Source organism: Streptomyces sp. NPDC007983, from assembly GCF_042958345.1.
Lineage (GTDB): Bacteria > Actinomycetota > Actinomycetes > Streptomycetales > Streptomycetaceae > Streptomyces.
Window position 1 is genome coordinate 1 of the sequence record NZ_JBIBJI010000019.1, and the last position, 57,472, is coordinate 57,472.

The following is a 57,472-nucleotide window of genomic DNA, read 5'->3' on the forward strand; positions in this document are numbered from 1 at the left end:
CACGAGAGCGGAACCACCGGAGGAATAATCCGATGGTTCACAGCGTCCTCGCTGTGTTTTTCTTCAAAGGAACCTCGCCCACGATCCGAAGACCGCATGGACGGGGTATCAACATATCTGGCGTTGACTTTTAGCACGCTGTTGAGTTCTCAAGGAACGGACGCTTCCTTTGAAACCGTATCACCGGCTTCTCCGGGCTTTTCCCTCCAGCCTTTCAGCCTTTCGGCTTTCCGGCCTTTCGTGTTTCCAACCTTACCAGATCCGTTTTCCGTTCCGTTTCCGGTCCGAATTCCGTTTCCGGTGGCCTGTTGGCGGCCTTTGCCTTTCGGCTGTCTTCGACTTTAGCAGAGTCGCATCGGCCGACCTAATCGGCTTTGCGATTACCTACGGGGTCAAAGTGCTCCGTTGGAATTGCCTTCACGAACGGAGCGGTTCAGATGCCAACGGCTGCTGAGCAACGTACCACGCCGCTCATCGCAACCGTTAAAATCTACCTCCCCACATGGCCCATGTCAACAGGTTTCGGGGAGATGAACACCGTACCAGCTCAGCGGGGCGCTCCGCACATCACCCGAAGGACGACGGCGGGGTCTCCAGCTCCTCCAGCTCGATGCCCGGGGCCGCGAGCACCACGTCGCCCGCGATGTGGACCGTGTGCTGCTCACCCGTGTCCAGCTCGCTGACCTGGTATTCGTCCACGGTGAGCGGGCCGCTGTCGGTGGTGTGCGCCGTGCTGCCGAGCAGTGCCCAGGACTGGTCGAGGGTGCGCGGTGCGAGGACCGGGTCGGTGAACGCGACGAGGCGGACGCGTACCGGTCCCGTGCCGGGTTCGAGCCGGAGCATGCGGGAGAGGGCGATCAGGAAGGCCGGTGAGGTGCCAGTGAACGCGTGGGCCTGGGTGTTGCCCTCGGTCGCGTGCTCACCGGAGGGGTCCGTACGGACCCAGGTCACGCCTTCCATGGCGCCGCCGCGGACCCGCCAGCTCGCGGCGTGGAGCTCCAGGCGGAGGGGGCGGCCGAGTTCATCGAGGGTGAGGTCCACGGAACCGGTGTGCTCGCCGGAGGGTGAGGTGCGCTGTGCGACGTATCGCCAGCCACTGGGGCCCGGCGCGCAGTGGAAGTGCTCTTCGCCGAGGGGCGCGTGGTCGTGGGTGTCATGGAGGGAGTAGCGGCCGCGAGGCATGGTGAGGTCCTTGACGAACTGGGGCCCGCCCGGCCGGAACGGCGCGGACGGGCCCTGGGGCCCCGCCTGGGCGGCGGGGCCGGTGGGCCGGTGCTCGGCACCGGCCGGGGCGATCAGTAGCGGTAGTGGTCGGGCTTGTACGGGCCCTCGACCGGGACGCCGATGTAGTCGGCCTGCTCCGGGCGGAGCGTGGTCAGCTTGGCGCCGAGCGCTTCCAGGTGGAGCCGGGCGACCTTCTCGTCCAGGTGCTTGGGCAGTACGTACACGTCGGTCGGGTAGGACTCGGGCTTGGTGAACAGCTCGATCTGGGCGATGGTCTGGTCCGCGAAGGAGTTGGACATCACGAACGACGGGTGACCGGTCGCGTTGCCGAGGTTCAGCAGACGGCCCTCGGAGAGCACGATGAGCTTCTTGCCCCCGGGGAACGTCCAGGTGTGGACCTGCGGCTTGACCTCGTCCTTGACGATGCCGGGGATCGCCGCGAGACCGGCCATGTCGATCTCGTTGTCGAAGTGGCCGATGTTCCCGACGATCGCCTGGTGCTTCATCTTGGCCATGTCGGCGGCCATGATGATGTCCTTGTTGCCGGTCGTGGTGATGAAGATGTCCGCGGTCTCCACCACGTCGTCCAGGGTGGCGACCTGGTAGCCGTCCATCGCCGCCTGCAGCGCGCAGATCGGGTCGATCTCGGTGACGATGACCCGGGCGCCCTGGCCGCGCAGCGACTCCGCGCAGCCCTTGCCGACGTCGCCGTAGCCGCAGATGACCGCGACCTTGCCGCCGATCAGAACGTCGGTGGCGCGGTTGATGCCGTCGACCAGGGAGTGGCGGCAGCCGTACTTGTTGTCGAACTTCGACTTCGTCACCGCGTCGTTGACGTTGATCGCCGGGAAGAGCAGGGTGCCGTCCCGGTGCATCTCGTACAGACGGTGAACGCCGGTGGTGGTCTCCTCCGTGACACCGCGGATCTCGGAGGCGAGCTGCGTCCACTTCTGCGGGCTCTCCGCGAGGGTGCGGTTCAGCAGCTCGAGGATGACGCGGTGCTCGTCGTTCTCGGCGGTGGAGACGTCAGGGGCGGCGCCGGCCTTCTCGTACTCGACGCCCTTGTGGACGAGGAGGGTGGCGTCGCCACCGTCGTCCAGGATCATGTTGGGGCCGCCGGTGGCGGTACCCGGCCAGGTCAGCGCCTGCTCGGTGCACCACCAGTACTCCTCCAGGGTCTCGCCCTTCCAGGCGAAGACCGGGACGCCCTGCGGGTTCTCCGGGGTGCCGTTCGGGCCGACGGCGATCGCGGCGGCCGCGTGGTCCTGGGTGGAGAAGATGTTGCAGGACGCCCAGCGGACCTGCGCGCCGAGCGCGGTCAGGGTCTCGATCAGGACCGCGGTCTGCACCGTCATGTGCAGCGAGCCGGTGACACGGGCACCGGCCAGCGGCTGGGATGCGGCGTACTCCTTACGAAGCGCCATCAGGCCGGGCATCTCGTGCTCGGCGAGGGTGATCTCCTTACGACCGAAATCGGCCAGGGAGAGGTCGGCGACCTTGAAGTCCTGACCGGAGTCGGCTGTCGTCATGGGTGCTGCTCCTCATGGATCGGTTGGCGAGCGAGAGTTGTTCGGCTGGCCTGCGGGCAGCGGGCACGGTGCGTCCGGCGTGTGTCCGGATCCGGACACACGTGAAGCGGACACACGTGTCCCCTTTGCTCGCAGTGCGCAGTCCGTCGGAGGCCCTCTCTCCCTCGGCCGACCCGCTGGACGGGCCGCCCGACCGCCATCAGCAGCGACGTCTGGCTCGGTCACGAATCTACACCGCGGGGTGGGGTGAGCCCCAGCCCGCGGGGGTGTTCTTCGGCCCCGGGTCAGGGTCGGGGCCTGGGCGCGGGGCGGACCGCTTTGATCCCGTCCACGGGTATTGCAGGATGCCGCTGGCACGGGGACGCTTGCACATTCCCGCGCTGCTCGGCGTGTTGACGGCGCTGTCGACGCTGCCGAGGAAGCTGATCCTGACAAGGAGAACCACGTGACCAGTCCAGCCGATCCCCCCAACGGTGCGGGGGCCAGCGACAGTGCGGAGACCGGCGGGCCGGGGCTCAAACTGCTCGCGGTGACCGCCTGCCCGACGGGCATCGCCCACACCTACATGGCCGCCGAAAAGCTGGCGCAGGCCGCGGAATCGCTCGGCCATCGCATGAAGGTGGAAACGCAGGGCTCGATCGGGGCCGAGAACGTGCTGTCTGACAACGATGTCAGCGAGGCGGACGGCATCATCATCGCCGCCGACAAGGATGTCGACCGCAGCCGGTTCGTGGGCAAGAAGGTGCTCGTCGTCGGGGTGGCCGAGGGGATCCACCAGCCGGAGCGGCTGATCGAGCAGGTGCGGAACGCGCCGGTGTACGGAGGCGGTGGCCGGGGTGACGGCCCTGCGGCGGGCGCTGGTGCCGGTGGCGGTGACGGCGGTGGTCGTACGGGGCGCGGCGTCACCTATAAGGCGCTCATGAACGGCGTCTCGTACATGATCCCGTTCGTGGTGGTCGGCGGTCTGCTGATCGCCGTCTCGCTCGCGCTGGGCGGCGATACGACGTCCAAGGGGATCGTCATCCCCGACGACTCCTTCTGGAAGACCGTCAACGACATCGGCACCATCGGCTTCCAGCTGATGATCCCCGCCCTGTCCGGTTACATCGCGTACGCCATCGCCGACCGGCCCGGGTTGGTGCCCGGCATGGTCGGCGGCTGGATCGCGGCCCATGGCGAGCTGTACGACAGCGAGGCGGGCGCCGGGTTCATCGGGGCGATCGTCACCGGCTTCCTGGCCGGGTATCTGGTGCAGGCGATCAAGAAGGTCCGGATACCGAAGTTCGTCCAGCCGATCATGCCGATCATCGTGATCCCGATCGTGGCGACCTCCATGCTCGGCCTCTTCTTCATCTACGTGCTCGGCCGGCCCATCGCGTGGGTCTTCGAGAACCTCACCGACTGGCTCGGCGGGCTGACCGGGACCAGTGCGGCGCTGCTCGGCATCATCCTCGGGCTGATGATCGCGTTCGACATGGGCGGACCGGTCAACAAGACGGCGTTCCTCTTCGGTGCCGGGCTGGTGTCCAAGAACCCCGAGGTCATGGGCGCGTGCGCGGCGGCCATTCCGGTGCCGCCGCTGGGGCAGGGGCTGGCCACGCTGATCCGTCGCCGGATGTTCGACGACCAGGAGCGGGAGACGGGGCTCGCCGCCCTCTTCATGGGCTTCTTCGGCATCACGGAGGGTGCGATTCCGTTCGCCGCGGCGCGGCCCGCGATGGTGATCCCCGCGAACATGCTCGGCGGTGCGGTGGCCGGGGCCATAGCCGGGCTGGCGTCGGTCGAGGACAGCGTGCCGCACGGCGGGCCCATCGTGGCGGTGCTCGGTGCGGTGGGTGGCGTGCCGATGTTCTTCGTGGCGGTGGTGGTCGGTACGGCCGTCACGGCGGTGGCTACGGTCGGGCTGATGTCGATGGGGAGGGTGCGGGCTTCGGCGTCGGCTTCGGCTTCGGCTTCCGTTGATGTGGGGGTGGCTGGTGGTGTGGCCGAGCCGGTGCTGGTGGGGAGTGGTGCGGGTGGTGCGAGTGGTGCGGGCGGCGTCTCGGGGGCTTCGTCGGGGGCCGTGCCTGCCGCTCGTACCGCCGGCGTGGAGCCTGCGGAGTCCGTCGAGGGTTCGGTGCTGTCCGGGTATCTGACCGAGCAGACCGTCAAGGAGCAGCTGACCGCCGACCGCAAGGACGATGCCATCCGCGAGATGGCCGAGCTGCTGGGCGCGAGCGGCAAGGTCGCGGACGCCGCGGAACTGGTGCGGGCCGCGTTCGCCCGCGAGGAGCAGGGCACGACCGGTCTCGGCGAGGAGATCGCCATCCCGCACGCCAAGACGGACGCGGTGACCGCGCCGGTCGTCGGCTTCGCCCGGTCCGCCGAGGGCATCGAATGGGGCGCGCCGGACGGTACGAAGGCCCGGCTGGTCTTCATGATCGCGGTGCCGGAGGCTGCGGCGGGGGATGAGCACCTGCGGATTCTGGCGCTGCTGTCGCGGAAGCTGATGGTTGCGGAGTTTCGGGAGCGGTTGGTGGGGGCGGGGGATGTGGAAGCGATCTTGCGGGTGTTGGGCGAGATCGCGTAGGTGGTGGGCGGGGTGGGTTCTTCCTCACCCCGCCCCTTCCCGAATCCGGGGCTGCGCCCCGGCCCCCGCCGGGGCTGCGCCCCTGGACCCCGCTGCGGTGCTGCGTCTGAGGCCCGGGGGTGCGTCGCCCGGCAGCTACGCCCCAGCCCCGCCCGGATGCAGCGGGCCGACTCCCCGCGTGCCGTACCGGGCTGCACCCATGGGACCCCGCCCCCGGGCTTGCGCTCCGGGGCCGGTTGCTGACCGGGGCCTGCGCCCCAGGGGTACGCCAACTGGGCCCGCCCCCGGGAAGCCGGCCCCGGGCCCGCGCAGGTGCGCGCCGTGCCGGGCTGTTCCCCTGAGGCCCCCCGGGACGGTGTTACGGCCCCTGGGCCAGATGCTGGCCGGGGCCTGCGGCCCGGGGCTCGCCGTTGGGACCCCGGGTAGCTGCGCCGGCGGCCCCGTGCCGGCGCAGCAGGCCCGCTCCCCGTTCGCCGTACCCGGCTGGGCCCCGGGGCCACCCCGCCGGGGTTACGGCCCCCTGGGGCCGGCCGCGGCGCTCCGCCTTCGGTCCCGACCGGGGGTTGCGCCGCTGGCCCGCCTCCGGGCGGCTGCGCCCCGGCCCGCGCCGGTGCGCGTCGTATCGGTCTGTGCCCCTGAGGCCCCGTACCCCCGGCCCCAGGGGTTGCGCCGCTGGCCCGCCCCCGGGTAGCTGCGCCGGCGGCCCCGCGTCGGCGCAGTGGGCCCCGGCTGGATCCCCGGGGCCGGGGGTGGCGTAGACGTCGTGGCCGGGCGGGTGGGTGGGCTGGGCGCGCGATCGCCCCGGGCGCGGGAGCTCGGGGCGATCGGGGGGGCTCAGGCTGCGGAGGTTCGGAGGATGTCCGGCTCCAGGTAGATCACTCGGGCGATCGGGACCGCCGCGCGGATGCGGGCTTCCGCTTCGTCGATCGCGCGGGCGACGTCGGCCGCGCTGTCGTCGTGCTGGACCGCGATCTTGGCGGCGACCAGGAGTTCCTCGGGGCCCAGGTGGAGGGTGCGCATGTGGATCAGGCCGGTGACGGTCTCGCCGTCGACGACCGCTTCGCGGATCTTGGCGACCTGGTCGACGTCGGCCGCCTCGCCCAGCAGGAGGGACTTCGTCTCGGCCGCGAGGACGAGGGCGATCAGGACCAGCAGGACACCGATGCACATGGTGCCGATGCCGTCCCAGATGCCGTCGCCGGTCAGGAGGGAGAGGCCGACGCCGCCGAGGGCGAGGACGAGGCCGACCAGGGCGCCGAGGTCCTCCAGGAGGACGACGGGCAGCTCGGGGGCCTTCGCGCGGCGGACGAACTGGGCCCAGGTCAGCTTGCCGCGGGTTTCGTTGGACTCCTTGACGGCCGTACGGAACGAGAAGCCCTCCGCGATGATCGCGAAGAGGAGCACGCCCACCGGCCAGTACCAGGCCTCCAGGTCATGCGGGTGCTTGATCTTTTCGTAGCCCTCGTACAGCGCGAAGACGCCACCGATGGTGAACAGCACGATGGAGACGAGGAAGCCGTAGATGTAGCGCTCGCGGCCGTAGCCGAAGGGGTGCTCGGGGGTCGCGGCGCGCTTGGCCTGTTTGCCGCCGAGGAGCAGCAGTCCCTGGTTGCCCGAGTCGGCGAGCGAGTGCACGCCTTCGGCGAGCATCGACGACGAGCCGCTGAAGGCGAACGCCACGAACTTGGCTGCGGCGATGGCCAAGTTGGCGCCCAGTGCGGCAACAATCGCCTTGGTTCCGCCTGATGCACTCATATGTGCCGAATGTCCCTTCCAGCTCATGGCAGTTTTGCTTGAGCTTTACTGCCGTTACGGCGGGCCATTGTTCCAGCCCTCCGCGGGAGCCTGACGTCAGGCGGTCAGTGTGGCCCTGAACACAGTGCCGTCGCCGGTCACGGAGACCTCCTCGCCCGCCCTGACGAAGGCCGATTCGCCCCGGGACAGACGGAGTTCACCGTCACCGCGGAGCGAAACCTCGCCCGCGACGCACAGCAGGATCTGCGGGCCCGAGGAGGGCAGCCGGCGCGGTGCGGCGCCCTCCGCCAGGACGTACCGGGAGAGCCGGAACTCGTCGATGGGGGTGGAGTACAGCTCCTCGCCGGACGGGTCCGCCTCGGGGCGCAGGACCGCCGGGGCGTCGCTCTCGAAGCGGACGACGCGGAGCAGTTCGGGGACGTCGACGTGCTTGGGGGTCAGACCGCAGCGCAGCACGTTGTCGGAGTTGGCCATGATCTCGACGCCAAGGCCGTCGAGGTAGGCGTGCGGGATGCCCGCGCCCAGGTACAGCGCCTCACCGGGCTGCAGCGTCACGAAGTTGAGCAGCATCGCGGCGATCACGCCGGGGTCGCCCGGGTAGTGCCGGGCTATCGCGGCGTACGCCGCGTACGCCGGGGCGTGCGGGCCGTCCAGCGCGCCCAGCCGTTCGGCGGCGGCCGCGGCCCGGTGCACGGTGTCGGCGATCGCCTCGCGGTCGGCGGTCAGGACGGCCGTCAGCACCTCGCGCAGGGCGTGCGACTCGGGGTGTGCGTGCAGGATGTCGACGTACGGCTTGAGCGAGTCGACCTCGAGGGCGGCCAGCAGCGCGGCGGCCTCGTCGGGGTCGCGGAAGCCGCACAGCCCGTCGAACGGCGTGAGGGCGCAGATCAGCTCGGGCTTGTGGTTGGCGTCCTTGTAGTTGCGGTGCGGGGCGTCCACCGGGACACCGCGGGCCTCCTCGTCTGCGAAGCCCTCCTTCGCCTGCGCGAGGTCCGGATGCACCTGGAGGGAGAGCGGCGAGGCCGCGGCGAGCACCTTGAGCAGGAACGGGAGCCGCGGCCCGAAGGCCCGTACGGCGCCCGCGCCCAGCTCGCGCTCCGGATCGGCCGCGATCACGTCGGACAGCGCGGCGGAGCCCTCGCCCCGGTCGAGGCGGGACGGCGCCCCGGGGTGTGCGCCCATCCACATCTCGGCCTGCGGCTCGCCGGTCGGTTCGACGCCCAGCAACTCGGGGATGGCGGTGAGGGAGCCCCAGGCGTAGGGGCGCACGGTGTTGACGAGGCGGTCCATGCGGTGCGGTTCCTGACTGTCCGGGCGTGGGGATGCGCGTGGGGATGCCGATTTCCGGCGCGGGCCGTTCATGGCCTCGCGTACGGACTCAAGTTCTATCCGCCGAAGCAAGCGCGAGGTAAACGGCGGCGAAATCCGTGATGGCGAGAAGTTCGGCCGCGCGCTCCAGCGGGCTTCCCTCGTCCGGTTCCAGCTCGCTGAACGCCGTCTCGTGCGCGAGCGCGAGTTCGCGGGCCGACGGGACCGCCGAGACGGGGCCCACCGGCTCGTCGTGCAGCAGCACGATCCGGGCGCGCAGCGCCTCCGGTTCCTCCACCCGGTCGCGGAAGAAGTCGTCCGGGTCGGCCCCGCCCGCGAAGGACCCCGCCAGGAGCGTGCCGTGCGCGGCCAGCGCGCCGGGCAGATCGGCGGCGAGCGCCGGGCGCCCGGCGAGCGTCGCGAGCAGCCCCGCGAAGCGCCGTCCGGTCGCGGCGGCCACCGGGCCCTCGGTCCACAGCAGCGGCAGCGACCCGGCCAGCTCGGCCGCGAGCGTCTTGGCGGGGTTGGTGTACGTGGCGATGGCCGGCCCGCAGCGCTCGGCGACCCGGTCCAGCCGGTCGGCCACCTGCTGCAGCGCGGCGGGCGGTGCGGCGACCAGGCCGATCCGGTCGACGAGCATGAGCAGCGGGGTGAGCAGCGCCCACAGCGTGCCGGGCAGGGCGGGGCCGGTGACCTCGTCCGGTGCGGTGCCGGGCGGCTCTATGTGCGGCGGGGTGGTGTGGCGCGCCTGCGCCCCGGAGGGGGCGGGCTCGTCCAGAGCGCCCTCGGGGTGGGCCTCGGGGCGCGCGGTGCCGGGGTCCGGGGCCGGGGCGGCCTCGTCGGGCCGGGTGGTCGCGTACGGCGAGGGGCCGCTGCCGGGCGGGTCGTACGCGGACGTGGCCAGCGGCACCATCAGGCCGCGCGCCTGCGCCACCGCGCCCGCCAGGGGCGAGTGCCCCGGGGCCACCGCGACCAGCGCGCAGCCCCGGCGGTACGCCTGCTCCACGAGGCGTGGCAGCCCCGGCTCCGTACCGTCCGGCGTCGCGATGACCAGCAGGTCCAGCGGGCCCACCCAGCCGGGCAGCGTCCAGCGCAGGGCGCCGGGGGCGGGGGCGACGCCGGTGGGGCCGATCAGGCTCACCGGGATGTTGCCGCCGCTGAGCGCGCCGAGGAGATCGGCGGTGCAGCTTCCCGCGGCGCCCGGGCCCGCGACCAGGACGGCGCGTGGGCGCCCGTCCGGCTTGAGGTCCGCGACGCCCGCCTCGGCGGCGTGGCGGGCTGCCGTACGGACCCTGGCGCCGGATTCGGCGGCCTCGCGCAACAGCCCGCGGGTATCGGCCCGGGCAAGGGCCTCGGGGGCGTCGAGGAGGGATTCGTCGAGCATGGAGCTACGGCCTCCGATCGCCGTGGGCGGGATGCGGCGTACGTCGTCGGACCTTGGGCCTTGGGCCCTTGTCAGGCCGGGCGGCGCGCCTCGTCGACGAGCAGGACCGGGATGCCGTCCCGGACGGGGTACGCGAGACCGCATCCCTTGCCGTCCGTGCACACCAGCTCGGGGGTCTCCTCGGCCTCTTCCTCGCGGAGCGGGGCGTGGCACGCCGGGCAGGCGAGGATCTCCAGAAGACCGGCTTCGAGCGGCATGGGCTGTCCCTTCGGATGTGGTCCAGCCGGACGTGGGTCCGGCGTGGTCAGCGTACCGCCGGGGCCGCCCCGTGCGCGGCCGGTGGCCGCCTCGGCCCCCGTCCCCGGGGCGCGCCCCGGGGGCCCGCTGGGCGGGCGCGGGGTGTGGCCGCCGCTGGGGCTGGGCGGGGACCGTTTTCCCCACCCCGCCCCTTCCCGAAACCGAGGGCTCCGCCCCCGGCCCCCGCTCCTCAAACGCCGGAGGGGCTGGGAGTGGGGCATCTCCGCCCCGACCCGCTCCACAAACCCCGGAGGGGCCGGAGGTGTGCCATCTCCGCCCCCGACCCACTCCACAAACACCGGAGGGGCCGGAGGTGTGCCATCTCCGCCCCCGACCCACTCCACAAACCCCGGAGACGCCGGGAGTGGGCCACCTCCGCCCCCGACCCACTCCACAAACCCCGGAGGGGCCGGAGGTCGGGCATCTCCGTTTCCCCGACCCGCTCCACAAACCCCGGAGGGGCTGGGAGGTGCGCCCGTAGGGGATGGATGTGGACCCCCGGTTGCGGGCGAACCTTCCGCCGGGGACTCCTCCCAGCTGGGGCGGGCGGGCCCACGCCGCCCGCCGGGCCGTCCGGTAGCGGACGCCTGGGGCTCCCTCGGCGCACCGGTGCGGCGGGGGGCGGTCGCGGGACGCTTCGTGCCGGGGGCTAGGCGCGGACCTGGGCCAGGACCTCGTCGCGGACGCGGTCGGCGGTCTGGCGGTCGCGGGCTTCCACGTTCAGGCGCAGCAGGGGCTCGGTGTTGGAGGGGCGGAGGTTGAACCACCAGTCGGCGCTGGTGATCGTCAGGCCGTCCAGCTCGTCCAGTTCGATGCCCTCGTCCTTGCGGCCCTCGTACGCGGCCTTGACGGCCTCCATGCGGCCGGTCTGGTCGGCGACGGTGCTGTTGATCTCGCCGGAGGCGGCGTAGCGGTCGTACTGCTCGACCAGGTGCGACAGGGGCTGCTGCTGGCCGCCGAGGGCGGCCAGGACGTGGAGGGCGGCGAGCATGCCGGTGTCGGCGTTCCAGAAGTCGCGGAAGTAGTAGTGCGCGGAGTGCTCGCCGCCGAAGATGGCGCCGGTGCGGGCCATCTCGGCCTTGATGAAGGAGTGGCCGACGCGGGTGCGGATGGGGGTGCCGCCGTTCTCCTTGACGACCTCGGGGACGGACCAGGAGGTGATGCAGTTGTGGATGATCGTGCCGCCCGGGTGCTTGGCCAGTTCGCGGGCGGCGACCAGGGCGGTGATCGCGGAGGGGGCCACCGGCTCGCCGCGCTCGTCGACGACGAAGCAGCGGTCGGCGTCGCCGTCGAAGGCGAGGCCGAGGTCGGCGCCGGTCTCACGGACGCGGGCCTGGAGGTCGACGATGTTCTTGGGGTCGAGCGGGTTGGCCTCGTGGTTGGGGAAGGTGCCGTCCAGCTCGAAGTAGAGGGCGTCCAGCTCCAGGGGGAGCCCGTCGAAGACGGTGGGGACGGTGTGGCCGCCCATGCCGTTGCCCGCGTCCACGACGACCTTCAGCGGCCGGATGGCGGTGAGGTCCACGAGGGAGCGCAGATGGGCGGCGTAGTCGGTGAGGACGTCGCGCTGGGTGATGGTGCCGTGGTCGGCGGCGGGCTCGGGGGCGCCGGTCTCGGCCCACTCCTCCACCAGGGCGCGGATGTCGGCGAGGCCGGTGTCCTGGCCGACGGGCGCGGCCCCCGCCCGGCACATCTTGATGCCGTTGTACTGGGCGGGGTTGTGGCTGGCCGTGAACATCGCGCCGGGCAGGCCGAGATGGCCGCTGGCGAAGTAGAGCTGGTCGGTCGAGCAGAGGCCGATCTCGGTGACGTCCACCCCGAGGGAGGCGGCCCCGCGGGCGAAGGCGCGCGACAGGCCCGGTGACGAGGGGCGCATGTCATGGCCGACGACGAGGGCGGCCGCGCCGGTCACCCGGGCGAAGGCGGCGCCGAACAGCTCGGAGAGCGGTTCGTCCCACTGGTCCGGGACCACACCACGGACGTCGTACGCCTTCACGATCTGCGACAAGTCGGGCACAGCCAACCCCTTCTCGAGGTCCTTCTTGGAGAGTCTCCACGGATCTCAAAACTTACCTCTCGGGGTTGGGTGGCGGCTGTGAGGGCCTTCGCGCGGCGCGGTCACGTGGCGGATTACGGCAGCATCCAGCCGAGCAGGAAGGACGACTGCGCGACGACGATCAGGCACATCAACAGCAGCAGTCCCAGACTCCACGGCAGCACCTTGCGCAGCAGGTCCCCCTCGCGCCCCTTGAGGCCCACCGCGGCGCACGCGATGGTGAGGTTCTGCGGGGAGATCATCTTGCCGAGGACGCCGCCCGAGCTGTTGGCGGCGGCGAGCAGGTCGGGCGAGAGCCCGGACTCGCGGGCGGCGGTGACCTGGAGGGCGCCGAAGAGGGCGTTGGCGGAGGTGTCCGAGCCGGAGACGGCGACGCCGAACCAGCCGAGCACCGGGGAGAGGAAGGCGAGTCCGGCGCCGGCCGCGGCGACGAAGTGGCCGATGGTGGCGGCCTGTCCGGAGAGGTTCATGACGTAGGCGAGGGCGAGCACCGAGGTGACCGTGAGGATCGCGTGGCGCAGTTCGCGTACGGTGGCCGCCCACTCCCCCAGGGCGTCGCGCGCGGCGACCCGCAGGACGGCGGCGGTGACGATCCCCGCGAGCAGGACGAGGGTGCCGCCGGTGGCGGCCAGGGGCAGCGCGAAGAGATTGCCCCCGACCGGCTTCCCGTCGGGGGCGGCGACGTCCAGGAACGGCCAGTCGATGGTGCGGGTCGCCTTGGCCAACAGGTCCTTGACCGGGCCGACCTGGGCGATGGAGAAGATCGCGACGATGAGCGCGTACGGGGCGTAGGCGCGCAGCACCTCGGGGCGCGGGTCCGCGTGGTCCAGGTCGTCGCTGCGCACGCCGGTGAGGACGGCGGCGCGCACCGGCTCCTCGGCGGGCCGCCGGGCGGACGGTACGGCGACGAGCGCGGCGGCGCCGATGAGCGCGGCGGCGATGTCGGCGAGCTGGACGGAGAGGTAGTTGGAGACGGCGAACTGGGCGACGGCGAAGGCGGTTCCGCAGGCGAGCGCCGGGGCCCAGGTCTCGCGCAGCCCGCGCCGCCCGTCGACCAGCGTGACCAGCAGGAGGGGGACGGCGAGGGCGAGCAGCGGGGTCTGCCGTCCGACGACGGAGGCGACGGAGTCCAGCGGCAGCCCGGTGACTTGAGCGAGCGTCACCACCGGGGTGGCCATGGCGCCGAAGGCGACGGGCGCGGTGTTGGCGACGAGCGCGACGACGGCGGCGCGCACCGGGTCGAAGCCGAGCGCGACGAGCATGACCGAGCAGATGGCCACCGGGGCGCCGAATCCGGCCAGCGCCTCCAGCAGCGCCCCGAAGCAGAAGGCGATGACCAGGGCCTGGACGCGGGGGTCGTCGGAGAGCCGCCCGAACGAGCGGCGCAGGACGTCGAAATGGTCGGTGCGGACCGTCATCCGGTACACCCACAGGGCGTTGACGACGATCCACATGATGGGGAAGAGGCCGAACAGCGCGCCCTGCGCGGCGCTGGAGAGGGTCTGGCCGATGGGCATCCCGTACGGGAGCCAGGCGACGAGGACGGCGACGGCGAGGCCCAAGGGCCCCGCGTAGTGGGCGCGCATCCGCACCCCGCCGAGCAGGGCGAGGACGATGAGGAGGGGGAGGGTGGCGACGAGGGCGGAGAGGGTCAGTGAATCGGCGACGGGCTCCAGCTGCTGCACGAACACACGGGCCTCCCGGCGTTGGGGACGGCATTCCCGGCCGTATCCGACGGAAGTCCACATCCGTGATGCGGAAACGGAGGACTCGGGGTCCACGCATGGTCATGTCCGTGGCGAGTTCGCGTCAATGCTTTGGAACGAAGTGATCGACTGGCGCCGGGAATTGTCCGCTCGGCGGCGGGATTCTCACGCTCCAGCGGGAACGGTCAGGATTCCGGTGAGCGCAGGACGCGCAGATGGCCGCGGCGCGCGACCTCCCGGGGGTCGGCCTCCCGGCCGCTCTGCCCGCCACCGCCCGCGGAACCGGGCGCCCCGGGGCCGCCTCCGGCCCCGGCCGCGCGCTCCTGCGGGCGGGCCGCCTCGCGCACCGCGTTGGCCAGGGCTTCCAGATCGTCGCTGCTCGGCCGGGCCGGACCGGTGTCGACGGCCAGCCGCACGACCTCCCAGCCGCGCGGGGCGGTCAGCCGCTCCGAATGCTCCGAGCACAGGTCATAGCAGTGGGGCTCGGCGTAGGTGGCCAGCGGTCCGAGAACCGCGGTCGAGTCCGCGTAGACGTACGTCAGCGTCGCGACGGCGGGGCGGCCGCAGGCGGTGCGCGAACAGCGACGTACAGGGCTCACGACGTTGGACGGTACCGCACTCTTGAGCGGGCCGCGACGACTCTCCACCAGCTCACTCCGCCGTGTCGTCCCGGTTCGTCCCGTGCACCCGAAACGTGCACTTCCCTGCTGACCAGCGCGGACATCGGGACGGCCGACAGTCGCCAAGGACGATTCCGGTCAGCAGCCGAACCGAGAGGGGGCACGCTGAGGCATGGAAGCGACCTAAGAGACGTCCGTTTATGAACGCAAGCATGGCCGAAATGTTCATTAAGCGACATTGGACGTGGCTGTCCAGTAAGCACGTGCCGGGGGCGGGGCGACGGCTACCCTCGTGAGTGATGACCAGGCCCGTACCCTCCGACCAGCCCGAGCCGCGCCCCCGCCGCCGCGACCGGCACGGCCGGGGCATGCGCGGTCCGATCGCGCCGCCCCAGGTGCCGCTGTCGGTCAGCCGCGCCGAGTCCTTCGTCGATCTCGTGCAGGATTCGGCGGAGCGGCTGGAGAGACGGTGGCCACAGCTGTCGGGAGTCGACTTCACGGTGCTGGAGGTTCCGGTCACCGGGGCCGGCGGCGGCTCCGACGGACCGGCCGGGCACGGGCTCGACGGACATCCGTCGCAGGGCTCCGGCCTCACCGACGGATGGGACGGCGAGTCCGTACCGCTGGGGCGCTTCATCGCGGCGCGCGGCGACGCGCCCGACCGGATCGTGATCTACCGGCGCCCGGTGGAGATCCGTACGAAGAACCGGGACGAGCGCGCCCTGCTGGTGCACGAGGTCGTGGTCGAGCAGGTGGCGGAGCTGCTGGGGCTGGAGCCGGAGTCGGTGGATCCGCGGTACGGGCAGGAGTAGGGGCGGGGGACGCGCCCCACCCCCTCACGCGCTCCCTAGCGGTTCAGGACGGACAGGTCCTGCGTCGCCTGCGGTACCTCCACCGTGCCCCGGTCGTCCGGGAGGGGCTGGATCGTGAAGGCCGGGACGCCGCCCTGCGGGAGGGACAGCATGCGGGAGGCGTGCACCGGGCCGCCCGAGAGGCGTTCCACGGTGACGGCGTACTGGCCCTTGGCGCCGGAGGGCTTCGGCGGGGTGACGGACTTCGTGGTGCCGCCCTTGACCGTGTAGGTCTCACTGGCCGGGGTGCCGCCGCCGGTGCCCGCCGAGGCGGTGACGCGGACCTTCGCGGTGGCGCCCGGGGCGACCAGGGAGAGGGTGGAGCCCTTGGCGCGGTTGTCGGCGGCGGTGGCGGAGCGTTCGATGGCGCCGGTGGCGGGGATGAACGCCGTCTCCTGGTCGCTCCCCTTGCCGCGGGTGACCTGCAGCCCGGCGACCACCGGGGTGGCCGGGCCCGCGCCGCCCTCGGGGGTGAGCAGCAGCGAGCCCGGTTCGCCCTTGGTGACGTCGCCGAGGTCGATCGCCGAGGTCATTCCGCTCTTGATGTGCAGCGACTCGTGTCCGGCCGGGGTGATCGAGCTGGTGGGCCCGGCGAGCCGCACCTTGAGGTCCGCGTCGTCGGCGCCGGGAGCGAAGACCACCAGGCGCGCCGAGGTGGCGTCGGCCGGTATGCCGGGGATCGCAACGCTCGTGGCGGGCGCGGCGGAGGCCGGGATCCAGTCGCCGCCGCGCTTCTCGTCGGCGGCTTGGACGGCGGCGCCGACCCGTCCGCTGCGGGCCGTCACATGGAGGGACACATCGGTGGCCCGCTGGTCGGTGAGGGTGGAGAGCAGCACCGGCACGGTGGACCGCCCCGGGACCGTGATCGACTCGTCGTCGCTCACGGGCTTGAGGCGCCCGTTCGGGCCGAACATCGTGAGGTCCACCTCGGCCGCCCGCTCGTCCGGGTTGGTCAGATGGACGAAGTCCTGCCGGTCCTTGCCGGTGGACGCGCCGGGGAACCAGAAGTCGGTGTCCGGGGCGGTGCACGCGGTGCCCATGAGGCCGCGCCCGCTGCCCGCGTCGATCTCGGTGGTCTGCTGGACGGTCCAGCCGGGCGCGATCGGGCCGTCGGCGGTGCCGATGAGCGCGGGGGCGCCCGAGCGGTCGGTGTCGGTGGTGACCGGCGCGCCGGGGCGCTTCAGCGGCAGGACGGGCGCGTTCTTGCCCTTCCCGCCCGTGGCGCCGCCCTCCTCGTCCGGCACCCCGTCAGAGGCGCTGTCGGCGGGCAGGAGTTCGCCCGTCCCGCTGCCGCCGCCCGCGCCGCCGCTCCGCTTGGGGGTGTACGCGGTGTACGTCGTGCTGCTCACGTCGGAGGAGCTGGGCGCCGGGCACAGCAGCGTGGAGCGCTGGACGGGCAGCCGGCCGGCGGCCTTGGCCGCCGTACTCGCGTCGTCGGACGAGCCGCCGGTGAGGGAGGCCACGCCGGTGACGGCGGCCAGCGCCGTGGCCGCGCCGATCAGGGACAGGGTGGTGCGGTTCATCGCTGCTGATCGCTCCCGTCGCGGCGGCCCTCGGGGGCGTCGTCGCCGTACGTCGTGTCGCCCTGGGCGGGGTACGTGCCGTCGGGGTAGGTGCCGTCCGGGTACGTGCCGCCGGGGTAGGGCTGCTGCTGGTCGTAGGCGTACGGATCGGCGTACTGACCGGCCTGGCCGGCGGCGTACGGATCGGCGTAGCCGCCACCCGCGTACGGGTCCGCCGGGTATGGGGCGTCCTGGTACTGCCCCTGCGGGTACGGATAGCCGCCCTGGTACTGGTCGCCCTGGTACTGGTCGCCCTGGTACTGCCCGTATCCGGCGCCGGCGTACGGCTGCTGCGCGTCCCACTGCCCGTACGGCTGCTGCTGCGACTGCGGCTGCTGGTCCGGCTGGTCCGGCTGGTCCGGCTGGTCCGGTACGAACGGCTCCGGGATGAACACCGGCGGCTCGGCGGGCGGTGCGGGCTGCGGGGTTACGTCCGCCTCCGCGCCACCGCCGTCCGCCGGAGCGTCCCGCGGCGCCTCCGCGGCCTGCGCCGCCTCGGCGGCGGCCCGCAGCCGCCGCGCCCGGCGGCCGTCGCCCGCCAGATCCTCGGCGGTGATGGCGGTGGCGGCGGCCGTGCCCTCCGCCTCCGGCATGTCGTCGTCCACGTCGCGGCGGCGGCCCGGCAGCGCGAGCACCAGCAGGACGACCGCGAGCAGTCCCTGCGCCCAGATCCACGCGGTGTGGGTGATCGGGGTGTCGTAGGTGAGGTCGAGCCGCCCGCCGTTCGCGGGGAGTTCGAAGCCCTGGGCCCAGCCGTCGATGGTCTTCGCCGTCAGCGGCTTGCCGTCGAGCGTGGCCGTCCAGTCGTCGGTGGCCCGGTCGGCGAGCCGCAGCACGCGCCCGTCCGCGCCGTCCGGGATGGTGGTGTGCGCCTCGACGGGACCGGCCGCCACCGGCACCGGCGCGGCCGCCGTGCCCGCTGCGGCGCCGCTCTTGGAGCCGGGCGGGACGATGGAGACCCGGGAGACCCGCTGGTCCAGCCGCCACAGGGTGCCGTCGTCCTCCCTGCTGAGCTGGGTGAGGCCGGGCGTCGCGTTCAGCACGCGCGTCATGTCGCGCGGGGCGCCCTGCTGTACGTACACATAACGCACCGCGTAGGCGCCCAGCCGTGTGGTCTGGTCGGCGCCGGAGCCCGCGACCAGATGGGCCACGACGTCGTCGAGGCGGGTGTCGGCGCCGCCCGCGGCGGCGAGTTCGCCGTCGCCGAGCCGGGCGCCGGAGCCGCGCACCAGGGCGTAGTCGGTGCGGGCGTCGCCGCCGGTGAGCACCAGGGTGCGGGCCTGGTCCCGGGTGTCGCTCTCGGCCGCCACGAACGCCGGGACCTGGGAGGGGTCGCGCCGTGACAGCGGGCCGTCCGCGCCGCTGACCATCCAGGTGACGGCGGCGTACAGCGGGGCGGCGGCCGAGGCGACGGCGATGATCAGGGCGACGGGCTGGCGCCAGCCGAAGCTCTGCGCCGCCACCCGCTCCCGTGCGCCCTCGGCGCCGACCACGGCTGCGGTCAGCAGCGCCAGCCCGTAGACGAGGGTCGCGGGCCCGGCCCAGGCGGAGCCGTTGCCGATCGCCGCGAAGAGGAAGCCGGTGAGGGCCACGACCCATGCCGTACGCACCGTCAGCTGCCGTTCGGCGCGCATCAGTGCGGCGAGCGCGGCCAGCACGAAGCCGATCAGCAGTAGCGTGCCGCCGCCCTTGGGGCCGCCGGGGCTGAGCGCGAGCAGGTCCAGGGCGGACGCGGAGCCGCCGCCGCTGTCGAGTCCGGCCTCCTTCAGGAAGCGGACCGGGTCGGTGAGCAGATCCACCGACCAGGGGGCCAGCACGAGGAGCGGGGTGAGGACGACGGCCAGGAAGCGCAGCCCGTACGCCACGAGCGGCTCGCCCTGCCGCCACCGCAGGACGAGCACACCGGCGGACAGCAGCAGCGCGATCGGCCAGACGACCGGGGTGAAGGCCATCGTGAACGTCAGCAGCAGGGCGTACGCCCACGCCGCGCGCCAGCTCGGCAGCCTGCCCTTCGTACCGCCCGCGCGGAAGCCGCCCGCGGCCGCCGCCGCCCGCGCCATCAGCGGCAGCAGGACGGCCAGGACGGCGGTGCCCAGCCGCCCGCCCGCGAGCGCACCGGTCGCGGCCGGGAGGAAGGCGTACGCGACGCTCCCCCACGCGCGCAGCAGCCGGGACTCGACGAGCGGCCGGGAGGCGAAGTACGCCGTGAACCCGGCCAGCGGCACCGAGCAGACCAGCAGCAGGGTCAGGGTGAATCCGGTGCTGCCCAGGAAGACCGTGGCCAGTGCGGCGAGGGCGGCGAGATACGGCGGCGCGCTCTGGGTGCCGCCGGTGCCGACCGGATGCCAGCCGTCGACGTAGCTCGCCCAGAGGTCGGAGACGTGTCCGGGGACGGGCAGCAGGTCGCCGCCCGCGAGCGCGCCGGTGCCCAGCAGCTCACGGCAGGCGACCAGCGAGACCACCAGCAGCACGACGAACAGCATCGGGCCCGGTTTGCGCGCGATCCGCTTGACCCGTGCGAACTGCTCGATCTCCAGGAAGTCGGCGTCGTCGCCGGACGGCCCGGACTCGACGGCACCGTGCCGCCCGCCCGAGGACAGCTCGGGCTCCGACCGTCCGCCGATGTTGCTGGCGATCTGCTCGACCGTCGCCCGCACGGTCGCGCCGGAGGGCGGGAAGAGCGGCCGCAGCTCGCTCGCCTCGGTCGCCGGGCGGCCGCGCCGCTTGCGCGCGGCGCTGATCTTCCCGGGCCGCAGCAGCGTGCCCGACAGGCCCGTGACCTCGTCCAGCGCCTGGCCGGGCACCTTGCCCACCAGATAGGCGAGGGTGCGCAGCAGGGTGCCGAGGACGACCCGCAGCATCACATAGGGCAGCAGCGCGCCCCGGGTGTTGACCAGCAGCGTGTAGACGGCACCGGCCTTGTCGACGCGGTGCGGGCTGGCCACCGAGCGGCCCACGCAGTCGATGGGGCGCCGCTCGCGCGCGGACGCCTCGGCGTGCCGCAGGGAGGCGTCCGGCGCGATCAGCACCTGGTGCCCGGCGGCGTGGGCGCGCCAGCACAGGTCGACGTCGTCGCGCATGAGCGGCAACCGGGGGTCGAAACCGCCCAGCTGCTCCCATACGTCGCGGCGCACCAGCATGCCCGCGGTGGAGACCGACAGCACCGGCCGCACCTGGTCGTGCTGGCCCTGGTCCTGTTCGCGCCGCTCCAGACCGGTCCAGCGGCGGCCGCTGCGGGCGATGCTGACGCCCACTTCGAGCAGCTGCTTACCGTCGTACCAGCCGCGCAGCTTGGGGCCGATGATCGCGGCCTCGCGGTTGGCCAGCAGCTCGGCGTCGGCGACCCGCAGCAGCTCGTGGAGCGCGTCCGGGGCGGGCGCGCAGTCGTCGTGCAGCAGCCACAGCCACTGGATGGGCTCGCCGTGCGGCAGCTCCGGCATGTCGTACGCGTCGTCGCGCCAGGCGCGGTTGACGGGATCCCAGCCGCTGGGGCGCTTGAGGTACGGCAGCTCCTCGGGGCCCAGCACCGGGGCGCCGCGGACGGCCTCGGCGACGGCCGTACCGAAGCCGCTGCGGCGTGCCAGGTGCAGGACCCGGTCCTCGCCGAGGGCTTCGGTCAGCAGCCGGGCCGATTCGTCGGCGCTGCCGGTGTCGGCGGCGACGACGCTCTGCACGGGCCGCTCCTGGCCGAGCAGGCCGGTGAGCGCGTCGGGCAGCCAGCGGGCGCCGTCGTGGGCGACCAGCACGGCGGTGACGACGTGGCGCGGGAACTCAGGTGCCGGTTGCGCGGCGGCAAATCCGGCGGAGGCGGCCGGGTATGGGGCCGCCGAGTGGCTGTGCACGGACATCGAGGTACGGGCCCCGGTTCGCTGGACTGCGGTGGACGAGCCCGCCCCAGGGGGACGTTGGCGCGCCTCGGACGGGCCCCCACACTAACGGCTGCGTACCCGGCCGTCCCCCCACCCGTCGCCCGACCACCGCCCCTCACGGAGACGCTTCGCGTCGCTGGCCCGTCTGTCGCCCGACCACCGCCCCTCACGGAGACGCTTCGCGTCGCTGGCCCGTCTGTCGCCCGACCACCGCCCCTCCAGGGGACGGGACGCTTCGCGCGTAGCCCGCCGTGAGCTGTGGGGATGTGTCAGACCGCTGCCTTCTTCAGCCGGCGGCGCTCCCGCTCGGAGAGGCCGCCCCAGATGCCGAAGCGTTCGTCGTTGGCGAGGGCGTACTCGAGGCATTCGGAACGGACCTCACAGGCCAGGCAGACCTTCTTCGCTTCGCGCGTGGACCCGCCCTTTTCCGGGAAGAACGATTCGGGATCGGTCTGGGCGCACAGCGCGCGCTCCTGCCAACCGAGCTCCTCGTCCGCCTCTTCGACCAGCAGTTGCTGGAACAACTCGGTCATGTGCGCCCCTCGTCTGTTTATGCGTCCCCGGTGCCGTCCCCGTGCCCTGGTGCCGTCGGTCGACCGGCAGAACGACACGTGTGAAATTACAAGTGCGCTGATCCGGGCCAGTCAAGCCGAGATCTGCTATTGGGCCTCTTATTCACTCTGCGGAACCAAGGCTGCGCGGAAAGTGTTCAAATCGGCCTAAACGCGACACGTTTCCCTCCGCTGCCCCGGTTCCTCCTCGCACTCACCGTGGAGGACGCCGTGGACACCGTTCCCGTTGCACTCGGCAGCGGGTGCTGCGCCATGTGTCCGGCTAACGCCGGCACAAACCTTCCTGCTTCCACATCGACCGGAAGTGGTGACGTTTTCCGCCAGGCCGGTGATCAAGTTGACAGGACGGCGAGGACCCGCTGTCCTTGTCCTCATGTCAGTGACCCACGCGCCCCAGTCGACCCGTGACCACGGGTTCCGCTGCGCCGTGCAGGCTCGCTGTCGCTGTTCCAGCTGTTGATGCCCATCTGAGGCTCCAGCTTTCTCCCTCGCGTTTCTTTCGCGTCTCCCTGCGTCACCCCGCACAGCTCCGCTTCGCGCACCGCCGCGCTTCCCGCCGAGGAACCCTCACATGAACAGCGACGTCCAGATCGCCGGTGACCCGCTCGCCATCCCGCATCTGCTGCCGCCCGCGCCCGCGCACCCCACCACCGTCTCCGGCTTCGCCGGACTGGCCCGCGACATCGCCGCCGACCGCGACGGCTGGGCGCCGCTCGTCCGGTACGACGCCACCACCCGCTGGTACCACCGGCTGCGCACCGGCCCCGGCTATGAGGTGTGGCTGCTCAGCTGGGTGCCCGGCCAGGGCAGCGGAGCACATGACCACGGGCGCTCCTCCGGCGTACTCACCGTGCTCCAGGGTGAGTTGACCGAGCGCGTGGGGGCGGACGGCGGCGCACGGCATACGCTGCGCGCCGGAGCGCAGCGCGTCTTCGCGCCCGGATACGTGCACGACGTCGTCAACGACGCGCTCGAACCCGCCGTCAGCCTGCACATCTACTTCCCCGGCCTCACCGAGATGCCGCCGCATCCCGCCCGGACCGCCGGTACGCCCGCCGATACGGCCGCCCCCGGAGCGCTCGACGTCCTGCGCTGAGCCCGCCCCGCACGGTTCCCATGTCGTAGCCGACTGCAAGACTGTCCCTCATGCGCATTGTGGTTCTGGCAGGCGGCATCGGCGGCGCCCGTTTTCTCCGTGGTCTGATGGCGGCGGTTCCCGACGCCGACATCACGGTCATCGGCAACACCGGCGATGACATCCACCTCTTCGGCCTCAAGGTCTGCCCCGACCTCGACACCGTGATGTACACCCTCGGCGGTGGCATCCACGAGGAGCAGGGCTGGGGCCGGGCCGAGGAGACCTTCGCCGTCAAGGAGGAGCTGGCGGCGTACGGCGTGGGGCCCGAGTGGTTCGGCCTCGGCGACCGGGACTTCGCCACCCACATCGTCCGTACGCAGATGATGAGCGCCGGTTATTCGCTCAGCGCCGTCACCGAGGCGCTGTGCGCGCGGTGGCAGCCGGGTGTGCGGCTGCTGCCGATGACGGACGACCGCGTCGAGACGCACGTCCTCATCGACGACCCTGAAGGCGAGGGCCGCAAGGCCGTCCACTTCCAGGAGTACTGGGTCCGGATGCGCGCCTCCGTGCCCGCCCACGCCGTGGTGCCCGTCGGCGCCGACCAGGCCAAGCCCGCGCCCGGCGTCCTGGAGGCCATCGCCGACTCCGACGTCGTCCTCTTCCCGCCGTCCAACCCCGTCGTCAGCGTCGGCACCATCCTGGCCGTCCCCGGAGTGCGCGAGGCCATCGCCGATGCCGGGGTGCCCGTCGTCGGCCTCTCCCCCATCGTCGGCGACGCGCCCGTGCGCGGCATGGCCGACAAGGTGCTCGCCGCCGTCGGCGTCGAATCCACCGCCGCCGCCGTCGCCAAGCACTACGGCTCCGGGCTGCTCGACGGCTGGCTCGTCGACACCGTGGACGCCGGGGCGGTCGACGACGTCGAGGCCGCCGGGATCCGCTGCCGGGCCATCCCGCTCATGATGACCGACACCGAGGCCACCGCGCGCATGGCGACCGAGGCGCTGGCGCTGGCCGAGGAGGTCCGGGCATGAGCGGATCACCCTCGTCGGAGACGCCCTCGTACCAGGTCTGGGCCCTCCCCGGGCTGCCCGAGGTGCGGCCCGGTGACGACCTCGCCAAGCTCATCGCCGACGCCGCGACCGCCGGCGGCCTGCCGGGGCTCGCGCACGGCGACGTCCTGCTCGTCACCTCGAAGATCGTCAGCAAGGCGGAGGGGCGCGTCGTCGCTGGCGACGACCGCGAGGCCGCCATAGACGCCGAGACCGTCCGGGTCGTCGCGCGGCGCGGGCGCACCCGGATCGTCGAGACCCGGCACGGCCTGGTCATGGCCGCCGCCGGAGTCGACGCCTCCAACACCGCCGCCGGGACCATCCTGTTGCTCCCCGAGGACCCCGACGCGTCCGCCCGGGCCATCCGGGCCGGACTGCGGGACGCGCTCGGCGTCGACGTCGGCGTCATCGTCACCGACACCTTCGGGCGGCCCTGGCGCACCGGGGTCACCGACGTCGCCATCGGCGCGGCCGGGGTGCGCGTCCTGGACGACCTGCGGGGCGGCACCGACACCCACGGGAACGCGCTGAGCGTCACCGTCGTCGCCACCGCCGACGAGCTGGCCGCCGCCGGGGAGCTGGTCAAGGGCAAGGCCGACGGGCTGCCGGTGGCGGTGCTGCGGGGGCTGCCGCACGTGGTCGACGCCGATGACGAGTCCGACGCGGGGGCGCGGCCGCTGGTGCGCGGCGCCGCCGACGACATGTTCCGGCTGGGCACCTCGGAGGCCGTACGGGAAGCGGTGACCCTGCGCCGTACGGTCCGCGAGTTCACCGACGAGCCGGTGGACGGCGCGGCCGTGCGGCGCGCCGTGGCCGCCGCCGTCACCGCGCCCGCGCCGCACCACACGACGCCGTGGCGGTTCGTGCTGCTGGAGTCGGAGGAGTCGCGGGGGCGGCTGCTCGACGCCATGCGGGACGCCTGGATCGCCGATCTGCGGGGTGACGGCTTCTCGGAGGAGTCCATCGCCAAGCGGGTGCGGCGCGGGGACGTGCTGCGCAAGGCGCCGTATCTGGTGGTGCCGTGCCTGGTCGCGGACGGCGCCCACACCTATCCGGACCCCCGGCGGAACGCGGCGGAGCGGGAGATGTTCGTGGTCGCGGCCGGGGCCGGGGTGCAGAACCTGCTGGTCGCGCTGGCGGGCGAGCGGCTGGGGTCGGCGTGGGTGTCGTCGACGATGTTCTGCCGACCGGTGGTGCGGGAGGTGCTGGACCTGCCGGAGGACTGGGATCCGATGGGCGCGGTCGCTGTGGGCCATCCGGCGGCGGCCCCTGCGGCGCGGCCGGAGCGCGGCGTGGACGGGTTCGTGGCGGTGCGGTAGCGCTGCGCTGCGGGGCGCGGGTGTCGGCCGCGGTTGTGTTTCAGGGCGCGCGGGGTGGGGGTGCGCGCCGGTGTGGGGGTTGTGCGGGTGCGTTTTCGGGGTGCGGGTGCGTGCGGGGCGGTCGTGGTGGGCGGGGGCGGGCCCGGCCGCCGTCCACCGGCCTCCGGGCGGGGCTTAGGGTGGCGGGCGTGGTGGGACGTCGTGTGTGGGTGCCTTCCTGCGCGTACGACCTCGCGCGGAACCTCGGAGTGCTGCAGCGGGGCCCGGGAGACCCGGCGTTCCGCGTCGACGCGGACGGGGCGTTCTGGCGGGCCAGCCGGACCCCGGAGGGGCCCGGGACCGTTCGGATCGCGCGGGACGGCAGGGGCGTCGAGGCCCAGGCCTGGGGGCCGGGGGCCGAATGGCTGCTCGACCGGCTGCCCGCCCTCCTCGGTGACGACGACGATCCGTCCGCGTTCACCCCGCGGCACCGGCTCGTCCACGAGGCGCACCGCCGCAACCCCGGGCTGCGGCTGATCCGCACCGGGCTGGTGCTGGAGTCGCTGATCCCCTCAATCCTGGAGCAGAAGGTCACCAGCGACGAGGCGTACCGGGCCTGGCGGTTGCTGCTGCAGCGCCACGGTGAGCCCGCGCCGGGGCCGATGGAGCGCATGCGGGTCATGCCCGATCCGCGTGCCTGGGCGCTGATCCCGTCGTGGGAGTGGCACCGCGCGGGCGTGGACGGCAAGCGTTCGGCGACGATCCTGCGGGCCGTGCGGGTCGCCCGGCGGCTGGAGGAGGCCGCGGCCATGGATCTCGACGCCGCCTCCCGGCGTCTGCAGCTGATCCCGGGCATCGGCCCCTGGACGGCGGCGGAGACCCTGCAGCGCAGCAACGGCACCCCGGACGCGATCACGGTCGGGGATCTGCATCTGCCCCGTATCGTCGGCTACGCGCTCACGGGTGAACGCGGTACGGACGACGCGGCGATGCTGGAACTCCTCGCCCCGTACGCCGGGCAGCGGCACCGGGCGGTCCGGCTGATCCTGCTGTCGGGCCGTACGCCGCCCCGCCGCGCGCCGCGTCTCGCGGTACGGGACTTCCGGGCGATGTAGCCACCCGCACCGCGCCCGGAAACCACACGGGCTACTGGTCGGAGGAGAACCGCACCGCACCCGGCGGGATGTCCACCCCGCACCACACCCGCACCCCGTCGCGCAGCTCGTTGTCCGGGCCCACCAGCGCGCCGTCCCCGACCACCGCGCCGTGCAGCACCGTACGGGCGCCGACCCGCGCCCCCGCGCCGATCAGTGAGTCGCGTACCTCGGCGCCCTCTTCGACGACGGCCCCCTCCAGCACCGTGCTGCCGTCGATGCGCGCGCCCGCGCCCACCCGGGCCTGCGGCCCGATGACCGTGCCGCCGGTGAGCTTGGCGTCGCCCGCGACGGTGGCGCTTTCCAGGATGAGGCGGTCGCCGCAGCGGCCCGGGACGGCCGGGGAGGGCGCGCGGCCGAGGACGAGGTCCGCGGAGCCGCGGACGAAGGCCTGCGGGGTGCCGAGGTCCAGCCAGTACGTGGAGTCGACCATGCCCTGGAGGTGGGCGCCCTCGGCGAGGAGCCCGGGGAAGGTCTCGCGTTCGACGGAGACGGGCCGGTCGGCCGGTATGGCGTCGATCACGGAGCGGTTGAAGACGTACGCGCCCGCGTTGATCTGGTCGGTGACGATCTCCTCGGGGGTCTGCGGCTTCTCCAGGAAGGCGGTGACCCGGCCCTGTTCGTCGGTGGGCACGAGGCCGTAGGCGCGGGGGTCGCTGACCCGGGTGAGGTGGAGGGAGACGTCGGCCCCGGCCCGGCAGTGGGTCTCGACGAGGGCGCGGATGTCGAGGCCGGTGAGGATGTCGCCGTTGAAGATGAGCACCGGGTCGTCGGGGCCCGAGCGCAGCCGGGAGGCGACGTTGCGGATGGCGCCGCCGGTGCCGAGCGGCTCCTCCTCCGTGACGTACTCCAGGTGGAGCCCGAGGGAGGAGCCGTCGCCGAAGTACGGTTCGAAGACCTCGGCCAGGTAGGAGGTGGCGAGCACGATGTGCTCGACCCCGGCGGCGCGGGCGCGGGCGAGTTGGTGGGTCAGGAAGGGAACGCCGGCCGCCGGGACCATCGGCTTGGGAGTGTGCACCGTCATCGGGCGCAGCCGCGTTCCCTTGCCGCCGACCAGGAGGATCGCTTCCGGCGTTGCTGGCGCTTTGGTCACGTAGTCTCTGCTTCCTGCTCTGGCTCCCCGTGGTCGGCGGCCAGTGTATGCAAAAGCCCGGACCGCGCCTTGTCAGCGCCCCTGGAGCCGGGCGGCTGTGCCGCGTACGGAGCCGAGCTTGCTGTACAGGCGCTCTCCGGGGCATTCGGTGGCGAAGCCGTCGCGGTGTCCGGAGATGACGCGCAGCTTCACGTTGGTGCCCTTTTCGTACCTGTTCCCGCCGCCGGACACCAGATGAGTGGTGCCGCGAGGATTCCGGTTGAAGAGGCCGAGTTTCCATGCGGCGAGTTTGGAGAGGGCCTTCATGGCCTTGGCGGAGGGGCTCTTGGTGGAGTACGTACCGAGGACGGCGATGCCCATGCTGTTCTGGTTGAAGCCGAGGGTGTGCGCCCCGAGTACGGCTTTGGCCACGCCTCCTGAGCGGCCTTCGTAGATGTTCCCGCACTTGTCGACGGTGAAGTTGTAGCCGTAGTCGCGCCAGCCCATGCTCTGGACGTGGTAGCGGTAGATACTGCGCAAAACGGAGGGAACCTGGGCGCAGGTGTAGCTGTTGCCGGTCACCGTGTGGTGGACGAAGGCGACTTTGACGGTCTTGCTGTAGACGTAGCCGCTCTCGCGGATCGTCTCGTCGGCGCCCCATCCGGCGCGGGTGATGATGCGCGGCCGGGGTGCGGTGTGGCGGACGGCGCCGGCCTCGGCCTGGCCGGCGGGGAGTTGGGCCGACCCGGACGGGCGCGGGGTTGCCCCGGACGGGCGCGGGGTTGCCCCGGACGGGCGCGGGGTCGGGGTCGGGGTCGCGGGCCGGGCGGTGGGGGACGCGGCACCGCCGGTGGGATGCGGCTGCGGGCGCGGCTGCGCGGCGGCGGTGGGGTGCGGGTGTGAGTGCCAGTGCGGGACGGCGGTGGGGTGCGGGCTGACCGGCTGCGCGGGGGTGGGGTGGGCCGGGGGCGGGGCGGGGGCCGTGCCGGGGTTGACGAGTTCGAGCCGCAGCCCGGCGGGGAGCCTGGCCGGAACCGCGCCGGCGGGCCGGGCGGCGCGGATACGGGCCTGGACGCCGTCGGAGTCGCCGACCCACAGCGGGGCGGTGCCGCCGCGCGGATGCCCGGCGCCGCCGTCGGAGGCGCCCGGGGCCGGGTCGGGCGCGTCGTCCTCGTACGCCTGGAGGTCGCGCCAGGCGGACCACGCGCCGGTGCGGGCGGCGCGGGTGCGCACCTGGATGTGGCCGGGGAGGTCGGCGGAGGCGTCGTTCCAGACGACCCCGACGAGGGAGAAGGGGGATACATCGCGGGCGGCGAGCTGCCGCTCGGCGCCGGGGGCCGCCATGCCCCGGTCGAGTGGGAGCCCCCGGTCGACCGGGAGCAGGGGCAGCGACTGGGTGCCGCCCCTGAGGGCGGCGCGGTCGGCGTGGTCGGCCCGGGCATGTGCGGTGCCCAGGGCGGACGGGAGGGCGAGGGCGGCGGTGCACACGACGCCGACCGAGGATGCAAGGAATCCACGCATGATGAAAATCCTGTGCATATCGTGACACAACTGTCTATTCGGACGCGCGGTCAAGGGCCGACGGACCAGTCGCCCGGCCCTCGGCGCCCACTCCGCCGGACGGGTGGGGCGCGTACCCTTGCGCGGATGAACGCCACCGATCGCACCCCCGCCGACCTGCTGCGATCCGCGCTCGCCGCGGATCCCGCGCGCCCCCTCGTGACCTTCTACGACGACGCGACGGGCGAGCGCGTCGAACTCTCCGTGGCCACGTTCGCCAATTGGGTGGCGAAGACCGCCAACCTGCTGCAGGACGATCTGGCCGTAGCCCCCGGTGACCGGGTCGCGCTGCTGCTGCCCGCGCACTGGCAGACCGCGGTGTGGCTGCTGGCCTGTTCGTCGGTCGGGGTCCTCGCGGACGTCGACGGCGACCCGGCCGCGGCCGATGTGGTGGTGAGCGGGCCGGACACCCTGGAGGAGGCGCGCGCGTGCTCCGGGGAGCGGATGGCGCTCGCCCTGCGCCCCCTGGGCGGCCGGTTCCCGCAGCCGCCGCAGGGCTTCGCCGACTACGCCGTGGAGGTGCCGAGCCAGGGCGACCGCTTCGCGCCGTACGCCCCGGTGGACCCGGACGCGCCCGCGCTGGCCGTCGGCGGACTGGAGCTGACCGGCGCGGAGCTGGTGGAGCGGGCGCGCGCGGACGCGGCCGCGCACGGGCTGGAGCCGGGCTCCCGGGTGCTGTCGGGGCTGCCGTACGACGGCTGGGAGGGGCTGTCGTACGGGCTGTACGCGCCGCTGGCGGCGGGCGGCTCGGTGGTGCTGTGCCGCCATCTGGACCAGCTGGACGAGAAGGGGCTCGCGGAGCGCCGGGAGAGCGAGCGCGTCACCGTCTAGCCGCCCCTCGTCCCCGGCAGCCCCGCAGAAGCCCACGGCCCGGCGGTCCGTCTGACCCGTACGGCGGATCGCCGGGCCGAGCCCGCGCGCCCCGGCGTGCACCCCGCGCGATGATCGACGGATACGTACAACCATGTGCGGGGTTCGCATGTCTGTCCCAATGATCGGCCCAGCACGCGATACCGCTCCCGTCCGCTGCCGGGCGGGAGGCGGGGTGGGAGGACGCGGACGTGACGACTGACGGCCAAGAGCCGGCGCCGAGACCCAGGCGCCGCTGGCTGCGCGTGGTCGCGCTGGGCGCGACCCTGCTGGTGCTGTCGGTCGCCGGGACGGGGTGGTGGTTCTACGAGCGCCTCGACCGCAACATCCGCACCGACACCCGGACCGCCGACGAGCTGCGGAAATACGAGGCCGAGCGGCCGGTGTCGATGGTCCGCGACGCGCAGAACATCCTGGTGATCGGCTCCGACAACCGGGGCGGCAAGGGGAACGGCAAGTACGGCCGGGACACCGGCACCCAGCGCTCGGACACCACGATCCTGCTGCACCTCCAGGCCGGGGGGAAGAGCGCGACCGCCGTCTCCATCCCGCGCGACCTGATGGTGGACGTCCCGGACTGCGACCGGCCGAAGGGCGGCGGCCGGCTGGCGGCCCGGTTCGCCCAGTTCAACTGGGCGTTCGAGTTCGGCGGCGCGGCCTGCACGATCCGTACCGTGGAGAAGCTCACCGGGATCCGGGTGGACCACCACGTGATCGTGGACTTCAGCGGCTTCAAGAAGCTGGTGAACGCGGTCGGGGGCGTGGAGGTGTGCCTGACGGAGCCGGTCGACGACGACGACGCGCATCTGAAGCTGCCGGCGGGCCGTCAGGTCCTGCACGGGGAGAAGGCGCTCGGCTACGTCCGCGCCCGCTACTCCATCGGCAACGGCAGCGACACCGAGCGCATCGCCCGCCAGCAGGAGTTCCTCAGCTCCCTTGTGAAGAAAGTGCAGAGCAATGGTGTGCTGCTCAATCCGGCGAAGCTGTATCCGGTGCTCAACGCGGCGACGTCCGCGCTGACCACGGATCCGGGGCTGGACACCCTCAAGGACCTCTACGGGCTGGTGCGCGGGGTGCGGGACATCCCGCGTGAGAAGATCCGTTTTCTTACGATTCCGCGACAGCCGTATACGTACAACAAGAACCGTGATGAACTCGTCCAGCCCGATGCCGACCGGCTGTTCCGGCAACTGCGCCTGGACCGCCCGGTGTCGGTGACCCGCGCCGTCACGGCCACCAGTGGTGAGGACCCCAAGGGTGTGGACCGCGCTCCGTACCAGGGGACCACGGCGGCTCGTGACATCTGTGAGTAAAGGCCGGTAAAGGCGAGGCCCTGACTCGTGAAGAATCTCGAAAGGATTGGGCAGATTGCCCAGTTGTAGGGAAGTGGAATGTGTCACCGGCGTCGCTTGACGCGGATCCGGGCGGATAGTGTGAGCGATCCGGTGCGCTCCGAGATGTGACCGCGCACTGTATATGAAGACGGACCGAGCGCCTTGAGGGGGAGGCGCCCGCGTGGCACCGACGGAGGACACAGGCGACCGTGGACGCGCAAGGCCATGGGCGGGACGGTGACATCGACCCCGCCGATCAGTGGGTGTTCGACCCGAACACCGGCAACTATGAGCTGCGGCTGAACCCCGCTGGGGAGACGGCCGCGGCCGCCGAGCCCCACGCTGCCCCCAGAAGCACGGGCCGCCGCCGCGCCCCCGAGTCCGAGCCGCGGGGACGCAGGCGGGCGGCGGGCAAGCGGGAGCCGGAGAAGGCGGCGGCACCCGCGAGCAGGAGAAAGCCGAAGCCGAAGAAGTCGAAGACGAAGAAGGCGCTGTACTGGGGCAGTGGCACCCTGGCCTTCGTGCTGGTCGGCGGCTCGGCCGCGGCGTACTTCGTCTATGAGCACCTCAACGGGAACATCAGCAAGGTGGACATCGGCGAGAACAACGCCGCGGTCACCGACGGGCCGATGAACATCCTGCTCATCGGCACCGACCGGCGCGACGGCAAGGGGAACGAGGGCTACGGCGACGCGGGGAGCGTCGGCCATGCCGACACCACCCTCGTCATGCATGTCTCCAAGGACCGGACCAACGCCACGGTGCTGTCCATTCCGCGCGACATGATCACCGACATCCCCGACTGCGAGAGCAAGCAGGAGGACGGGAAGAAGAAGTTCATCCGAGGCCAGCGGGAGGTGCGCTTCAACACCAGCCTCGGGCAGAAGGAGCGCGACCCCGGCTGCACCATGAAGACGGCCGAGAAGATCACCGGGCTGGACATCACCCACTTCATGATGGCCGACTTCAACGCGGTCAAGTCGATGTCCACGGCGGTCGGCGGGGTCGACGTCTGCCTCGCCAAGGACATCGACGACCCCAAGTCGCATCTGAAGCTGAAGGCCGGCAATCACAACATCAAGGGCGAGCAGGCGCTGGCGTTCGTCCGGACCCGGCACTCCGTGGGCTTCGGCGGCGACCTGGACCGGATCAAGCTCCAGCAGCAGTTCCTCAGCTCCATGATGCGCAAGATGAAGGGGAACGGGACGCTCAGCAGCCCCAGCAAGATGTGGGGCCTGGCCAACACCGCCACCAAGGCGCTCACCGTGGACACCGGCATCGGCACCGTCGACAAGCTGGTCACGCTGGGGAAGGAACTCGGCAAGATCAATCTGAAGAACATGACCTTCACGACGGTCCCGGTCGTCGACAACACCGACGGCGCGACGGTCCTGCTCGACCAGACCAAGGCCGAGCCGCTGTTCGCCATGGTCCGGCAGGACGTGTCGCTGACCGAGGTGAAGCAGAAGGAGAAGGCGGCCAAGGACAAGCAGGCGGCCCGGCTCAAGGGGCCGAAGGCCGACGCGGCGGAGGTCAGGGCCAAGGTCCTCAACGGCAGCGGCCAGACGGGCGCCGCCCAGGAAACCCTCGAGTGGATGCAGAACATCGAGGGAATGCCCTTGACCAGCAACGGCGGAAACGCTCCGGCAGACCTCGACAAGACCACTCTGGAGTACGCTCCCAACCAGGCGGACCAGGCACGCCGGCTGGCCGACAGCATGGGGCTGCCCGCGTCCGCGATGAAGGAAGGCACGAAGGACGCCGCCCCGAGGGCGGAGATGACACTGACGCTCGGCGCGGACTACAAGGGCGCCGGCACTCCCATCTCCGCTCCGGCCAAGGCGCCGAAGGACATTCAGAAGGTCGAGGCCGACGACAAGAACGTCTGCGCCAAGTGACCACTCCCGGCCGTGAGCACGCTCGCCCATCGGTCCGGACGAGCACGGAAGTACGGGGAGGGGCCCGATGCGGCAGAGCAGTGTGCGGGGGGAGAGACGGCGGCAAGCCGTGCCCGAACCTCGCGGCACCGGTGAGGATGACAGCCCGCCCGGAGCGGAAGGCCCCGCGTCCGGTGACGCGGGGCGCCGCGGCGGCGGCCGGGGCGGCCCGGCGGCCAAGCGCGGCAGCCGGGGGTTGCGTGTGGTGCGGTGGAGCGCTCTGACGCTCGCCGTGCTGGTACTGGCCGCGGCAGCCGGCGGCTACCTGTACTACAACCACCTGAACGGCAATCTGCGGAAGGAAGCCCTCGACCTCGGCGACAGCAAGCTGGGCAAGCCCGAGCCGAACGCGGCGGGCCAGACCCCGCTGAACATCCTGCTGATCGGTTCGGACAGCCGTAACACCGCGGAGAACGTGAAGCTCGGCGGTGCCAAGCAGGACGCCGACCGCAAGCCGCTGGCCGATGTGCAGATGCTGGTGCACGTCTCGGCCGACCGCAGCAACATGTCCGTGGTCAGCATTCCGCGCGACACCCGGGTCACCATCCCCCGGTGCACCGACCCGGACGGCGGGCACGTCTACCCGAAGACCCAGGCGGCGATCAACCAGTCCCTCCAGCACGGCGGTCCGGGCTGCACGGTGGCCACCTGGAAGGAACTGACCGGCGTATACATCGATCACTTCATGATGATCGACTTCACCGGCGTGGTCTCCATGGCGGACGCCGTCGGCGGCGTCCCGGTGTGCGTGAAGGACAACATCTACTCGCACGACAGCAGGGGCCACGGCTCGGGGCTGCGGCTGACCAAGGGCACCCACCCGGTCAAGGGGATCCAGGCCCTCCAGTGGCTGCGGACCCGCTACGGCTTCGAGGACAACTCCGACATCGGCCGGGCCAAGGCCCAGCACATGTACATGAGCTCGATGATCCGCCAGCTGAAGCAGGGCACCAAGCTCAGCGACCCGGGCAAGCTGATGGACCTGGCGGAGGCGGCCACCGACGCGCTGACCGTCGACCACGGCCTCGGCGACGTCAAGAAGCTGTACAACCTGGGCAACGACCTGAAGCGGGTGCCGACCGAGCGCACCACGATGGTCACCATGCCCTGGCAGTACAGCGCGGACGAGCAGTTCGTGGAGCCCAAGCCCGGCGACGCCGAGCAGACCTTCTCGCTGCTGCGCAACGACACGGCGCTGGACGGCAAGGACAAGAAGAAGCCCGACAAGACCCCGGCCCCCACCGCGCCCAAGGGCGAGGTCCCGGTCACCGTGCAGAACGGCACCGCCTCCACGGTGTACGGGCCCGTCTCCGGCCGCGCCCGGGTGCTCACCGACCAGCTGGTGCAGCTCGGTTACACCAAGGCCACCGCGAACACGGTGCTCATCTCGCAGGCCGACACCACCGTGGCCTACCCGAACGAGGCCGAGCAGGGCGACGCCCTCGCCGTGGCCAAGGCCCTGGGGCTGCCCAAGAGCGCGGTGAAGTCCTCGAAGTCGGTGCAGAACGTGACCGTGGTGGTCGGCAACGACTGGCGTTCGGGCACGACCTACCCGAAGGCCGGGTCGGCCGACGACGACAAGACGCCGGAGAGCGCCGACGCCCTCAACGGCGAGGACAAGAAGGCGTGCATGTCGGTCAACCCGAACTACACCTTCTGACGGCACGACGTAAGGCCGAACAGCGTAAGGGGCCGGACCACCTGGTCCGGCCCCTTCGTATACGTACGCATGCGTACGTAGAGGTCTACGGCGCCATGACCGCCGGGCGGCGGCTGGCTATGACCTTCTTGGCGAGCGCCCGGGGGCTGGTCAGGAAGCCCCAGCCCCACGACATGTGCATGGTCGCGAGCGCGAGCGGGATCCGTACCCGGGCCCCCGCCGGAAGCCCCTTCCCCGCCGGGATCGAGCCCGCGACGATGGCCGCCAGATAGCCGCCCGGGACCAGGAACCCCCACGGGGTGACGGCCGCGCCCACCACGGCGCCCGCCGCGATGGCCACGACGGCGGTCGGCGGGGCGAGGTAGCGCACATTGATCGAGCCCTGGTGGAAGCGGGCCACGACATGGCGCCAGCGCCCGTAGTTCCGGTACTGCTTGGCCAGCTCCCGCACGTTCGGCCGCGGCCGGTACGAGACCTTCAGCTCGGGCGAGAACCAGACCAGCCCGCCCGCCTCGCGGATGCGGAAGTTCAGCTCCCAGTCCTGGGCGCGGATGAATTCCTCGTTGTAGCCGCCCTGCTGCTCCAGCGCCTCACGGCGGAAGACGCCCAGGTAGACGGTGTCGGCGGGGGCCGCCTCGCCGCCGGTGTGGAAGGCGGCGTTGCCGACGCCGATCTTCGAGGTCATGGCGGCGGCCACGGCCCGCTCCCAGTCGTTCTCGCCCTCGGCGTGCATGATGCCGCCGACGTTCTGCGCGCCGGTCTCCTCCAGCAGCCGCACGGCGGTCGCGATGTAGTTCGGCGAGAGCATGCCGTGCCCGTCGACCCGCACCACCACGGGGTGGCGGGACGCCTTGATCGCGGCGTTCAGCGCGGCGGGAGTGCGGCCCGTGGGGTTGGGCACGGTGGTCACCCGCGGATCCTCGGCGGCCAGCTCGGCGGCGATCTCTTCGGTGCGGTCCGCGGACGGGCCGACCGCGATCACCACCTCCATCTCACCGTCGTACTGCTGCTCCAGGATGTGCCACACGGCATTGCGCAGATGGCGTTCCTCATTGAGCACCGGCATGATCACGGAGACGGCCGGGAGCTGACGCGGGGGCATGGCACCTCGGGGTTTCGGGGGCCGCGCCCCCAGGAGACTGCAGTAGCGGGCCCACGTTACCGCGAATGGAGGCACCGGAACGCGCCGCCCGGGTGGCAGCGGCCGGCACCGGCGGCGTGGGGCGCCGGGGTGCTCATCGTATGGCCCTACCGTGACAGCGGTTCCGACCCGCCAGCGCCCGCCCGGGCCCGTTCACGGAGGTCTCCTTCGGTGAGTGCACCGGCCCGATCGACGCGCCCGCCACGCCCCCGGCCCCGCTCCGGGCGCCGCCGCCGCTGGGGTCTGCGGATCGCCCTGTTCATCGCGTGCCTGGTGCTGGCCGTCAGCGCGATCGGGCACCTGCTGGTCCAGGAGCTGGAATCCGGTATCCACCGGGTGGACGCCTTCGGCGGCCTGGACAACCGGCCGAAGAGCGCCGGGGGCGGGGTCAACTTCCTGGTCGTCGGCACCGACGGCCGGGACCGGATCACCCCGCAGGAGAAGGTGCTGTACCGGCTCGGCGGGGCGCCCTGCCACTGCACCGACACGGTCATCCTGGTCCATCTGTCGGCGGACCGCCGCCGGGCCTCCGTGGTCAGCCTGCCTCGCGACTCGTACGCCGTGATCCCCGCGTACACCGACCGCGCCGGGAAGCGGCACCCCGCCCATCCGCAGCGGCTCAACGCCGCCTACGCCGAGGGCGGGCCCAGCCTCACCGTGCGCACCGTCGAGCATGCGACCGGCGTGCACATCGACCACTATCTGGAGGTCGACTTCACCAGCTTCATGAAGACAGTCGACATGGTCGGCGGGGTGAAGGTGTGCACGGCCCGGCGGCTCAAGGACGACCACACCGGCCTCGACCTGCCCGCCGGCAGCCATGTCCTGGGCGGCGGCCAGGCGCTGCAGTACGTCCGCTCCCGCCACACCGACGGCACCTCCGACCTCGGCCGCATCCAGCGCCAGCAGCGCTTCCTGGCCTCGGTGCTCCACCAGACGGCGGCGGGCGGCATCCTGCTGAACCCGGTCCGGTTCAACGCCGTCGCCACCACCCTGCTCGGCTCGGTCCGTGCCGACCACGGCTTCGGCGCGGAGGACCTGATGGCCCTGGGCCGGGCCATGAACGGCCTCACCCCGGCGTCCTCCGAGTTCGCCTCGGTCCCGGTGATCCTGCCGGGGCGGCCGCTCAAGGGCGTCGGCTCCACACTGCACTGGGACCGGCCCAAGGCGAAGCGGCTGTTCGACGCCATCCGCCGGGACCAGCCGCTGACCCGGCACCACGCGCGGTCCGAGGCCACCATCGTCGACGTGGCACCGCAGCAGGTCCGGGTCCACGTGCTCAACGGCACCGGGACGACCGGGCTCGCCCGCCGCGCGGACCGGGCGCTGCACGCCACCGGCTTCGCCACCACCGGCTCCCCCGCCGACGCGGCCACCAAGGACGTGGCGCGCACGCTCATCACGTACGACCCGGTCTGGGACCGCTCGGTGCGCACCCTGGCCGCCGCGCTGCCCGGAGCGCAGCTGAAGCCGGTGCCGGGGCAGGGCGGGGTGATGCAGGTCACGGTCGGCGCGGACTACAAGGACGTACGCCCGGTGCGCACCGAGGACCCGCGCAAGGACCGCCCCGGCCTCGGCGCCGTCACCGGCGACGAGGTCAGCTGCCCGTAGGCGCCCGGGCAGCCGGGATCTGGACCGCTGCGACCTCCTCGTACACGGCGACGGCGGGGTCGATGTGGCGGACGGCCAGAGCAACTTCGATGCCGATCGGCCGAAACCTGCCGACGATCTGCCCACCAGACGGGTCGGCAAGGCCACCCCTCATCGTTCTCGGCCAAGCGCTACCTGCGGCAGAGCCTCGCCGCAGCCGCTCACCTAGTGCTCTGACCGCATAGGTTCGCCGGGTCGTTCAGGCCGCGGTGGCGAGGGGGCGTCCGCCCCAGCGGATGCCCTTCTCGCTTCGGATGCGGGCGCGTTCCTTGCGCTCAGCGGCCAGGACGTCGCGATGGCGGGCCGGCGCCTGCATCCCGGCCGATTCGAACGACTGCGACCCGGCCCGTACCCCCGCTTGCCTCCCGAAGCACTTGGCGCCCGCCCCCACCCCCTCCCTTGGAGCCCACGCGTGAACTGGACCACTTGCGCCGCCGCTCTGGCCGACGTCACAACACACCGGCACTCCCGATGGGCGCCGGCCGTCGCCGCCACACCACGGCACCTGTTCATCCCCCGATGGTGGAAGCGCGGTGCCGACGGCTGGGAACTGCACGACGGGCCCGCCAACCCGGATCGCTGGCTCGCTGCTGCGTACCGCAATACGTCGCTCGTGACCCGCGTCGGTCCCTTACACGCCGACCACGCCACGTCGACCGACCGGCCGCACGGTCGGCCGAGGTCCTCGGCCACCCTGCCGAGCCTGGTCGTGGGCATGTTCCAGCACGCGCGTATCGACGATGGCGACCAGCTGCTCGACGTCGGCACGGGAAGCGGCTATGGGGCCGCCCTCGCCGCTCGCCGACTGAGCGATGAGCAGGTGACGAGCGTCGATGTCGACCGCTACCTGACCAGATCGCCCGTAAGCGGCTGAGCGAGGCCGGGGTCGCTCCCACAATCGACACCATCGACGCGACCGGGGATCTGCCCTATGACCCCGCGAGCTTCGACAGGATCGTCGCCACGATGTCCGTACGCACGATTCCCGCAAGCCGGCTCAGGGTGCTCCGCCCCGGCGGACGGCTGGTGACCACGATCGCCGGTACATCTCTCCTCGTCACAGCCGAGAAGGACGAGGACGGGGGCGGCGCGACCGGGCGCGTCGAGTGGGATCGGGCAGGGTTCATGCACGCGCGTCACGGTGACGACTACCCGCCCGGCGTGGCCGCTCGCCTCGCCAAGGCCGCGGAACTGGACGGGGACGACGTCAGCCGCGGCCCGTATCCCGTCGTCGACGTGGCGAACGCGTGGGACCTCGCGTCCATGCTCGACATCGAGGCGCCCGACATCGAGCACGAGTACCGGGAGGACGGCGGACAGCGCGTCGCGCTCATGGCGCATGCCGACGGCTCGTGGGCCCGGGCGACGGCGACCGGGACCGAGCGGCCCACCGTGCACCAGGGCGGCCCCCGCCGACTGTGGGACGCCCTCGACAAGGTCCGCGACTACTGGCTCAGCAACGGCGAGCTGCCCGTACGCGGAGCCCGGGTGGACATCACACCCGACGGCCGTACCTTCCTCGGTCGTGGGAAGTGGTCTGCCGAGCTGACCTGAGCACAGCCGAGAAACGCCCCCGTCGGGATCTCCTCGGTGGGGGCGTCCGCGTCCTACTCGCCCCGGCGCTGATCGCGCCCTACAGCTCCTCGGGGGCCTCCGCGGCGCGCCGGGCGCGCAGCTCCTTGATCGCGCGGCGGCGGGCCAGCCGGTGGGTGCGGCGGATCTCGGCCTCCTGATACCGCCGCTTGTCGCGCTCGGTCTCCGGTATGACCGGGGGTACGGGCCGGGGCTTGCCGTCGGCGTCGACCGCGGCGAAGACCAGATAGGCGCTGCCGACCTGGGTGGCGGGGGTGGATTCGTTCCAGCGCTCGGCCAGCACCCGCACCCCGACCTCCATCGAGGACCGTCCGGTCCAGTTGACCTGGGCCTTCACATGGACGAGATCGCCGACGCGGACCGGCTCCAGGAAGGCCATCTCGTCCATCGACGCGGTGACCGCGGGGCCCTCGGAGTGCCGCCCCGCGACCGCCCCTGCGGCGTCGTCGACGAGCTTCATGATCACGCCGCCGTGGACGGTGCCGAGGAGGTTGGTGTCGTTGCCGGTCATGATGTGCGACAGCGTGGTGCGGGAGGCGGACGTGGGCTTGCCCGGAAGGTCCGTATCCACGTCGTGGGCCTGTTTGGTCATGCCGTCCACCATATGCGGACCGGATTCTTATCAGCTCTGCAACAGCCATGCCGCGATACGGCACCCGCCCTGTAAGACAGCAGGTCCGACCAGGCACACTGCCATGCATGAGCGAATGGCCCCAGGGTTGGACCGGTGACCGCAACGACCGGTACGGACGCGGCAGCGGTAGCCCCCAGCCAGAGGGGGCCCGCTCCATGCCGCAAGTACGGCGGGCGGCGCCGGGCGGCGGCGGGCAGCAGCCCGCCGAGCCGCCGCTGCCCCCGGAGCTGTCGCCGCGGGGGAGCGTGCCGCGGCCCTCACCGAGCTATGACGAGTACGGCGGCCACGGTGGCGACGGTTACAACACGGGCCAGGTGTACGGCGGCGGCCGCGGCCCCGGCGGGCCGGGCGGTCCCGGCCGTCCCGGCGGCGGCGCACGGAGGGGCGGACCGGTGAACTGGCGGCGTCGGATAACCATCGGCCTGGTCACCCTGGTCGTGCTGCTGCTCGCGGTCGGTATCGGCACCTACTTCTGGGCCGACGGCAAGCTCAAGCGCGAGGTCGACCTCAGCAAGGTGGAGGACCGGCCGACCGGCGGCAAGGGCACCAATTACCTGATCGTCGGTTCGGACAGCCGTGAGGGCATGTCCGCGGAGGACAAGAAGAAGCTGCACACCGGCTCCGCCGAGGGCCGCCGCACCGACTCCATGATCCTGCTCCACGTCGGTGATAACGGGAACACCATGGTCAGCCTCCCGCGTGACTCCTGGGTCACCATCCCGGCCTTCACCGGCTCGTCGAGCGGCAACCGGATCCCGGCGAGCCAGAACAAGCTGAACGCCTCCTACTCCTCGGAAGGCCCGCAGCTGCTCACCCGGACCATCGAGTACAACACCGGTCTGAAGATCGACCACTACGCGGAGATCGGCTTCGACGGCTTCGCCAAGATCGTCGACGGGGTCGGCGGGGTCGACATCAACATCCCCCAGGACATGAACGACAAGTTCTCCGGGGCCGACTTCAAGAAGGGCGAGCAGACGCTCAACGGCCAGCAGGCGCTCGCCTTCGTCCGCCAGCGCCACGGCCTGGCCGGAGGTGACCTGGACCGCACCAAGAACCAGCAGCGGTTCCTGGCGGCGCTCGCCAACAAGGCGGCGACGCCGAGCACGGTCATGAACCCCTTCAAGCTCTACCCGATGATGGGCGCCGGCCTGGACAGCCTGATCGTCGACAAGGACATGAGCCTGTGGGACCTGAAGGACATGTTCTTCGCGATGAAGAGCGTCTCCAACGGCGACGGCAAGCAGATGAACATGCCCGTCTCCAACCCCGGTCTCGCCACCCCCAAGGGCAGCGCCGTCCAGTGGGACATGCCCAAGGTCAAGCAGCTGGTGGGCGAGCTGAAGAACGACGAGAAGGTCACGGTCTCCAGTAACTGACCGCGACGCCGACGCACGACGACCGCCGCCTGGCCCGAGCGCCCGGCGGCGGTCGTCTGTTAGGTTCGTCCCGCGCTACGGATTGAAACGGTTCAATCACCCCGGGAAGGAACCGCACCACGATGACGTACCGCCCCGCCCCCGACCGCAGACGACTGCTCCGCGGCCTCACCCTCGCCGCCGCGGCGGCCGCCACGTCCGCCGCCGCACCGGCCGCCCTCGCCGCGCCCGCCACCGACGCCACGGGCCGCCGCCGATGGACCCGGATCGCCCACGACGACTTCCGCCACGGCACCCGCCAGTGGACCGCCGAGCTGGAGAGCGGCGGGACGGTGCGCGCCCTGCACGGAGTGCTCGACGTCGACGTACCGGGCGGCGCGACGGTCTGGTTCACCCGCGAGCTGACCGGCCCGTACGTCATCGAGTACACGGCCACGCCGGTCGCGGCGGGCGGCCCCAACGACCATGTGACCGACCTCAACGCGTTCTGGAACGCCCGGGACGTCCGCTCCCCCGGTGACCTCTTCGCCACGACACGCAGCGGCACCTTCGCCGATTACGACCTGCTGAAGACGTACTACGTCGGCTACGGCGCCAACCTCAACACCACCACCCGCATGCGGCGCTACGTCGGCGAGCCGGGCAACCGCCCCCTGCTGTTCGACCTCACCGAGCCGCTGCTCACCCCGAACGCCCCGTGCCGCGTCCGCCTGGTGTCCGCCGGGCGGACCGTCCAGTACTGGAGCAACGGCGCGCTGCTCTGCGACTACCGGGACCCGGAGCCCTACACCAGCGGCTGGTTCGGCTTCCGCACCGTCGCCAGCCACTTCCGCCTGGCGGACTTCTCGGTCTGGCGGCCGCACCGCTGACCGGCGGACGGCCGGACATGCCGAGGGCGGGGGCGCCGCGCACGACGCCCCCGCCCTCGGTCCCGGGCCCTACGGCAGGTTGCGCGCCATGACGACGCGCTGGACCTGGTTGGTGCCCTCGTAGATCTGGGTGATCTTGGCGTCGCGCATCATGCGCTCGACCGGGTAGTCGCGGGTGTAGCCGTAGCCGCCGAGGAGCTGGACGGCGTCCGTGGTGACCTCCATCGCCACGTCCGAGGCGAAGCACTTGGCGGCGGCGCCCTGGTAGGTGAGGTCGGCGTCGCCGCGCTCGGAGGCGGCGGCCGCCTGGTAGGTCAGGGCGCGCGCGGCCGAGATCTTCATGGCCATGTCGGCGAGCATGAACTGGATGCCCTGGAAGTCGGCGATCGCCTTGCCGAACTGCTTGCGCTCCTGGACGTAGCCCTTGGCGTAGTCGAGGGCGCCCTGGGCGATGCCGAGGGCCTGGGCGGCGATGGTGATGCGGGTGTGGTCGAGGGTCTTCATGGCGGTGGCGAAGCCGGTGCCCTCGGCGCCGATCATGCGGTCGGCGGGGATGCGCACGTTGTCGAGGTAGACCTCGCGCGTCGGGGAGCCCTTGATGCCGAGCTTCTTCTCCGGGGCGCCGAAGGAGACGCCCTCGTCGGACTTCTCCACGACGAAGGCGGAGATGCCCTTGGACCGCTTCTCGGGATCGGTGACGGCCATCACCGTGTAGTAGTCGGAGACCCCGGCGTTGGTGATCCAGCGCTTGACGCCGTTGAGGACGAAAGAGTCGCCGTCGCGCACCGCCTTGGTCTTCATACCGGCCGCGTCCGAGCCCGCGTCGGGCTCGGAGAGACAGTACGAGAACATCGCGTCGCCCTTGGCGAGCGGGCCCAGGTACCGCTTCTTCAGCTCCTCGGAGCCGGAGAGGATGACGGGCAGCGAGCCCAGCTTGTTGACCGCGGGGATCAGGGAGGAGGAGGCGCACACCCGGGCGACCTCCTCGATGACGATCACGGTCGCGAGCGCGTCGGCGCCGGCGCCGCCGTACGACTCGGGGACGTGCACCGCGTGCAGATCATTGGCGACCAGGGAGTCCAGCGCTTCCTGCGGGAAGCGGCCTTCCTCGTCGACCTCGGCCGCGAAGGGGGCTATTTTCGCCTCGGCGAGTGAGCGGACCGAATCGCGGAGCATGTCGTGCTCCTCGGACGGCCGGTACAGGTCGAAGTCTGCGTTTCCCGAGGACGCCAAGGTCTTCTCACTCCCCTATGATGCTAACTACCGTTAAGTAACTGAATTCTAGGGCCGCCGCCCCGGCCCGTATACGTGAGTTACCCGACAGCGGGCCGCTGAGCCCTGCCGGGGGTGCCGACTATGCTCAGGCAGCGCATCTGAGACCGACGCTTCTGGAGCACCACATGGCCCTCAAGATCACCGTGATCGGCACCGGCTACCTGGGCGCGACCCACGCCGCGGCCATGGCCGAGCTGGGCTTCGAGGTGCTGGGGCTGGACATCGTGCCCGAGAAGATCGCGATGCTCTCGGAGGGCCGGGTGCCCATGTACGAACCGGGGCTGGAAGATCTGCTGAAGCGGCATGTGGCGGGCGTCCCGGGGGCGACCGGCCGGCTGCGCTTCACCAGCTCCTACGAGGAGGCCGGGCAGTTCGGCGACGTCCACTTCATCTGCGTGAACACCCCGCAGAAGCACGGTGAGTACGCGTGTGACATGCGCCACGTCGACAACGCCGTGGAGTCGCTCGCCCCGCATCTGCACCGCCCGGTGCTGGTCGTCGGCAAGTCCACCGTCCCGGTCGGCAGCGCGGACCGGCTCGCGGCGCGGCTCGCCGAGCTGGCCCCGGCCGGTGCGGACGCCGAACTGGCGTGGAACCCGGAGTTCCTGCGGGAGGGCTTCGCCGTCGAGGACACGCTGCACCCGGACCGGATCGTGGTCGGGGTCACCAGCGACCGGTCGGAGAAGGTGCTGCGGGAGGTGTACGCCACGCCGATCACGGAGGGGTCGCCGTTCGTGGTGACCGACTTCCCGACCGCCGAGCTGGTGAAGACCTCGGCGAACTCCTTCCTCGCCACGAAGATCTCGTTCATCAACGCCATGGCCGAGGTCTGCGAGGCGGCGGGCGGCGATGTGGTCAAGCTCGCCGAGGCCATCGGCTACGACGAGCGGATCGGCAAGAAATTCCTGCGGGCCGGGATCGGCTTCGGCGGCGGCTGCCTGCCCAAGGACATCCGCGCCTTCATGGCCCGCGCCGGTGAACTCGGCGCGGACCAGGCCCTGACCTTCCTCCGCGAGGTCGACTCGATCAACATGCGGCGCCGCGGCCACATGGTCGAGCTGGCCCGCGACGCGGTCGGCGGCAGCTTCCTCGGCAAGCGGGTGGCGGTGCTGGGCGCCACGTTCAAGCCGGACTCCGACGACGTACGGGACTCCCCCGCGCTCAACGTGGCCGGGCAGATACAGCTCCAGGGCGCCCAGGTGACCGTCTTCGACCCCAAGGGCATGGACAACGCCCGCGCCCTCTTCCCGACCCTCGCCTACGCCCCGAGCGCGCCGGAGGCGGCCCGGGGCGCCCACGCGGTGCTGCACCTGACCGAGTGGCGCGAGTTCCGCGAGCTGGACCCGGTGGGGCTGGGCGAGATGGTCGCCGAGCGCCGCATCCTCGACGGCCGCAACGCCCTGGACCCCGACTACTGGCGCGATGCCGGCTGGACGTACCGCGCCCTGGGCCGCCCCATGGCGTAGTCCGCCTTTCCCTCCCCTCTTACCGGCCCCGTCCTCCTCGCGGTTTCCACCGCCTGGGGACGGGGCCGAGCACATACGGCTGTTCACCTTCACAGGCCCTGCACGCGGTGCGGTATTCCTCCACGCGGCGCGATGCGAGGTGTCGTTGCCTATGACCCGATCTCACAGTTGGGGTCCGCCCGGAAAAGAGGTCGGCAATCAGCGCTTAACTGACGCGTAGTGCAGGCGAATCCCCGCTCCTGTCCACTGATGGCTCTTCACTGAACGGACCATGCCAGGAAGGGGCCCCATGCCCTTCTTCACCAGGGCGGTCTGGCCCGGGGATCATCGTGACGAGATCGTGGCGGGCGCGCTCGTCGGCGCCGTCGTGGTCGTCCTGGGCTACGCCTCGGGCGTCGGCGGCACTCGCGCCGCCGACGCCGGAGCAGCCGTCACCCCACCCGCACCGCCCACCGCCGGCGCACCGCCCAGCCCCGGCCCGCCCGAAGACTCCCCCACACCGTCCGCCGAACCTCCCGCCGCGCCCGCGCCCGGTGCCCAGGACCCCGGCGCCGGCGATCCCGCCGCCCTGCCGCCGTCCGTCCCACTGCCGGTGGACGACGGCGGCGGCCACGCCCAGGGGACGCCGGGAGACGGCGGAGCGGACCACGGCGCCGGGAACGGCCCCCCGGAACCGCCGGGCTCCGCCCCCTCACCGTCCCCCTCCGCTCCTGACGACGGCCGGCCGGGGGACGACGAACCGTGTACCGACGGATCGGTCCACCTCGTCGAACCCCTGCTGAAGCAGGTCACCGCGCCCGTGTTCGGCGTCCTCGACCTGCTCTCCGGGCAGGGTGCCGAGGCACCGTCGGAGGCACCGGCGACACCGTCCGAGGCACCGTCCGGTCCATCGGCCGGGAAACCAGCTGAGAAACCGGCCGGTCAACTGGCCGATCCCCTGGGCGGGTGCCGCCTTCCCGAGCCGTCGGCCACCTCATCCTCGTCCTCGTCCTCGCCGGGGACATCATGAGCGCGCGCCGCGGTGTTCCCGCGGTCCTGCTGGCGCTCCTGGCAGTGCTGCTGTGCGCGCCCACCGCCTCCGCCCACACCGAGCTGCGCGACTCCAGCCCCCAGGACGGAGCCCAGCTCCGAGAACCGCCCCGCCGCGTGACCCTCACGTTCACCGCGCCGGTGGAGCCGGACGAGGTACGGGTCACGGTGGGTCGCGTCCGGCTGCCGGTGAGCCGGCCCGCCGATGGTCGTAAGGACAGCGTCACCGCGCGCCTCCGCAAGCAGCCCGAGGCCCGGCACGGCCGGTTGACCCTGACCTGGCGGGTGATCGACGAACAGGACGGGCACGCCAGCTCGGGACGGATCGGCCTCCGGGTTCCCGCCGGTTCGGACACGGACAAGGGCGGGGCCGCCGAACGCGGCCACCAAGCGGCGCCCGCGCCCACCGGGCCCTCCGCCGCCGTGCACCGCGGCCTGGTCACCGCCCGCTGGGCCGGCTACCTCTCCCTTGCCCTGTTCGTGGGCGGGCTGGCGTTCGTCGCGCTGCTGTGGCCGCGTGGCGCGGCCGACCGGCGGGCCAGAGCCCTGTTGGCCGCGTCCTGGCTGTGCGGGCTGCTGTCGTCCGTCGCCGCGTGGGGGCTCCAGGGGGCGTACGCCGCGATGGGCGGGCTCGGCGACGTGCTCACCTCCGCCTCGTACCGGGACATCCTCGACACCGACGTCGGCATCGTCCTGGCCACCCGCGGGCTGCTGTGGGTGCTGGCCGCGGTCGTCCTCGCCGCCGTTCTGCAGGGCGGCGACCGGGCCGCCCGCTCACCCGGCTGGCGAGTCGGCGCGGCGGCCGTCGCCCTCGGCCTGCTGCGTACGGCGGGCATGTCCGGCCACAGCTCCGAGGGCGCCGCCCCGGGCTGGGGAGCCACCGCCGACCTGGTGCATCTGCTCGGCGTCTCCCTGTGGATCGGTGGGCTGGCCATGCTCGCGGTGGCCGTACTGCCGCGCCGCCGCCCCGAGGAGCTGGCCGCGGTCGTGCCCGGCTACTCGACGCTGGCGGCGGTGAGCGTGACCGCCATCGCCGCCGCCGGGCTGGTGCTCGCCTGGCAGGTGGTGGGCTCCTTCGGCGCGCTGCTGCACACCGCGTACGGACAGCTGCTGCTGCTCAAGGTGGCGGTCCTCCTCGCCACGCTGCTGGTCGCCCAGAGCAGCCGGCTGTGGGTGCGCAACCGCCTCGACATCGCCGTGCTGCTGCGCGGCGACGCCGCCTCCGTGCGGCCCTTCGGCTACTCGGTGGCCGCGGAGACGGGGCTCGTCCTCGTCGTACTCGCGGTGACGAGTCTGCTGGTCACGTCCGATCCCGGCCGCTGAACCGGCATCTGTTCCCCCCATTCCCCCGACAATCCAAGGGAGTTCGCAAGACCATGAGCGACAACGACACCGCACAAACGGTACGGGAGCCGGGCCGGCGCCCCCGCTCCCGATTCGGCAACCGGGCCCTGCTGGCGGGCGGGCTGGCCGCGGCCGGTTCCGCCGTGCTGTGCCTGGGGCTGATCCAGTCGGCGGCCTCCGGAACGACCGCAGCCCCGGCCCCCGCGGCCGCCCAGCAGGCGGCGCAGCCGGTCGCCGCCCAGCAGCCGGCCGCGGCGGCCGACTACAAGGTCGACATCAAGGACATGAAGTTCGGCTCCGCGAAGCTGACGGTGCACGTCGGTGACACGGTGCAGTGGACCAACTCGGACGAGGCCCCTCATACGGTCACCACCACCAAGGGTCCGAAGAAGTTCGACTCCGGGACGCTCAACAAGGGCGACTCCTGGTCGTACACCTTCACCACACCCGGCACCTACGAGTACTACTGCGCCGTGCACCCGGACATGACCGCCTCGATCACGGTCCTGGCGGACGACGGCGGCTCGGACGGCGGCGGTACGTCCGGCGGCGGCACCTCCGGCGGCGGCACGTCCGGCGGCGGCACCGGCGACGGCGGCACGTCCGGCGGCGGCACCGGCGGCGGTACCTCCGGCGGCGGCACCGGCGGGACAGGCGGAGGCCACTCCGGGGGCACCGGCGGCGGTCACAACGGCGGCACCTCGGGCGGCGGCACCTCCGGCGGCGGCACCAGCGGCGGGGACTCCTCCGGCAGCGGGTCCGGCGGCGACGGGTCCGGCGGCGACGGCAGCGAGTGCGCCGACGTCCGGAAGGTCCTGATGCCCATCCTCCACCACCTGAAGTCGGCCCATCTGGAGCGCTCCCCGGGCGAGCAGGTACAGGACGCCCTGGAGCTCGACCAGTACATCAAGACCCACACCGTGTGGGTGGAGAGCATCCTCGACCCGGCCGTCGAGGACGGCGGCGCGACCGTCGACAAGACGCTGTCCGTCATCCTCCAGCACGTCAAGGTCGCTCACCTGGAGGAGTCTCCCGGCCAGCAGATACAGGACGCGCTCAACCTCGACAGCTACGTGAAGATGCACACCGTCTGGGCCGAGCACCTGCTCCAGCCCACCGAGGACTACCTCACCGGCAGCTGCTGACGGACGGCGGGCCGGCCGAGTCGCAGTCGGCCGGCCCGCCGCCATTCGCACCCTAGCCCCTCGCTTCCCCTGGAGACCGGGATGACCACCGAAACCCTGCCTCTCTCCCCCGCGCCACCGCCCGAGACCGGCCCGGACTGGCTGCCGCGACCGGGCACGTACGCCGTCGCACCGGGCCGCGGCATCGTCGAACTCACCGCACGGCTCGGCCCCTTCGCCACGCTCCGCGGGCGGCTGGCCCTGACCGGTGCCGCCCTGACCGTCAACGCCGATCCGGCCGCCTGTGCCATGCGCCTGGAGATGACCAGCGGCTCGCTGCGCACCGGCAGGCCGTTCGGCGACAGGCGGCTGCGCGGCCGCCACGGGCTGTACGCCGAGCGGCACACGCATCTCGTCTTCCGCTCCGATGCCGTCGAGCCCGCCGACGACGGGCGACGCCTGCACGTTTTCGGTGATCTCGAGGTGCGCGGTGTACCGCTCGCCACGACCCTGCGGCTGCGCGTGGCGCGGCGCGCCGAGGACCGGCTGCTCGTCATCGGTGCCGCCGAGGTCCCGTACCGGCCGCTGCGCCGGGCTACCGGCTTCACCCTCCCGCGCACCGCGCCCGCGGGCCGTCTGCGGCTGCTCGTCGCCGCGGAGTTCGTATGAACGGGTCACGGGCGGTACGGGCCGTCCTCGCCGCGGGCCTGCTCGCGCTCGGGCTGGTGCCGCTGACCGCGGGCGAGGCGTCGGCCGCCACGCACCGGGTCGTCATGAAGGGCTACGCGTTCGGACCGCGCACCCTCACCATCACCGCCGGGGACACGGTCACCTGGGTCAACCAGGACACCGCCCCGCACGATGTGAAGACCACCTCGGGCCCGGCCGCGATCCACTCCCCCATGCTCGACAAGGGCCAGACCTGGAGCTTCACGTTCACCGCGGCCGGAAGCTACGGCTATCTGTGCACGGTGCACCCGGGTATGACCGGGAGCCTGGTGGTCAAGCCCGCCGCCCCGGCCACCACGGCCGCGCCGACGCACGCCCACGGCGGCACCCCTCCGTCGACGGCCCCGGCGGCGCCCCGTACGAGCGCGGCGGCACGGACCAGCGCCCCGGCGACAGGATCGTCGGCGAAGAGTCCCAGCCCTGCCGCGTCCTCGGGGAGCCCCACGGCGAGCACCTCCGCCGCCGCGGGGGCACCGTCGGCCGCCGCCCCGAGCGCGCCTCCGAACGCCGCCCCGCCGCCGCAGGCCACAGTGTCCACCCAAGCGGCGCGGTCCCTGGACCCGCTGCTCGCCCTGGCCGGGGCGGTCGCCGGGGTGTCCGTGCTGTGTCTGCTGCTGGTCGGCTCGCGCACCGCGGCCGCCCGCGCGGTGGACGGTGGGGAAACTTCGGCCGGCTCCTGAGCGCACGCGGCGCTGCCCGGCTCCCTTGTTTGGCGGGTCCCGGTCCGGTCAACCCGGTCCGGGACCCGAGGAGGAGCCATGGCCATCGCCAAGCTGACCGTCACCGTCGTCGACTGCCCCGACCCCACCGCGCTCGCCCGCTTCTACCAGCAGGTGCTGGGCGGGGAGCTCAAGCACGAGGGCGAGAAGTGGGTCGATCTCTTCCTCCCCGGCGAGGCCAGGCTGGCCTTCCAGGAGGCGCCCGGTTTCGTCCCGCCGAGCTGGCCGTCGGCGAAGGAATCGCAGCAGTTGCACCTCGATCTGCGGGTGACCGACATGGCGGAGGCGCAGGAGCGGGTGCTGGCGCTGGGGGCGCGGCCTCTGGACCTCGACGACGACGGCGGCAAGCGGGACTTCCGCGTCTTCGCCGACCCGGCGGGGCATCCCTTCTGCCTGATCCACCCCTGAGACCTCCCGCTCCCACCGTCAGGGCGGCCGGTGGGAGCGGAGAGAGGGTTCAGCGGAGAGGGGGCTCAGCGGCGCGGGCGGCGGCCCTTCTCCTGCTTCGGGGGCTTCTGGTCGGCGCCCGGGAGGGTGGGCTTGGGGAGGTTCTCGACCTCCTCCTTGGCCTTCTCCAGCTGCTCCGCCGTGTCGTCCGGCAGCTTCGGCGGCCGCGGCGCGGCGTGGCCGAAGCCGAAGGCCGAGGTGAGGTCGCCGAACGTACGGCGGCGCCACTCGCTGATGTTGGGCTCCTTGACCCCCGTCAGCCGCTCCAGGAACTGGAGCACCGAGGTGTGGTCGAACGCCTCGCCCGCGGCCCAGCCGCCCACCGTCCACGGCGAGACGATGAGGCAGGGCACCCGGAAGCCGCCGCCGATGGGGAGGCCGCCCACGAACTCGTCCACGGTTCCGGCCTTCGGGGTAGGCGGCGGTACGTGGTCGAACAGGCCGTCGTTCTCGTCGTAGTTGAGGATGAAGACCGTCTTGCGCCATACCTCGGGGTTGGACGCGATGGCCTCGATCTTGGAGGCCACGTAGTCGGCGCCGGCCGCCGGAAGGTAGTCCGGGTGCTCGGAGACCTCGGCGGTCGGGATGATCCAGGAGACGGTCGGCAGCCGGTCGTTGCGGGCGTCCTCCTCGAACGTCCCGGCGGGGCTGTGCACCATGCCGCGGTCGTACAGCGGGTCGCCCGGCCGCGCGTCCTGGAACTGCTGGAACTCCTCCAGCAGGTTGCAGCCGTAGTTGTCCTCCTCCTGGTAGACCTTCCAGCTGACGCCCGCCTTCTGCAGGCGCTCGGCGTAGGTCGTCCAGCGGTACGGCTTGGGCGCCTTGTTCTCCAGGACCGGGCCGCCCTTCACTCCGGCCGGGTCGATGGTGCCCGTCATCCAGTACAGCCGGTTGGGCCAGGTGGGGCCGAAGACCGAGCAGAAGTAGTTGTCGCAGACGGTGAACGCCTCGGCCAGCGCGAACTGGAACGGGATGTCCTCACGGGTGTGGTAGCCCATGACGTACGGCCCGTTCTCGCCGTCGGCCTTGCGGTGGGCCGGGAGCCACTTGTCCATGCGGCCGCTGTTCCACGCTTCGTGCTGCACCGACCAGGCGTGGCTGGTGGACGGGATCGCCTGGGCGCTCGTGGAGTGGGTGTCCAGGCGGAACGGGAGCAGATAGCCGTCCGGGTTGACCTCGTCCGGCTGGTGGAAGACCGACTTGCCGGTGGAGAGGGTCAGGGCGTCCGGGTCGGCGAACCCGCGCACTCCCTTGAGGGTGCCGAAGTAGTGGTCGAACGAGCGGTTTTCCTGCATCAGCAGGACGACGTGCTCGATGTCGTCGAGCGAGCCGCCCTTCGGCGGCCCGGCGGCTATCGCCTGCTGCACGCTCGGCGGCAGGAGCGTCATGGCCGCGCCCGCGCCGAGCGAACCGGCGGCGGTACCAAGGAGTCTACGGCGGGTGAAGTCGGGCATAACGCCTCTTTCCCGTGTTTGCGCATGAGCGATCGTCAGACCGCTGACGACTCTCTCGCCATGCCGGCGACGGGGAAGAGACGCATTACGTGAACGATGCATCAACACATCGCAAAGCCACCAAGCCCTGGTAAAGGGGCCATTGGGGTGGTGCCCGGAGGTCAGGCGTCCGGGGCGCCGTCCAGCTGGTCGATGGTCGCGATGGACGGCCCCCGGACCGCGCGCAGCCCGCGCGCCACGTCCTCGGCGCCGCGCAGCACCCGGACGGCGTTGTGCCAGGTCAGCTTGGCGAGTTCGGCCTCGGACCAGTGGCGGTCCAGGAGTTCCGCGATGAGGTTCGGATAGCCCGCGACGTCGTCCAGGCCGGACGGGGTGAAGGCGGTGCCGTCGAAGTCGCCGCCGATGCCGATGTGGTCGACGCCCGCCACCTCGCGCATATGGTCGAGGTGGTCGGCGACGGTGGCCGCGGTTGCCATCGGGCGCGGACGGGCCTCCTCGAAGGCGCGCTGCACCTTCTTCGCGGCCTCCGTCAGCTCCAGCGGATGCAGCCCGTGCGCGCGCATGTTCTCGTCCGCCGCCTTCGTCCACTCGACCGCCTCCGGCAGCACGAACTTCGGCACGAACGTGGCCATCGCCACCCCGCCGTTGGCGGCCAGCGCCGCCAGGACGTCGTCCGGGATGTTGCGCGGATGGTCGCAGACGGCGCGGGCGGAGGAGTGCGAGAAGACCACCGGCGCCTCGCTCACCCGGAGCGCGTCGCGCATCGTGTCGGCCGACACGTGGGACAGGTCGACGAGCATGCCGAGCCGGTTCATCTCGCGGACGACCTCCTCGCCGAAGCGGGTCAGGCCGTGCGCCCTCGGCTCGTCCGTCGCCGAGTCCGCCCACGGGATGTTGTCGTTGTGGGTGAGCGTCATATAGCGCACCCCGAGGTCGTACAGGGCGCGGAGGGTGGCCAGTGAGCAGTTGATGCTGTGGCCGCCCTCGGCGCCCATGAGCGACGCGATCCGGCCCTCGGCGCGGGCCGCCTCCATGTCGTCCGCCGTGAGCGACAGCCGGAGGTCATCGGGGTAGCGCTCGGTCAAACGGCGTACGACGTCGATCTGTTCGAGGGTCGCGCTGACGGCCGTGTCGCCGGTGAAGTCCGAGCGTACGAACACCGACCAGAACTGGGCGCCGACGCCGCCCTCGCGGAGGCGGGGGATGTCGGTGTGGGTGCGCTTGCTCTGATCGACGGCGATGTCGAGGCGGTCGAGGTCGTAGCGGACCTGCTCGCGCAGGGCCCAGGGGAGGTCGTTGTGGCCGTCCACGACGGGGTGGGTGGCCAGCAGGTCACGGGCGTGCGCGAGGTGATCGGTCATCCGGGCATTTTCGTACGGGTGGTCGGCGAAGTCACGCGTGCGGGGCGCCTGCGGCGGGCCCTCCCCCACCCCGCCCCTTCCCGAACCGGGGGCAAGCCCCCGTCCCCCCGCTTGGGGGCTCCGCCCCCACACCCCCGCCAGGGCTCCGCCCCTGGACCCCGCTCCTCAAACGCCGCCCCCAGGCCGGGGAGCAGCCCCGGGGCCCGGCGGCCCGACCCCGGCACGGGAAGGGCCAGGGGCGGGGCCGGGACTAAATCCACCCCGCCCGGCCCACGGCGGGCCCGGGGCCCCACCCCTCAGGCCGCGGTGGGCGCCCAGCCAGAGGGGCAGGCCCAGGAGCCCGGAGGGCGCCCCCCGGTTCGGAAAAGAGGCGGGGTGAAGACCGCACGCCAGCCACAGGCCCCCGGACCATAGGACTGGTCGGGAGCCCGGGGGCGCCCCCAGGTTCGGGAAGGGGCGAGTCGGGGACAAAATCCGCCCCCGGTGGGGCCGGGGCCCCACCCTCAGGCCGAGCTAGGCGCCCAGCCAGAGCGCAGCCCCGGGGGCCGGGGGCTTGCCCCCGGTTCGGGAAGGGGCGGGGTGGGGAACAACAACCGGCCGCGGGCCCCAACTCACAAGGCTGGTGGGCCGGCGAGGGGCGGGCGGGCTTCATCCACCCCACCGGGGCCCGCTCAGTGGTGGCCGAAGCCGAACGACGGCGCGCCGTCCACCTTGGCGCGGAGGCGCTTGCCCTTTTCCGTGGCCTGTTCGTTCAGCTCGTCCTGGAACTCCCGCATGCGGCCCTGCAGCTCCGCGTCGTGGGCGGCGAGGATGCGCGCGGCGAGGAGGCCCGCGTTGCGGGCGCCGCCGATGGAGACCGTGGCGACGGGGACGCCCGCGGGCATCTGGACGATGGAGAGGAGCGAGTCCATGCCGTCCAGGTACTTCAGCGGCACCGGCACCCCGATCACCGGCAGCGGGGTGACCGAGGCGAGCATGCCCGGGAGGTGGGCCGCGCCGCCGGCGCCCGCGATGATGACCTTCAGGCCCCGCTGCGCGGCGCTCTCGCCGTACGCGACCATCTCGCGCGGCATCCGGTGCGCGGAGACGACGTCCACCTCGTACGGGATCTCGAACTCGTCGAGGGCCTTGGCCGCTTCTTCCATGACCGGCCAGTCGGAGTCGGAGCCCATGACGATGCCGATCGCGGGCACAGGAGCGCTCATTCGGTGATGGTCCCTCGGAGGTAGTCGGCGGCGTGGCGGCCGCGCTCGCGGACGTCGGCCAGGTCGTCGCCGTAGGTGTTGACGTGGCCGACCTTGCGGCCGGGCTTCACGCCCTTGCCGTACATGTGGATCTTCAGCGCGGGGTCCCGGGCCATGCAGTGGAGGTACGCCGCGTACATGTCGGGGTAGTCGCCGCCGAGGACGTTGGTCATGACGGTCCAGGGCGCCCGGGTGCGCGGGTCGCCGAGCGGCAGGTCGAGCACCGCGCGCACATGGTTGGCGAACTGGGAGGTGACGGCGCCGTCCTGGGTCCAGTGGCCGGAGTTGTGGGGGCGCATCGCCAGTTCGTTGACGAGGATCCGGCCGTCGCGGGTCTCGAACAGCTCGACCGCGAGATGGCCGACCACGCCCAGCTCCGCCGCGATCTTCAGCGCCAGCTCCTGCGCCTGCGCGGACAGGGCCTCGGAGAGATCGGGGGCGGGGGCGATGACGGTGTCGCAGACGCCGTTCACCTGTATGGACTCCACGACGGGGTACGCGACGGCCTGGCCGTGCGGGGAGCGCACGACGTTGGCGGCCAGCTCGCGCGCGAAGTCCACCAGCTCCTCGGCGAGGACGGGGACCCCGGCCCGGAACGGGTCGGCGGCGTCCTCCGTACTGCGGACGACCCACACGCCCTTGCCGTCGTAGCCGCCGCGCACCGTCTTGAGGACGACCGGGAAGCCGTCACCCTCCTCGGCGAACCGCGCGACGTCCTCCGGGTCCGTCACGATGCGGTGGCGCGGGCACGGCACTCCGGCCGCGCGCAGCCGCTCCCGCATCACGCCCTTGTCCTGCGCGTGCAGCAGGGCCTCGACGCCGGGGCGGATGACGACACCGTCCGCCTCCAGTGCCCGCAGATGCTCGGCCGGGACGTGTTCGTGGTCGAACGTGACCACATCACAGCCTTGTGCGAACGCACGAAGCGTTTCCAGGTCGCGATAGTCGCCGATGACGACATCGCTGACCACTTGGGCCGCCGAGTCCTGGGGAGTGTCGCTGAGCAGCTTGAACCTGATGCCGAGGGGGATACCCGCCTCGTGGGTCATGCGGGCGAGCTGGCCGCCGCCGACCATGCCGACTACCGGAAATGTCACCTTGCAAGGGTAACTTCTCGCCACGACCGCCCCCGACCTGCACTTGGATGATCCTCCACATATTCCTACCGGACTCTTGTCCGCGGCCTCCGGGCGAGTGTCCCCGCCGCTGGTTAGCATGGGGAGATGTTGTCGAAGCGGACGAAACGGGGCTGAGCGATCACCATGAGTGAACGACGCATGCTCGGCGGGCTGAGCACCCAGGTGGGGCGGCTCGCCCGGGAGATCGCGAAGTTCGGTGTGGTCGGCGGCGCCGGCGTCTTCGTCAACCTCGCCGTCTTCAACCTGGTCCGCAGCGTCACCGAGCTGCCCGTGGTGCGGGCCAGCATCGTGGCGACGGTGGCCGCGACCTGCTTCAACTACGTGGGCTACCGGTACTTCACCTACCGCGACCGGGACAAGCAGCGGCGCACCAAGGAACTCAGCCTGTTCCTGCTGTTCAGCGCGATCGGCCTGATCATCGAGAACGGTGTGCTCTACACGGCGACGTACGGCTTCGGCTGGGACAGCTCGCTCGCTAGCAACGTGTTCAAGTTCCTCGGCATCGGCATCGGCACCCTCTTCCGCTTCTGGTCCTACCGGACCTGGGTGTTCCGGACGCTGCCCGCGCGGGAGGCGGTGGAGCGCGCGGAGGCGTTCCTGTCGGAGGCGAAGCCCGCCCGGGCCGCCCGCCGCACCACCGAGCAGCCGGTCCGCAAGTAGGTCGGCAAGGAGGTCCGCAAGCAGGTCGGCGACAGCCTCAGGAGGGCCGGACGTCCTCCGCCACGCGGCTCAGGAAGAGCGCGAACACCGGCGGATACGGCTGCAGCAGCTCCAGCCGGCCCCCGTCCGCCTCCGCCAGATCGCGGGCGACCGCGAGGCCGAGCCCGGTGGAGTTCCGTCCGCTGACCGTCCGTTCGAAGACCCGCGCGCCGAGGTCGGGCGGTACGCCCGGGCCCTCGTCGGTGACCTCGACCACCGCCTGGTTGCCGGTGACACGGGTGCGCAGCGCGACCGTACCGTCGCCGTGCATCAGCGAGTTCTCGATGAGCGTCGCGAGCACCTGGGCGACCGCGCCCGGGGTGCCGACCGCCCGCAGCCCCTTCTTGCCGGAGCGCACGATCGCGCGCCCCTCGCTGCGCGAGGCCGGGCGCCACTCCTCGATCTGCTGCTTGACGACCTCGTCCAGGTCGAAGGCGACCGCCGAGCCGCTGCGCGGGTCGCGCGAGTTCGTCAACAGCCGCTGGACGACGTCGGTGAGCCGCTCGACCTGGCCCAGCGCGATCGACGCCTCCTCCTTGACGATCTCCGGGTCGTCGGTGAGCGTGATCTCCTCCAGCCGCATGGACAGCGCGGTCAGCGGCGTCCGCAGCTGGTGCGAGGCGTCCGCCGCCAGCCGCCGCTCGGCGGTGAGCATCCGGGCGATGCGCTCGGCGCTCGCGTCCAGGACGTCGGCGACCCGGTCCAGTTCGGGCACCCCGTAGCGGCGGTGGCGCGGCCGCGGATCGCCGGAGCCCAGCCGCTCGGCCGTCTCGGCGAGGTCGGTGAGCGGCGCGGAGAGCCGGTGCGCCTGCCGTACGGCGAGGAAGACGGCGGCGAGGACCGCGAGCAGCGCCACCGCCAGGATGATCAGCATGGTGCGGCCGATCTCGCGACTCACCGTCGTACGGGACGCCTCGACCCGTACCGTCTCGCCCTGCTCGCCGCGCTCCTCGGAGGAGATGACGCTGCCCTCGGGGCGCTTGCCGATCTCGACGTCCGGGTGGTGCGGGATCGTGATCAGGGCGTAGCGCCCGGGCTCGATCTGTTCGCGCAGCACCTTGTGGGTGACGCCCTCGCCGCCGAGCAGCCTGCTGTCGACGATGCTGACCAGCCGCACCGCGTCCGAGCTGACGCTCTCCTGGGCGCTGTCCTCGATGGTCCGGGTCTCGACGATGACGAGCGAGACGCCGAAGACGGCGATGACGACGAGCACCACGGCGAGCGTGGAGTTGATCAAACGACGGCGCATGGCCCCACCGTGTCAGCCACCGTCAGCTTTTCTCGAACCTGAAGCCGACGCCCCGGACGGTGGCGATGTAGCGGGGGTTGGCGGCGTCGTCCCCGAGCTTCTTGCGCAGCCAGGAGATGTGCATGTCGAGCGTCTTGGTGGAGGACCACCAGGTGGTGTCCCACACCTCGCGCATCAGCTGGTCGCGGGTGACGACCCGGCCCGCGTCCCGCACCAGGACCCGCAGCAGGTCGAATTCCTTCGCGGTGAGCTGCAGCTCCTCGTCGCCCATCCACGCGCGGTGCGACTCGACGTCGATGCGGACGCCGTGGGTGGCGGGCGCCTGGGCCTGGGTCTCGACGGCGCCGCGCCGCAGCAGGGCCCGGACGCGGGCGAGCAGTTCGGCGAGGCGGAAGGGCTTGGTGACGTAGTCGTCGGCACCGGCGTCGAGGCCGACCACGGTGTCCACCTCGTCGGCGCGGGCGGTGAGCACCAGCACCGGGAAGCCGTGGCCCTCGGTGCGCAGCCGGCGGCAGACCTCCAGCCCGTCCATCCCGGGCAGCCCGAGGTCGAGGACGAGCAGATCGACGCCTCCTTGCAGACCGGCGTCGAGCGCGGTGGGTCCGTCCTCCCGCAC

General features: G+C 72.2%; 46 protein-coding genes and 1 pseudogene (1 of these 47 cut by a window edge). 23 read left to right on the plus strand and 24 right to left on the minus strand.

The features are described from left to right. Positions 1-567: 567 nt before the first annotated feature. Both ACFZCY_RS37130 and ahcY read right to left on the minus strand, forming a co-directional pair. Positions 568-1,182, minus strand: a complete 615-nt coding sequence (locus ACFZCY_RS37130) for a hypothetical protein (protein WP_391183699.1) — start codon at positions 1,180-1,182, stop codon at positions 568-570. Between the two features lie 113 nt (positions 1,183-1,295). Next, entirely contained in the window at positions 1,296-2,753 is a 1,458-nt protein-coding gene (gene ahcY, locus ACFZCY_RS37135) for an adenosylhomocysteinase (RefSeq protein ID WP_391183702.1), read from the minus strand. 445 nt (positions 2,754-3,198) lie between these two features. Here ahcY and ACFZCY_RS37140 point away from each other — a divergent pair, with 445 nt between their 5' ends. Further along, on the plus strand, positions 3,199-5,322 hold the full coding sequence (locus ACFZCY_RS37140) for a fructose-specific PTS transporter subunit EIIC (RefSeq protein ID WP_391183704.1): 2,124 nt from the start codon (positions 3,199-3,201) through the stop codon (positions 5,320-5,322). Positions 5,323-6,156: 834 nt separating this feature from the next. Here the strand turns inward: ACFZCY_RS37140 and ACFZCY_RS37145 are convergent. From ACFZCY_RS37145 to ACFZCY_RS37175, 7 genes are all read right to left on the minus strand, one after another. Beyond that, the gene (locus ACFZCY_RS37145) at positions 6,157-7,077 is read right to left on the minus strand and encodes a cation diffusion facilitator family transporter (RefSeq protein ID WP_391183706.1); all 921 of its coding nucleotides are present in this window, start codon (positions 7,075-7,077) and stop codon (positions 6,157-6,159) included. A 96-nt stretch (positions 7,078-7,173) separates the two neighbouring features. After that, entirely contained in the window at positions 7,174-8,367 is a 1,194-nt protein-coding gene (manA, locus tag ACFZCY_RS37150; RefSeq protein ID WP_391183708.1) for a mannose-6-phosphate isomerase, class I, read from the minus strand. Positions 8,368-8,455: 88 nt separating this feature from the next. Further along, on the minus strand, positions 8,456-9,769 hold the full coding sequence (locus ACFZCY_RS37155) for an SIS domain-containing protein (RefSeq protein ID WP_391183711.1): 1,314 nt from the start codon (positions 9,767-9,769) through the stop codon (positions 8,456-8,458). Positions 9,770-9,840: 71 nt separating this feature from the next. Beyond that, positions 9,841-10,026 (minus strand): Trm112 family protein, encoded by a 186-nt coding sequence (locus ACFZCY_RS37160; RefSeq protein WP_055557649.1) that lies wholly within the window; start codon positions 10,024-10,026, stop codon positions 9,841-9,843. 689 nt (positions 10,027-10,715) lie between these two features. Then, a complete protein-coding gene (locus ACFZCY_RS37165) occupies positions 10,716-12,080 on the minus strand; it encodes a phosphomannomutase/phosphoglucomutase (RefSeq protein WP_391183715.1) in 1,365 nt (454 codons plus the stop codon). Positions 12,081-12,193: 113 nt separating this feature from the next. Next, positions 12,194-13,810 carry a lactate permease LctP family transporter gene (locus ACFZCY_RS37170; protein WP_391183718.1) on the minus strand — a complete coding sequence of 539 codons (1,617 nt, stop codon included), beginning with the start codon at positions 13,808-13,810 and terminating at the stop codon, positions 12,194-12,196. A 200-nt stretch (positions 13,811-14,010) separates the two neighbouring features. Next, positions 14,011-14,472, minus strand: coding sequence for a DUF3499 family protein (locus ACFZCY_RS37175; RefSeq protein ID WP_391183720.1), 462 nt, complete (start codon positions 14,470-14,472; stop codon positions 14,011-14,013). A gap of 341 nt (positions 14,473-14,813) precedes the next feature. Here ACFZCY_RS37175 and ACFZCY_RS37180 point away from each other — a divergent pair, with 341 nt between their 5' ends. Further along, positions 14,814-15,257 carry a metallopeptidase family protein gene (locus ACFZCY_RS37180; protein ID WP_391184005.1) on the plus strand — a complete coding sequence of 148 codons (444 nt, stop codon included), beginning with the start codon at positions 14,814-14,816 and terminating at the stop codon, positions 15,255-15,257. Positions 15,258-15,292: 35 nt separating this feature from the next. On the opposite strand, the gene ACFZCY_RS37185 is transcribed toward ACFZCY_RS37180, so the two are convergent. From ACFZCY_RS37185 to ACFZCY_RS37195, 3 genes are all read right to left on the minus strand, one after another. Continuing rightward, the gene (locus tag ACFZCY_RS37185; RefSeq protein WP_391183722.1) at positions 15,293-16,819 is read right to left on the minus strand and encodes a DUF5719 family protein; all 1,527 of its coding nucleotides are present in this window, start codon (positions 16,817-16,819) and stop codon (positions 15,293-15,295) included. Further along, complete coding sequence (locus ACFZCY_RS37190) at positions 16,816-20,706, minus strand: glycosyltransferase (protein WP_391183725.1); 3,891 nt, start codon at positions 20,704-20,706, stop codon at positions 16,816-16,818. Before ACFZCY_RS37190 ends, ACFZCY_RS37185 begins: the two co-directional genes overlap by 4 nt. Before the next feature lie 290 nt (positions 20,707-20,996). Then, positions 20,997-21,260 (minus strand): WhiB family transcriptional regulator, encoded by a 264-nt coding sequence (locus ACFZCY_RS37195; RefSeq protein ID WP_004952403.1) that lies wholly within the window; start codon positions 21,258-21,260, stop codon positions 20,997-20,999. Between the two features lie 610 nt (positions 21,261-21,870). Between ACFZCY_RS37195 and ACFZCY_RS37200 the strand changes: the two genes are divergently transcribed. The 4 genes from ACFZCY_RS37200 to ACFZCY_RS37215 all read left to right on the plus strand — a co-directional run bounded on the left by ACFZCY_RS37200 (position 21,871) and on the right by ACFZCY_RS37215 (position 25,839). Beyond that, the gene (locus ACFZCY_RS37200) at positions 21,871-22,395 is read left to right on the plus strand and encodes a cysteine dioxygenase family protein (protein ID WP_361483744.1); all 525 of its coding nucleotides are present in this window, start codon (positions 21,871-21,873) and stop codon (positions 22,393-22,395) included. Positions 22,396-22,445: 50 nt separating this feature from the next. Then, on the plus strand, positions 22,446-23,408 hold the full coding sequence (cofD, locus tag ACFZCY_RS37205) for a 2-phospho-L-lactate transferase (protein WP_391183730.1): 963 nt from the start codon (positions 22,446-22,448) through the stop codon (positions 23,406-23,408). Beyond that, positions 23,405-24,745 carry a coenzyme F420-0:L-glutamate ligase gene (locus tag ACFZCY_RS37210; RefSeq protein WP_391183733.1) on the plus strand — a complete coding sequence of 447 codons (1,341 nt, stop codon included), beginning with the start codon at positions 23,405-23,407 and terminating at the stop codon, positions 24,743-24,745. Before cofD ends, ACFZCY_RS37210 begins: the two co-directional genes overlap by 4 nt. Positions 24,746-24,933: 188 nt before the next feature. Continuing rightward, positions 24,934-25,839: a DNA-3-methyladenine glycosylase family protein gene (locus tag ACFZCY_RS37215; RefSeq protein WP_391183736.1), complete on the plus strand. Its 906-nt coding sequence runs from the start codon at positions 24,934-24,936 to the stop codon at positions 25,837-25,839. A gap of 31 nt (positions 25,840-25,870) precedes the next feature. On the opposite strand, the gene ACFZCY_RS37220 is transcribed toward ACFZCY_RS37215, so the two are convergent. After that, positions 25,871-26,971, minus strand: coding sequence for a sugar phosphate nucleotidyltransferase (locus ACFZCY_RS37220; protein WP_391183739.1), 1,101 nt, complete (start codon positions 26,969-26,971; stop codon positions 25,871-25,873). Positions 26,972-27,043: 72 nt separating this feature from the next. Beyond that, positions 27,044-28,471 (minus strand): N-acetylmuramoyl-L-alanine amidase, encoded by a 1,428-nt coding sequence (locus tag ACFZCY_RS37225; protein ID WP_391183743.1) that lies wholly within the window; start codon positions 28,469-28,471, stop codon positions 27,044-27,046. Positions 28,472-28,597: 126 nt separating this feature from the next. Here ACFZCY_RS37225 and ACFZCY_RS37230 point away from each other — a divergent pair, with 126 nt between their 5' ends. The 4 genes from ACFZCY_RS37230 (at position 28,598) to ACFZCY_RS37245 (ending at position 34,311) form a co-directional block, all read left to right on the plus strand. Next, positions 28,598-29,341: a TIGR03089 family protein gene (locus tag ACFZCY_RS37230; protein WP_391183746.1), complete on the plus strand. Its 744-nt coding sequence runs from the start codon at positions 28,598-28,600 to the stop codon at positions 29,339-29,341. 230 nt (positions 29,342-29,571) lie between these two features. Continuing rightward, entirely contained in the window at positions 29,572-30,693 is a 1,122-nt protein-coding gene (locus ACFZCY_RS37235) for an LCP family protein (RefSeq protein ID WP_391183749.1), read from the plus strand. Positions 30,694-30,923: 230 nt separating this feature from the next. Continuing rightward, on the plus strand, positions 30,924-32,612 hold the full coding sequence (locus tag ACFZCY_RS37240) for an LCP family protein (protein ID WP_391183752.1): 1,689 nt from the start codon (positions 30,924-30,926) through the stop codon (positions 32,610-32,612). A gap of 67 nt (positions 32,613-32,679) precedes the next feature. Next, entirely contained in the window at positions 32,680-34,311 is a 1,632-nt protein-coding gene (locus ACFZCY_RS37245) for an LCP family protein (RefSeq protein ID WP_391183755.1), read from the plus strand. A gap of 85 nt (positions 34,312-34,396) precedes the next feature. Here the strand turns inward: ACFZCY_RS37245 and ACFZCY_RS37250 are convergent, their stop codons facing one another. Further along, the gene (locus ACFZCY_RS37250) at positions 34,397-35,413 is read right to left on the minus strand and encodes a glycosyltransferase (RefSeq protein ID WP_391183758.1); all 1,017 of its coding nucleotides are present in this window, start codon (positions 35,411-35,413) and stop codon (positions 34,397-34,399) included. Positions 35,414-35,623: 210 nt separating this feature from the next. Between ACFZCY_RS37250 and ACFZCY_RS37255 the strand changes: the two genes are divergently transcribed. Beyond that, positions 35,624-37,063 (plus strand): LCP family protein, encoded by a 1,440-nt coding sequence (locus ACFZCY_RS37255; RefSeq protein WP_391183761.1) that lies wholly within the window; start codon positions 35,624-35,626, stop codon positions 37,061-37,063. Between the two features lie 238 nt (positions 37,064-37,301). Here the strand turns inward: ACFZCY_RS37255 and ACFZCY_RS37260 are convergent. Then, positions 37,302-37,412: pseudogene (locus tag ACFZCY_RS37260) on the minus strand (integrase); the annotation flags it as partial. A gap of 102 nt (positions 37,413-37,514) precedes the next feature. Between ACFZCY_RS37260 and ACFZCY_RS37265 the strand changes: the two are divergent. Continuing rightward, the gene (locus tag ACFZCY_RS37265; protein ID WP_391183763.1) at positions 37,515-37,976 is read left to right on the plus strand and encodes a hypothetical protein; all 462 of its coding nucleotides are present in this window, start codon (positions 37,515-37,517) and stop codon (positions 37,974-37,976) included. 92 nt (positions 37,977-38,068) lie between these two features. Beyond that, the gene (locus tag ACFZCY_RS37270) at positions 38,069-38,656 is read left to right on the plus strand and encodes a hypothetical protein (RefSeq protein WP_391183766.1); all 588 of its coding nucleotides are present in this window, start codon (positions 38,069-38,071) and stop codon (positions 38,654-38,656) included. A gap of 79 nt (positions 38,657-38,735) precedes the next feature. On the opposite strand, the gene ACFZCY_RS37275 is transcribed toward ACFZCY_RS37270, so the two are convergent. After that, positions 38,736-39,287, minus strand: coding sequence for a hotdog domain-containing protein (locus ACFZCY_RS37275; protein ID WP_391183768.1), 552 nt, complete (start codon positions 39,285-39,287; stop codon positions 38,736-38,738). 107 nt (positions 39,288-39,394) lie between these two features. Here ACFZCY_RS37275 and ACFZCY_RS37280 point away from each other — a divergent pair, with 107 nt between their 5' ends. Together ACFZCY_RS37280 and ACFZCY_RS37285 are read left to right on the plus strand one after the other, a co-directional pair. After that, positions 39,395-40,708, plus strand: coding sequence for an LCP family protein (locus ACFZCY_RS37280; RefSeq protein ID WP_391183771.1), 1,314 nt, complete (start codon positions 39,395-39,397; stop codon positions 40,706-40,708). Positions 40,709-40,830: 122 nt separating this feature from the next. Continuing rightward, positions 40,831-41,577, plus strand: coding sequence for a DUF6250 domain-containing protein (locus ACFZCY_RS37285; protein WP_391183774.1), 747 nt, complete (start codon positions 40,831-40,833; stop codon positions 41,575-41,577). A 69-nt stretch (positions 41,578-41,646) separates the two neighbouring features. Here the strand turns inward: ACFZCY_RS37285 and ACFZCY_RS37290 are convergent, their stop codons facing one another. Then, a complete protein-coding gene (locus tag ACFZCY_RS37290; RefSeq protein WP_391183777.1) occupies positions 41,647-42,810 on the minus strand; it encodes an acyl-CoA dehydrogenase family protein in 1,164 nt (387 codons plus the stop codon). Between the two features lie 167 nt (positions 42,811-42,977). Between ACFZCY_RS37290 and ACFZCY_RS37295 the strand changes: the two genes are divergently transcribed. From ACFZCY_RS37295 to ACFZCY_RS37325, 7 genes are all read left to right on the plus strand, one after another. Then, entirely contained in the window at positions 42,978-44,318 is a 1,341-nt protein-coding gene (locus tag ACFZCY_RS37295; protein WP_391183780.1) for a nucleotide sugar dehydrogenase, read from the plus strand. A 289-nt stretch (positions 44,319-44,607) separates the two neighbouring features. Next, a complete protein-coding gene (locus tag ACFZCY_RS37300; protein WP_391183783.1) occupies positions 44,608-45,327 on the plus strand; it encodes a hypothetical protein in 720 nt (239 codons plus the stop codon). Beyond that, positions 45,264-46,670, plus strand: coding sequence for a CopD family protein (locus tag ACFZCY_RS37305; protein WP_391183786.1), 1,407 nt, complete (start codon positions 45,264-45,266; stop codon positions 46,668-46,670). Before ACFZCY_RS37300 ends, ACFZCY_RS37305 begins: the two co-directional genes overlap by 64 nt. Positions 46,671-46,723: 53 nt before the next feature. Further along, positions 46,724-47,836 carry a plastocyanin/azurin family copper-binding protein gene (locus tag ACFZCY_RS37310; protein WP_391183788.1) on the plus strand — a complete coding sequence of 371 codons (1,113 nt, stop codon included), beginning with the start codon at positions 46,724-46,726 and terminating at the stop codon, positions 47,834-47,836. An 81-nt stretch (positions 47,837-47,917) separates the two neighbouring features. Next, entirely contained in the window at positions 47,918-48,484 is a 567-nt protein-coding gene (locus ACFZCY_RS37315; protein ID WP_391183791.1) for a YceI family protein, read from the plus strand. Next, on the plus strand, positions 48,481-49,224 hold the full coding sequence (locus tag ACFZCY_RS37320) for a plastocyanin/azurin family copper-binding protein (RefSeq protein ID WP_391183794.1): 744 nt from the start codon (positions 48,481-48,483) through the stop codon (positions 49,222-49,224). The genes ACFZCY_RS37315 and ACFZCY_RS37320 overlap by 4 nt, the downstream gene beginning before the upstream one ends. Before the next feature lie 78 nt (positions 49,225-49,302). After that, the gene (locus ACFZCY_RS37325) at positions 49,303-49,671 is read left to right on the plus strand and encodes a VOC family protein (RefSeq protein ID WP_391183797.1); all 369 of its coding nucleotides are present in this window, start codon (positions 49,303-49,305) and stop codon (positions 49,669-49,671) included. A gap of 65 nt (positions 49,672-49,736) precedes the next feature. On the opposite strand, the gene ACFZCY_RS37330 is transcribed toward ACFZCY_RS37325, so the two are convergent. The 4 genes from ACFZCY_RS37330 to ACFZCY_RS37345 all read right to left on the minus strand — a co-directional run bounded on the left by ACFZCY_RS37330 (position 49,737) and on the right by ACFZCY_RS37345 (position 54,866). After that, on the minus strand, positions 49,737-51,164 hold the full coding sequence (locus tag ACFZCY_RS37330; protein ID WP_391183800.1) for an alkaline phosphatase family protein: 1,428 nt from the start codon (positions 51,162-51,164) through the stop codon (positions 49,737-49,739). Positions 51,165-51,325: 161 nt separating this feature from the next. Further along, positions 51,326-52,525 (minus strand): membrane dipeptidase, encoded by a 1,200-nt coding sequence (locus ACFZCY_RS37335; RefSeq protein ID WP_391183802.1) that lies wholly within the window; start codon positions 52,523-52,525, stop codon positions 51,326-51,328. A 671-nt stretch (positions 52,526-53,196) separates the two neighbouring features. Next, positions 53,197-53,730 carry a 5-(carboxyamino)imidazole ribonucleotide mutase gene (purE, locus tag ACFZCY_RS37340; RefSeq protein ID WP_391183806.1) on the minus strand — a complete coding sequence of 178 codons (534 nt, stop codon included), beginning with the start codon at positions 53,728-53,730 and terminating at the stop codon, positions 53,197-53,199. After that, complete coding sequence (locus tag ACFZCY_RS37345; protein WP_391183809.1) at positions 53,727-54,866, minus strand: 5-(carboxyamino)imidazole ribonucleotide synthase; 1,140 nt, start codon at positions 54,864-54,866, stop codon at positions 53,727-53,729. Before ACFZCY_RS37345 ends, purE begins: the two co-directional genes overlap by 4 nt. A gap of 165 nt (positions 54,867-55,031) precedes the next feature. Between ACFZCY_RS37345 and ACFZCY_RS37350 the strand changes: the two genes are divergently transcribed. Beyond that, a complete protein-coding gene (locus tag ACFZCY_RS37350) occupies positions 55,032-55,568 on the plus strand; it encodes a GtrA family protein (protein WP_391183811.1) in 537 nt (178 codons plus the stop codon). A gap of 37 nt (positions 55,569-55,605) precedes the next feature. On the opposite strand, the gene ACFZCY_RS37355 is transcribed toward ACFZCY_RS37350, so the two are convergent. Both ACFZCY_RS37355 and ACFZCY_RS37360 read right to left on the minus strand, forming a co-directional pair. After that, the gene (locus tag ACFZCY_RS37355) at positions 55,606-56,856 is read right to left on the minus strand and encodes an ATP-binding protein (RefSeq protein WP_391183815.1); all 1,251 of its coding nucleotides are present in this window, start codon (positions 56,854-56,856) and stop codon (positions 55,606-55,608) included. A gap of 22 nt (positions 56,857-56,878) precedes the next feature. Next, positions 56,879-57,472 carry the 3' portion of a response regulator transcription factor gene (locus ACFZCY_RS37360; protein WP_123101300.1) on the minus strand. It continues 87 nt past the right edge of the window, so the window shows 594 of its 681 coding nt (coding positions 88-681); its start codon lies off the right edge, out of view — the gene reads right to left on this strand; it ends in the stop codon at positions 56,879-56,881.

What these genes read in the sequence shown, in the direction of transcription:
- ACFZCY_RS37130 (WP_391183699.1), bottom strand. Translation starts at nt 1,182, where the DNA reads ATGCCTCGCGGCCGCTACTCCCTCCATGACACCCACGACCACGCGCCC.
- ahcY (WP_391183702.1), bottom strand. Translation starts at nt 2,753, where the DNA reads ATGACGACAGCCGACTCCGGTCAGGACTTCAAGGTCGCCGACCTCTCC.
- ACFZCY_RS37145 (WP_391183706.1), bottom strand. Translation starts at nt 7,077, where the DNA reads ATGAGTGCATCAGGCGGAACCAAGGCGATTGTTGCCGCACTGGGCGCC.
- manA (WP_391183708.1), bottom strand. Translation starts at nt 8,367, where the DNA reads ATGGACCGCCTCGTCAACACCGTGCGCCCCTACGCCTGGGGCTCCCTC.
- ACFZCY_RS37155 (WP_391183711.1), bottom strand. Translation starts at nt 9,769, where the DNA reads ATGCTCGACGAATCCCTCCTCGACGCCCCCGAGGCCCTTGCCCGGGCC.
- ACFZCY_RS37160 (WP_055557649.1), bottom strand. Translation starts at nt 10,026, where the DNA reads ATGCCGCTCGAAGCCGGTCTTCTGGAGATCCTCGCCTGCCCGGCGTGC.
- ACFZCY_RS37180 (WP_391184005.1), top strand. Translation starts at nt 14,814, where the DNA reads ATGCGCGGTCCGATCGCGCCGCCCCAGGTGCCGCTGTCGGTCAGCCGC.
- ACFZCY_RS37185 (WP_391183722.1), bottom strand. Translation starts at nt 16,819, where the DNA reads ATGAACCGCACCACCCTGTCCCTGATCGGCGCGGCCACGGCGCTGGCC.
- ACFZCY_RS37190 (WP_391183725.1), bottom strand. Translation starts at nt 20,706, where the DNA reads ATGTCCGTGCACAGCCACTCGGCGGCCCCATACCCGGCCGCCTCCGCC.
- ACFZCY_RS37195 (WP_004952403.1), bottom strand. Translation starts at nt 21,260, where the DNA reads ATGACCGAGTTGTTCCAGCAACTGCTGGTCGAAGAGGCGGACGAGGAG.
- ACFZCY_RS37200 (WP_361483744.1), top strand. Translation starts at nt 21,871, where the DNA reads ATGAACAGCGACGTCCAGATCGCCGGTGACCCGCTCGCCATCCCGCAT.
- cofD (WP_391183730.1), top strand. Translation starts at nt 22,446, where the DNA reads ATGCGCATTGTGGTTCTGGCAGGCGGCATCGGCGGCGCCCGTTTTCTC.
- ACFZCY_RS37210 (WP_391183733.1), top strand. Translation starts at nt 23,405, where the DNA reads ATGAGCGGATCACCCTCGTCGGAGACGCCCTCGTACCAGGTCTGGGCC.
- ACFZCY_RS37225 (WP_391183743.1), bottom strand. Translation starts at nt 28,471, where the DNA reads ATGCGTGGATTCCTTGCATCCTCGGTCGGCGTCGTGTGCACCGCCGCC.
- ACFZCY_RS37230 (WP_391183746.1), top strand. Translation starts at nt 28,598, where the DNA reads ATGAACGCCACCGATCGCACCCCCGCCGACCTGCTGCGATCCGCGCTC.
- ACFZCY_RS37245 (WP_391183755.1), top strand. Translation starts at nt 32,680, where the DNA reads ATGCGGCAGAGCAGTGTGCGGGGGGAGAGACGGCGGCAAGCCGTGCCC.
- ACFZCY_RS37250 (WP_391183758.1), bottom strand. Translation starts at nt 35,413, where the DNA reads ATGCCCCCGCGTCAGCTCCCGGCCGTCTCCGTGATCATGCCGGTGCTC.
- ACFZCY_RS37270 (WP_391183766.1), top strand. Translation starts at nt 38,069, where the DNA reads ATGTCCGTACGCACGATTCCCGCAAGCCGGCTCAGGGTGCTCCGCCCC.
- ACFZCY_RS37275 (WP_391183768.1), bottom strand. Translation starts at nt 39,287, where the DNA reads ATGACCAAACAGGCCCACGACGTGGATACGGACCTTCCGGGCAAGCCC.
- ACFZCY_RS37280 (WP_391183771.1), top strand. Translation starts at nt 39,395, where the DNA reads ATGAGCGAATGGCCCCAGGGTTGGACCGGTGACCGCAACGACCGGTAC.
- ACFZCY_RS37285 (WP_391183774.1), top strand. Translation starts at nt 40,831, where the DNA reads ATGACGTACCGCCCCGCCCCCGACCGCAGACGACTGCTCCGCGGCCTC.
- ACFZCY_RS37295 (WP_391183780.1), top strand. Translation starts at nt 42,978, where the DNA reads ATGGCCCTCAAGATCACCGTGATCGGCACCGGCTACCTGGGCGCGACC.
- ACFZCY_RS37300 (WP_391183783.1), top strand. Translation starts at nt 44,608, where the DNA reads ATGCCCTTCTTCACCAGGGCGGTCTGGCCCGGGGATCATCGTGACGAG.
- ACFZCY_RS37310 (WP_391183788.1), top strand. Translation starts at nt 46,724, where the DNA reads ATGAGCGACAACGACACCGCACAAACGGTACGGGAGCCGGGCCGGCGC.
- ACFZCY_RS37315 (WP_391183791.1), top strand. Translation starts at nt 47,918, where the DNA reads ATGACCACCGAAACCCTGCCTCTCTCCCCCGCGCCACCGCCCGAGACC.
- ACFZCY_RS37320 (WP_391183794.1), top strand. Translation starts at nt 48,481, where the DNA reads ATGAACGGGTCACGGGCGGTACGGGCCGTCCTCGCCGCGGGCCTGCTC.
- ACFZCY_RS37325 (WP_391183797.1), top strand. Translation starts at nt 49,303, where the DNA reads ATGGCCATCGCCAAGCTGACCGTCACCGTCGTCGACTGCCCCGACCCC.
- ACFZCY_RS37330 (WP_391183800.1), bottom strand. Translation starts at nt 51,164, where the DNA reads ATGCCCGACTTCACCCGCCGTAGACTCCTTGGTACCGCCGCCGGTTCG.
- ACFZCY_RS37335 (WP_391183802.1), bottom strand. Translation starts at nt 52,525, where the DNA reads ATGACCGATCACCTCGCGCACGCCCGTGACCTGCTGGCCACCCACCCC.
- purE (WP_391183806.1), bottom strand. Translation starts at nt 53,730, where the DNA reads ATGAGCGCTCCTGTGCCCGCGATCGGCATCGTCATGGGCTCCGACTCC.
- ACFZCY_RS37350 (WP_391183811.1), top strand. Translation starts at nt 55,032, where the DNA reads ATGAGTGAACGACGCATGCTCGGCGGGCTGAGCACCCAGGTGGGGCGG.
- ACFZCY_RS37355 (WP_391183815.1), bottom strand. Translation starts at nt 56,856, where the DNA reads ATGCGCCGTCGTTTGATCAACTCCACGCTCGCCGTGGTGCTCGTCGTC.